At 42.1% G+C, this 57,671-nt stretch carries 55 protein-coding genes, 1 pseudogene and 1 riboswitch (1 of these 57 running past the window's edge); of the genes and pseudogenes, 17 read left to right on the top strand and 39 right to left on the bottom strand.

Annotated elements, in window-relative coordinates; genetic code table 11:
- The 5 genes from fucP to AC1DQW_RS11545 form a co-directional block, all read right to left on the bottom strand.
- Positions 1–189: the beginning of an L-fucose:H+ symporter permease gene (fucP, locus tag AC1DQW_RS11565; RefSeq protein WP_477454220.1), read on the bottom strand. 1,041 nt of this gene lie to the left of the window's left edge; only the first 189 of its 1,230 coding nucleotides appear in the window; its start codon is at positions 187–189; its stop codon lies beyond the left edge, outside the window.
- 129 nt (positions 190–318) lie between these two features.
- A complete protein-coding gene (locus AC1DQW_RS11560; protein ID WP_477454219.1) occupies positions 319–2,226 on the bottom strand; it encodes a glycoside hydrolase family 97 protein in 1,908 nt (635 codons plus the stop codon).
- Between the two features lie 22 nt (positions 2,227–2,248).
- Entirely contained in the window at positions 2,249–3,463 is a 1,215-nt protein-coding gene (locus AC1DQW_RS11555; protein WP_477454218.1) for a glycoside hydrolase family 88 protein, read from the bottom strand.
- A 303-nt stretch (positions 3,464–3,766) separates the two neighbouring features.
- Complete coding sequence (locus tag AC1DQW_RS11550; protein WP_477454217.1) at positions 3,767–4,801, bottom strand: LacI family DNA-binding transcriptional regulator; 1,035 nt, start codon at positions 4,799–4,801, stop codon at positions 3,767–3,769.
- Between the two features lie 38 nt (positions 4,802–4,839).
- Positions 4,840–5,640: a DUF4350 domain-containing protein gene (locus AC1DQW_RS11545; RefSeq protein ID WP_477454216.1), complete on the bottom strand. Its 801-nt coding sequence runs from the start codon at positions 5,638–5,640 to the stop codon at positions 4,840–4,842.
- 340 nt (positions 5,641–5,980) lie between these two features.
- Between AC1DQW_RS11545 and AC1DQW_RS11540 the strand changes: the two genes are divergently transcribed.
- Entirely contained in the window at positions 5,981–7,312 is a 1,332-nt protein-coding gene (locus tag AC1DQW_RS11540; RefSeq protein WP_477454215.1) for a MutS-related protein, read from the top strand.
- A 412-nt stretch (positions 7,313–7,724) separates the two neighbouring features.
- On the opposite strand, the gene AC1DQW_RS11535 is transcribed toward AC1DQW_RS11540, so the two are convergent.
- The 7 genes from AC1DQW_RS11535 to AC1DQW_RS11505 all read right to left on the bottom strand — a co-directional run bounded on the left by AC1DQW_RS11535 (position 7,725) and on the right by AC1DQW_RS11505 (position 14,826).
- Positions 7,725–8,762, bottom strand: coding sequence for a LacI family DNA-binding transcriptional regulator (locus tag AC1DQW_RS11535; RefSeq protein WP_477454214.1), 1,038 nt, complete (start codon positions 8,760–8,762; stop codon positions 7,725–7,727).
- 325 nt (positions 8,763–9,087) lie between these two features.
- The gene (locus AC1DQW_RS11530) at positions 9,088–9,903 is read right to left on the bottom strand and encodes an SDR family oxidoreductase (protein WP_477405432.1); all 816 of its coding nucleotides are present in this window, start codon (positions 9,901–9,903) and stop codon (positions 9,088–9,090) included.
- 38 nt (positions 9,904–9,941) lie between these two features.
- Positions 9,942–10,772: a 5-dehydro-4-deoxy-D-glucuronate isomerase gene (gene kduI, locus AC1DQW_RS11525; RefSeq protein WP_477454213.1), complete on the bottom strand. Its 831-nt coding sequence runs from the start codon at positions 10,770–10,772 to the stop codon at positions 9,942–9,944.
- A 564-nt stretch (positions 10,773–11,336) separates the two neighbouring features.
- A complete protein-coding gene (locus AC1DQW_RS11520) occupies positions 11,337–12,497 on the bottom strand; it encodes a DUF1015 family protein (protein ID WP_477454212.1) in 1,161 nt (386 codons plus the stop codon).
- Between the two features lie 570 nt (positions 12,498–13,067).
- Positions 13,068–13,553 (bottom strand): hypothetical protein, encoded by a 486-nt coding sequence (locus tag AC1DQW_RS11515; protein ID WP_477454211.1) that lies wholly within the window; start codon positions 13,551–13,553, stop codon positions 13,068–13,070.
- Complete coding sequence (locus AC1DQW_RS11510) at positions 13,550–13,981, bottom strand: SRPBCC family protein (protein ID WP_477454210.1); 432 nt, start codon at positions 13,979–13,981, stop codon at positions 13,550–13,552. Before AC1DQW_RS11510 ends, AC1DQW_RS11515 begins: the two co-directional genes overlap by 4 nt.
- A gap of 365 nt (positions 13,982–14,346) precedes the next feature.
- Positions 14,347–14,826, bottom strand: coding sequence for a Dps family protein (locus AC1DQW_RS11505; protein ID WP_295713909.1), 480 nt, complete (start codon positions 14,824–14,826; stop codon positions 14,347–14,349).
- Between the two features lie 95 nt (positions 14,827–14,921).
- Here AC1DQW_RS11505 and AC1DQW_RS11500 point away from each other — a divergent pair, with 95 nt between their 5' ends.
- From AC1DQW_RS11500 to AC1DQW_RS11490, 3 genes are read left to right on the top strand one after another with little or no spacing between them, the layout of a single operon-like run.
- Positions 14,922–15,686: a DUF4905 domain-containing protein gene (locus AC1DQW_RS11500; RefSeq protein ID WP_477454209.1), complete on the top strand. Its 765-nt coding sequence runs from the start codon at positions 14,922–14,924 to the stop codon at positions 15,684–15,686.
- A 21-nt stretch (positions 15,687–15,707) separates the two neighbouring features.
- On the top strand, positions 15,708–16,772 hold the full coding sequence (locus AC1DQW_RS11495) for a DPBB and LysM peptidoglycan-binding domain-containing protein (protein ID WP_477454208.1): 1,065 nt from the start codon (positions 15,708–15,710) through the stop codon (positions 16,770–16,772).
- Positions 16,765–17,397, top strand: coding sequence for a uridine kinase family protein (locus AC1DQW_RS11490; protein ID WP_477401004.1), 633 nt, complete (start codon positions 16,765–16,767; stop codon positions 17,395–17,397). The genes AC1DQW_RS11495 and AC1DQW_RS11490 overlap by 8 nt, the downstream gene beginning before the upstream one ends.
- Before the next feature lie 84 nt (positions 17,398–17,481).
- On the opposite strand, the gene AC1DQW_RS11485 is transcribed toward AC1DQW_RS11490, so the two are convergent.
- From AC1DQW_RS11485 to AC1DQW_RS11470, 4 genes are all read right to left on the bottom strand, one after another.
- The gene (locus tag AC1DQW_RS11485) at positions 17,482–17,817 is read right to left on the bottom strand and encodes a superinfection immunity protein (RefSeq protein WP_477401002.1); all 336 of its coding nucleotides are present in this window, start codon (positions 17,815–17,817) and stop codon (positions 17,482–17,484) included.
- Between the two features lie 94 nt (positions 17,818–17,911).
- Positions 17,912–18,568 (bottom strand): 3-oxoacid CoA-transferase subunit B, encoded by a 657-nt coding sequence (locus AC1DQW_RS11480; RefSeq protein ID WP_477416165.1) that lies wholly within the window; start codon positions 18,566–18,568, stop codon positions 17,912–17,914.
- Between the two features lie 54 nt (positions 18,569–18,622).
- Positions 18,623–18,973, bottom strand: coding sequence for a four helix bundle protein (locus tag AC1DQW_RS11475; protein ID WP_477454207.1), 351 nt, complete (start codon positions 18,971–18,973; stop codon positions 18,623–18,625).
- Between the two features lie 57 nt (positions 18,974–19,030).
- Entirely contained in the window at positions 19,031–19,726 is a 696-nt protein-coding gene (locus AC1DQW_RS11470; protein ID WP_477454206.1) for a CoA transferase subunit A, read from the bottom strand.
- A 186-nt stretch (positions 19,727–19,912) separates the two neighbouring features.
- Here AC1DQW_RS11470 and AC1DQW_RS11465 point away from each other — a divergent pair, with 186 nt between their 5' ends.
- Positions 19,913–20,395: an RNA-binding protein gene (locus AC1DQW_RS11465; protein ID WP_477454205.1), complete on the top strand. Its 483-nt coding sequence runs from the start codon at positions 19,913–19,915 to the stop codon at positions 20,393–20,395.
- A gap of 58 nt (positions 20,396–20,453) precedes the next feature.
- Here the strand turns inward: AC1DQW_RS11465 and AC1DQW_RS11460 are convergent, their stop codons facing one another.
- The 4 genes from AC1DQW_RS11460 to AC1DQW_RS11445 form a co-directional block, all read right to left on the bottom strand.
- The gene (locus AC1DQW_RS11460; RefSeq protein ID WP_477454204.1) at positions 20,454–21,539 is read right to left on the bottom strand and encodes an SGNH/GDSL hydrolase family protein; all 1,086 of its coding nucleotides are present in this window, start codon (positions 21,537–21,539) and stop codon (positions 20,454–20,456) included.
- A 202-nt stretch (positions 21,540–21,741) separates the two neighbouring features.
- Positions 21,742–22,104, bottom strand: a complete 363-nt coding sequence (locus tag AC1DQW_RS11455; RefSeq protein ID WP_477454203.1) for a VOC family protein — start codon at positions 22,102–22,104, stop codon at positions 21,742–21,744.
- A 15-nt stretch (positions 22,105–22,119) separates the two neighbouring features.
- Positions 22,120–24,486, bottom strand: a complete 2,367-nt coding sequence (locus AC1DQW_RS11450) for an endonuclease MutS2 (RefSeq protein ID WP_477454202.1) — start codon at positions 24,484–24,486, stop codon at positions 22,120–22,122.
- Positions 24,467–25,012 carry a DUF4296 domain-containing protein gene (locus AC1DQW_RS11445; RefSeq protein ID WP_477454201.1) on the bottom strand — a complete coding sequence of 182 codons (546 nt, stop codon included), beginning with the start codon at positions 25,010–25,012 and terminating at the stop codon, positions 24,467–24,469. Before AC1DQW_RS11445 ends, AC1DQW_RS11450 begins: the two co-directional genes overlap by 20 nt.
- A gap of 43 nt (positions 25,013–25,055) precedes the next feature.
- On the opposite strand from AC1DQW_RS11445, the gene AC1DQW_RS11440 reads away from it, so the two are divergent.
- The 5 genes from AC1DQW_RS11440 to AC1DQW_RS11420 all read left to right on the top strand — a co-directional run bounded on the left by AC1DQW_RS11440 (position 25,056) and on the right by AC1DQW_RS11420 (position 28,809).
- Positions 25,056–25,745 (top strand): YggS family pyridoxal phosphate-dependent enzyme, encoded by a 690-nt coding sequence (locus AC1DQW_RS11440; protein ID WP_477454200.1) that lies wholly within the window; start codon positions 25,056–25,058, stop codon positions 25,743–25,745.
- Positions 25,746–25,912: 167 nt separating this feature from the next.
- Complete coding sequence (locus AC1DQW_RS11435; protein WP_477454276.1) at positions 25,913–26,332, top strand: N-acetyltransferase family protein; 420 nt, start codon at positions 25,913–25,915, stop codon at positions 26,330–26,332.
- A 266-nt stretch (positions 26,333–26,598) separates the two neighbouring features.
- Entirely contained in the window at positions 26,599–27,405 is an 807-nt protein-coding gene (locus AC1DQW_RS11430) for a DUF3298 and DUF4163 domain-containing protein (protein ID WP_477454199.1), read from the top strand.
- Entirely contained in the window at positions 27,406–28,662 is a 1,257-nt protein-coding gene (locus tag AC1DQW_RS11425; RefSeq protein WP_477454198.1) for an aspartate kinase, read from the top strand.
- Between the two features lie 21 nt (positions 28,663–28,683).
- The gene (locus tag AC1DQW_RS11420) at positions 28,684–28,809 is read left to right on the top strand and encodes a hypothetical protein (protein WP_477454197.1); all 126 of its coding nucleotides are present in this window, start codon (positions 28,684–28,686) and stop codon (positions 28,807–28,809) included.
- Positions 28,810–28,821: 12 nt separating this feature from the next.
- Here the strand turns inward: AC1DQW_RS11420 and aqpZ are convergent, their stop codons facing one another.
- Together aqpZ and AC1DQW_RS11410 are read right to left on the bottom strand one after the other, a co-directional pair.
- Positions 28,822–29,541 (bottom strand): aquaporin Z, encoded by a 720-nt coding sequence (gene aqpZ / locus AC1DQW_RS11415; protein WP_477400985.1) that lies wholly within the window; start codon positions 29,539–29,541, stop codon positions 28,822–28,824.
- A 383-nt stretch (positions 29,542–29,924) separates the two neighbouring features.
- Complete coding sequence (locus tag AC1DQW_RS11410; protein ID WP_477454196.1) at positions 29,925–30,398, bottom strand: DUF4920 domain-containing protein; 474 nt, start codon at positions 30,396–30,398, stop codon at positions 29,925–29,927.
- 125 nt (positions 30,399–30,523) lie between these two features.
- Here AC1DQW_RS11410 and AC1DQW_RS11405 point away from each other — a divergent pair, with 125 nt between their 5' ends.
- Both AC1DQW_RS11405 and AC1DQW_RS11400 read left to right on the top strand, forming a co-directional pair.
- On the top strand, positions 30,524–31,375 hold the full coding sequence (locus tag AC1DQW_RS11405; RefSeq protein WP_477400982.1) for a YitT family protein: 852 nt from the start codon (positions 30,524–30,526) through the stop codon (positions 31,373–31,375).
- An 11-nt stretch (positions 31,376–31,386) separates the two neighbouring features.
- Complete coding sequence (locus tag AC1DQW_RS11400) at positions 31,387–31,815, top strand: VOC family protein (protein WP_477454195.1); 429 nt, start codon at positions 31,387–31,389, stop codon at positions 31,813–31,815.
- On the opposite strand, the gene AC1DQW_RS11395 is transcribed toward AC1DQW_RS11400, so the two are convergent.
- The 5 genes from AC1DQW_RS11395 to metE all read right to left on the bottom strand — a co-directional run bounded on the left by AC1DQW_RS11395 (position 31,816) and on the right by metE (position 39,102).
- Positions 31,816–32,589 carry an SGNH/GDSL hydrolase family protein gene (locus tag AC1DQW_RS11395; protein WP_477454194.1) on the bottom strand — a complete coding sequence of 258 codons (774 nt, stop codon included), beginning with the start codon at positions 32,587–32,589 and terminating at the stop codon, positions 31,816–31,818.
- Between the two features lie 56 nt (positions 32,590–32,645).
- A complete protein-coding gene (locus AC1DQW_RS11390; RefSeq protein WP_477454193.1) occupies positions 32,646–35,114 on the bottom strand; it encodes a glycoside hydrolase family 95 protein in 2,469 nt (822 codons plus the stop codon).
- A gap of 96 nt (positions 35,115–35,210) precedes the next feature.
- Positions 35,211–35,597 (bottom strand): acyl-CoA thioesterase, encoded by a 387-nt coding sequence (locus tag AC1DQW_RS11385; RefSeq protein ID WP_477454192.1) that lies wholly within the window; start codon positions 35,595–35,597, stop codon positions 35,211–35,213.
- Positions 35,598–35,733: 136 nt separating this feature from the next.
- Entirely contained in the window at positions 35,734–36,738 is a 1,005-nt protein-coding gene (locus tag AC1DQW_RS11380) for a beta-ketoacyl-ACP synthase III (RefSeq protein ID WP_477454191.1), read from the bottom strand.
- A gap of 57 nt (positions 36,739–36,795) precedes the next feature.
- The gene (gene metE / locus AC1DQW_RS11375; protein ID WP_477454275.1) at positions 36,796–39,102 is read right to left on the bottom strand and encodes a 5-methyltetrahydropteroyltriglutamate--homocysteine S-methyltransferase; all 2,307 of its coding nucleotides are present in this window, start codon (positions 39,100–39,102) and stop codon (positions 36,796–36,798) included.
- Positions 39,103–39,271: 169 nt separating this feature from the next.
- Positions 39,272–39,473: riboswitch (cobalamin riboswitch) on the bottom strand.
- A gap of 285 nt (positions 39,474–39,758) precedes the next feature.
- Between metE and AC1DQW_RS11370 the strand changes: the two genes are divergently transcribed.
- From AC1DQW_RS11370 to AC1DQW_RS11360, 3 genes are all read left to right on the top strand, one after another.
- Positions 39,759–40,502: a dioxygenase family protein gene (locus tag AC1DQW_RS11370; RefSeq protein ID WP_477454190.1), complete on the top strand. Its 744-nt coding sequence runs from the start codon at positions 39,759–39,761 to the stop codon at positions 40,500–40,502.
- An 83-nt stretch (positions 40,503–40,585) separates the two neighbouring features.
- Positions 40,586–41,098 carry a hypothetical protein gene (locus tag AC1DQW_RS11365; RefSeq protein WP_477454189.1) on the top strand — a complete coding sequence of 171 codons (513 nt, stop codon included), beginning with the start codon at positions 40,586–40,588 and terminating at the stop codon, positions 41,096–41,098.
- A gap of 1 nt (position 41,099) precedes the next feature.
- A complete protein-coding gene (locus AC1DQW_RS11360) occupies positions 41,100–41,801 on the top strand; it encodes a pirin family protein (RefSeq protein WP_477454188.1) in 702 nt (233 codons plus the stop codon).
- 61 nt (positions 41,802–41,862) lie between these two features.
- On the opposite strand, the gene tatA is transcribed toward AC1DQW_RS11360, so the two are convergent.
- From tatA to AC1DQW_RS11345, 3 genes are all read right to left on the bottom strand, one after another.
- Entirely contained in the window at positions 41,863–42,021 is a 159-nt protein-coding gene (gene tatA, locus AC1DQW_RS11355) for a twin-arginine translocase TatA/TatE family subunit (RefSeq protein ID WP_477454187.1), read from the bottom strand.
- Positions 42,022–42,271: 250 nt separating this feature from the next.
- Complete coding sequence (locus tag AC1DQW_RS11350) at positions 42,272–43,537, bottom strand: MFS transporter (RefSeq protein WP_477454186.1); 1,266 nt, start codon at positions 43,535–43,537, stop codon at positions 42,272–42,274.
- Between the two features lie 29 nt (positions 43,538–43,566).
- Positions 43,567–44,004 (bottom strand): MarR family winged helix-turn-helix transcriptional regulator, encoded by a 438-nt coding sequence (locus AC1DQW_RS11345; RefSeq protein ID WP_477454185.1) that lies wholly within the window; start codon positions 44,002–44,004, stop codon positions 43,567–43,569.
- Between the two features lie 211 nt (positions 44,005–44,215).
- Between AC1DQW_RS11345 and AC1DQW_RS11340 the strand changes: the two genes are divergently transcribed.
- Positions 44,216–44,608 (top strand): group III truncated hemoglobin, encoded by a 393-nt coding sequence (locus AC1DQW_RS11340; RefSeq protein WP_477454184.1) that lies wholly within the window; start codon positions 44,216–44,218, stop codon positions 44,606–44,608.
- A 50-nt stretch (positions 44,609–44,658) separates the two neighbouring features.
- The gene (locus tag AC1DQW_RS11335) at positions 44,659–45,534 is read left to right on the top strand and encodes a glycoside hydrolase family 25 protein (RefSeq protein WP_477454183.1); all 876 of its coding nucleotides are present in this window, start codon (positions 44,659–44,661) and stop codon (positions 45,532–45,534) included.
- A 22-nt stretch (positions 45,535–45,556) separates the two neighbouring features.
- Here the strand turns inward: AC1DQW_RS11335 and AC1DQW_RS11330 are convergent, their stop codons facing one another.
- The 9 genes and pseudogenes from AC1DQW_RS11330 to AC1DQW_RS11290 all read right to left on the bottom strand — a co-directional run.
- Entirely contained in the window at positions 45,557–46,990 is a 1,434-nt protein-coding gene (locus AC1DQW_RS11330; RefSeq protein WP_477454182.1) for an AAA family ATPase, read from the bottom strand.
- A 281-nt stretch (positions 46,991–47,271) separates the two neighbouring features.
- Entirely contained in the window at positions 47,272–47,943 is a 672-nt protein-coding gene (locus AC1DQW_RS11325; protein WP_477454181.1) for a basic secretory protein-like protein, read from the bottom strand.
- A gap of 30 nt (positions 47,944–47,973) precedes the next feature.
- Complete coding sequence (locus AC1DQW_RS11320) at positions 47,974–49,005, bottom strand: LacI family DNA-binding transcriptional regulator (RefSeq protein WP_477454180.1); 1,032 nt, start codon at positions 49,003–49,005, stop codon at positions 47,974–47,976.
- Between the two features lie 286 nt (positions 49,006–49,291).
- The gene (locus tag AC1DQW_RS11315) at positions 49,292–50,383 is read right to left on the bottom strand and encodes a phosphatidylinositol-specific phospholipase C1-like protein (RefSeq protein ID WP_477454179.1); all 1,092 of its coding nucleotides are present in this window, start codon (positions 50,381–50,383) and stop codon (positions 49,292–49,294) included.
- An 85-nt stretch (positions 50,384–50,468) separates the two neighbouring features.
- Positions 50,469–52,055, bottom strand: a complete 1,587-nt coding sequence (locus AC1DQW_RS11310; RefSeq protein WP_477454178.1) for a RagB/SusD family nutrient uptake outer membrane protein — start codon at positions 52,053–52,055, stop codon at positions 50,469–50,471.
- A gap of 23 nt (positions 52,056–52,078) precedes the next feature.
- Positions 52,079–55,069, bottom strand: a complete 2,991-nt coding sequence (locus AC1DQW_RS11305; protein WP_477454177.1) for a SusC/RagA family TonB-linked outer membrane protein — start codon at positions 55,067–55,069, stop codon at positions 52,079–52,081.
- 523 nt (positions 55,070–55,592) lie between these two features.
- Positions 55,593–56,237 (bottom strand): alpha/beta hydrolase, encoded by a 645-nt coding sequence (locus tag AC1DQW_RS11300; RefSeq protein ID WP_477454176.1) that lies wholly within the window; start codon positions 56,235–56,237, stop codon positions 55,593–55,595.
- Positions 56,238–56,239: 2 nt separating this feature from the next.
- Positions 56,240–57,175 (bottom strand): ring-cleaving dioxygenase, encoded by a 936-nt coding sequence (locus AC1DQW_RS11295; protein ID WP_477416223.1) that lies wholly within the window; start codon positions 57,173–57,175, stop codon positions 56,240–56,242.
- Positions 57,176–57,474: 299 nt separating this feature from the next.
- Positions 57,475–57,671 (bottom strand): annotated as a pseudogene (locus AC1DQW_RS11290) (IS110 family transposase); the annotation flags it as partial.

The raw sequence follows: 57,671 nt of genomic DNA, 5'->3' as shown, positions 1-57,671 counted from the left end.
AAAATATGCCCCAAAAACGGAAAACTGGATGAGACCCGATTGCGATTTGGAAAGGCTGAGCACATTTTGAAAATGCTTATTGAGTACATCGCTCATGGATAGTAGTAAACCCCACATTAAAAATAATGAGGTGACAAAAATCAAGGGGACGATGAATCTCTTCTCGGTAAATGCGGGTTTTGAGGTCATAAAATATTGGTTTGATTAAAACAATGATTGTATTTAGATTTAAGCATAGGTAAACACAGCGGCAGCTTTGGTTATATTATCGCAAATTACCAATACTTCTGTACACACATATTGAATAGGCATAGCGTATTAATTAATTTGTTCAAGACTGATAGCCTCGCCGCCTGAAGGCTGCATGCTGATATTTAAAACCGTTTTGCTTGTAATCATTTGCATGCTTACCTTAACATGGGTTGCTGTATTAACCGATGGATCATCGCTGTATATTTTGGCTTTATATTTTTTGCCTGGTTCAAGAAACTTCAATTCAAGCTTAACCTGCCGTGCATCATTGTTGGTGATGGTACCCACAAACCAATCAGTTCCCCTACGCCGGGCGGTAGTAATGTACTGGCCGGGCGTACCTTGGATCACTTTTGTTTCATCCCAGGTGGTTGGTATTTTGTCCCAAAACTCCAACTCAGGTTCGTTATGTTCTGCCGATGGCTTATCATACCAATACAGTGTTTGCAACGGACTGTAATAAATGGCGGCCAGCGCCAGCTGGTGGGCGTGCGTGGTTTTTATGCGTTTATCAAAATAGCATATCGTGTAATCGGCAGCGCCGGTAATGTAGCGGGTAAATGGTAAAATGGTATTGTGGGTTGCATCCGGCATTTCTTCGTTACCACGGATGCCCTCTGCCGATACCAGGTTTGGCCAGGTACGTTGTTCGCCGGTAGGTCGCCAATCATCGTGTATATTAACCATGATGTTGCTGGCGGCAGCCTGCTGTATGGCCTTTTCCACCCAGGTTGTCCACCGGTGCGAGCCAACCTGTACAAAACCAAACTTTACGCCTTTTACACCCCATTTATTATAAACAGCAAACAGGCTATCACTCTGCGCATATAATGCCTGCTGGTTTACATACAGCCAGATGCCTACGCCCTTTTCCTTACCGTATTGAATAATGCCGGGCAGGTCAAAATCAGGAATGGCAACTTTTGTTGCATCAGAACTAAAACTAAAGGCCGGCCCATACCATTTCCAGTCGAATAGAATATATTGCAGGTGATGTTTTACCGCAAAATCTATATTTGCTTTGGCATCGGCTGTACTTTGGCTCATTACCCGCATAATTTTACCGGGTTTTATCCAACTGGTATTGGCTATTTTACCGGGTTCATTAAGGTTTAGCATCATATAATTATGCTCAACCAGGTCGCCCGGTTTTTCTGCTATCATGATAGCGCGCCATGGAGTACCAACCGGCGATACCAGCTGTGCGCTACCAAACATGGATGTTACCAATGTTGAAGTTTTACTGTCGCTTAGCTTAAACTTAGTACGCGCATAATCCACCAGTTGAGCTTCGCCAAGGGCGACAAAAAGACCGTTGGGAAGCTCAAGTGTTAAGGGGCGTTCGCTTTCGCCGGGCCAGTTATTTAGAGGCAATTTTAAGTAAGGCGCCTGGGCCCAGTTGGCAAACCAGGCTTGAGTACCTTGTGGCAAACTGAATTCAGTATTTTCGGCTGTGATATTATAATATGTTCCTTTGGGGTTTTCGGGTAAATAGTAACGGATGGCCGCCCCCTCGTTATAAACCCGTACCTGTACCTGTAGCACATAATCAGGGTTATCGTCCTTTACCAGGGTAATATCGGTTTCGTTGTAATGGTCTCTCACCTGGCTAACTTCACCTAAAACCGGCAACCAGGTTGTATCATGGGTGGTGGTTTTAATGCTTTTAATTTCGAGGTTTTCGCACCAGTTTTTATGCTGATCAACATTTAGCGCCATTGCCTTCTCCGATAATTGGTTATCCATCTGTATATCCAGTACAGATTCGGTTATAACCGGCTTATCTTTAAAATTTACCAGGTAATACATAGTGCGTTTGCCTGCATTATTTTTTTGATAAAAAGTGAATGTTATATTTTTATCGGGCGATTGAATTGCAATTTCGGATCTTTTTATAATATCCTGGCAATAGCCTACTGAGGCACACCACGTTGTAAGAAAGCACAATACTGTTAGCCTGGCTGTAATTATCATCTTATATAAATAAATTGGCTTGTTAGTTTTTAAGTTTACCTTTTTGTAAATTTTCAAGTCTCAGCAATGCCTCAATGTAGTAATAATCAGCGTAAATGATAGAGGCATCAATTTCAGTTCCGTTGGGTTTATGCCCTGTTGAATGTAACAGGAAAGCCGGGTTAGTACCCCTGCTTTGATAACTTGCTGATGAAAGTGCCACCAGCATTTTTTCGGCATAGTGCCTGTATAATTTGGCCTTCGCTTTATCTTTTACAAACGTGGAAAGCTCAAGCAGCCCCGAAGCAGCAACGGCCGCGGCGGATGCATCTTTAGGTGCGTTTGGAATATCAGGTGCATTAAAATCCCAGTAAGGGATCAAATCCCCAGGTAATTTCTTTAAGTACACATCTACAACCTTTTGTGCAAAATCCAAAAATTCAGCTTTATGGGTTTCGCGGTAGCACATGGTAAAGCCGTAAATAGCCCATGACTGGCCCCGGGCCCACATGCTGCTATCGGCGTATCCCTGGTGTGTAATTCCTTTAATTTTTTTGCCGGTTACGGTATCATAAACTACTACGTGATAAGCTGAATAATCGGGCCTGAAATGATTATGCATGGTGGTTTCCGCATGTTTAACCGCAATGTCATACAGGTGATGGCTGCCTCCGTTTTTTGATGCCCAGAATAACAATTCCAGGTTTATCATATTATCAATAATGGTATTGTGTGGCCAGCCCATCTTTTTTACCATAGCCGGCCATGATAATATAGTGCCCACTTTAGGATTAAAAAGGGTAGCCAGCGAATCGGCCGATTTAAGGATCACCTTTTTGTATGCCGGGTTTTTGGTAAGGCGATAGCCGTTGCCAAAGCTATTGTTGATCTGGAAACCCAGGTCGTGATCAAAACCACTTTGGTTGGAGAGGGGCGTTAATTCGCGCGTATATTTATCAGCAGCAATTTTCCATTTTGCATCATGTGTCCCCTGGTATAAATACCATAGCACCCCCGGCCAAAAACCGCTGCACCAATCATGATAACTTACACATTTCCAGGCAGTTTTACCGTTTGCAATATTGCGTGGCAAATTTGCCGCCGAATCTATAGCGTTCTCTTTTAATGTTTTAGCTGCCTGTTTTGCACAGTACAAGATCTCTTTCGCGGGCGAAAACCTGCTTTGAGCAAGTGCTAAACCGGCAAACGACCAAATCAGTATACTTAAACCTGCCCTTTTTAAATTATTATGAATCATTTTTTTTAATCAATACTGCTTTTCTTTTTGCATTTCATATACCTGGTTATTTTAGGCAGGAGATATTGGGATTTAGTTTTTACCGGTGGCATTTAAAGCTCCAGTAAATACACTTCCCGGTGTCAATTGGCAATTCAAACATAATGCAATCTAAAACGTTTTAAGTTGAATTTAATCATAAATATTTACTCCAACGTTGTAGTTTATTAAGGGGAGACTTAAGTCGGGAATAATCGATATAAGATCAAGAAAAAGAGCAGAAAAAAGGAGAAAAAGATTAGAAAAATCGAGAAAAATATAGGATCAAATAAAAACTTTATTTTGATCAATGGTAGAACTGCGGATATGCAAAATAGCAGGAACAACGATTTGCTTTTTTGCCCGTTCCTGAACTTTGTTATCAATTTGTTCAAGCAGTAAGTTCACCAGCTCTTCAGACATTTTGGCAACCGGTTGAGCTACGGCGGTTATGCCCGGAGTAAACAATTTAAAAACTTCATGGTCATCAAATGAAACCACCCCTATATCCCGCGGGACAGACATGCCCATCTCCTTAATCACCTCCATGCCTTTAAGGGTAAGGTAACTTGTGCCAAAAAACAAGGCATCTATCTGCGGGTTGTTTTTTATCAGCGCTGCTATTTCATGAACCGCATCCTGTTCAACTTTGGCGTAAACTATTTTTGTAACGCAGGGAGCCAGGCCGCTTTCCTGTAAGGCGTCCAGGTAACCCGTTAACCGGTCGGACATTTGGGTTTGATCCGATTCAAGGGTTATAAAGGCAATGCTCTTGTATTGTTGATCTATCAGCAGTTTAACCGCCTGGTATGTACTATTCAGGTTATCAATAACAACCTGGTCTGTTTCAATGGTTTTGTAATAACGGTCGAACAAAACCAGTGGGATGTTATCGCTTAAAAGGCCCTTTATATCGCTTTCAAGTCCGCCGGAGGGAGCAATGATAAAGCCATCAACGTGGCGGTCTTTAAACAGGCCGATAAGCTCGCGGGTTTTGTCCGGGTCATTCTTGGTACTGCCATAAATTATTTTGTAGCCACGCAGATTAGCGAGTTCTTCAACAAAACCCGCTATGGATGAAAAAAAGGGGTCGGCAATATTTTCAATCAGCAAACAAATGATCTTGGTTTTGCCGGTTCGTAAACTTTTGGCCAGCAGGTTTGGCTTATACCCTATTTCGTCTACATATTTCAGTACTTTTTCGGTTAGTACCGCGCTTAAGCCAACATCTTTTGATTTTCCGTTTAAGATGAGGGAAACCGTTGTAATAGAGATGTTTAAATGCGACGCAATATCTTTTATTGAAATCTTTTTTTTCATTTAACTGAAATTACGCGGTACATGTTAACCAAAGCTTATTATTGTTTTTTGCCGGCCGGAACCTGTTTTAAAAGCCAGGCCGAAATATCATTGGCAGCCTTATCATTCTCATATCCGGCAGGTAAACGCCCGTTTGTGTATTCGTTGTAAAGCCAGGGATCGCCAATGGCTAATACCGTTCCTTTGCCAAACTTAGCACTGGCAATTATTGTTTGCCCTTTTTTAGTTAAAGCCGCTTCTGCGGGGGATTGGGTGCTAATGGAACAAACATCCTTCATAAATATTTTTATCGCCGTTTTAAATAACGGATTACCGGTGGTATTGATGGCGCCATCTTCAAAGTGGCTGTCATCAATCACATGATTTTGAAGATCGTTATTAAAATGCATCCCAAATTTTGCGGCCAGCAGGTTAAAGTGAGGCAGCTCTACATTTGCGCTGTCGTTAGCCAGCATTACCAGCACACCACCGCCTTTTACCCATAAGGCCACAGCTTCGGCATCTGTCTCGGTTATATAATTAGGTTTGGGACTTTCCTTTTTGGTATCCGGATCAACAATAATATATATAGCCGTTCCTTTTAAATTGGCTTTAGTTGGCGCGGTAACCAGGGAATCTAAAGTTGCGCCGTATTTTTTAAATGCATCGCCCCATATGGAATAACCTGTATTTTGTTTTTCTTCCCACAGGTAATGGAAACGCTGCGGTTGCCCGGCAACCGTATGAACCTCGCGGTTGTAGTAATAATCCAGTTTAACAACCTGTGATTTTGCTTCATATACTCCCTGGCCTAACAGCAGTATACATATCAACCTTTTTGCAAACATCCTGTAATTCATATATAATTAAAGCGTTATCGTTGTTTATTAATACTATTATAATTGGTTACCAAATGTATTGCCGAATGCTCTTTTTTATGCCATAAGGGCAAAAATTATTTACTACATCGATTGAGTGCAAAACCTGTATGCTCAATAAAAGCAACGTAGTTATTTTTTACTGTTGTTGAAATGGGGCGGGCAGGGGAGTGTTAAGAGCCAAAAAGTTTGTTAAGGAGGTTAAGATGCAAACAGTACAAAATAGTTTTAAAGGGCGTTCGGGTGAATCATATTATTACCTATATTATTAAAGATAATGCAACAGAAAGTTTAGCTTTAAGCAACTCTTACAAGCATCTTTATGAATTTCGATATAGACAGGCAAACACTAAATGATTTGGCAATATTTCAAAATAACAATTCACGCCAATCTATTTATAGCCTTTTCAGCCACACAAATACAATTGGTGGCAATGAAGCGTTGCAAGATATGTTCAACAAGCCCCTTATCGATCCTGTTCACATAAGGGAAAGAATAGAAGTGTTTTTGTATATGGAGGAACATCATATTAAAATTAGCTTAAATAGAAACGATTATGATTTTGTAGAATTTTATCTAAAAAAGCATTACCATGCTAAACCATTTTCAGTTATACCCAGGTTCTTAAAAAAAATCATATATGCAATTAATAATAATAATGATTATTATGTAATTCAAACTGGCATAGAAAGTACGCTGTCGATACTTGATAGCTTAATAAAATTCGCTGACGCACTACAGGGCGATCTGCCTAAAAAAATACAGGAATTCCGTTCGGCTATCTTAAATACTTTCCAGCCGAAAGAATTTGCATGGTTAAAACAACTTATAACTAAACCTAACCGCAGTGCTACAGATATGGCGAAAGCGGACCACTTTTTCAGGCAGCTCGCTTATGAAAGAATGAAGATTTTGTTAAATGTTGCTTATCAGTTAGATGTTTATCAATCCGTTAGTGTAAGCGGTAAGGCCCTTGGTTTCACATTGCCGGTAGTTAATGAAAATAATGCAACGAGATTAATTATTAAGGGCTTATTCCACCCATTTATTGCCGATGCTAAAAGTAATGACATCGAATTTAGTCCCGACAAAAATGTTTGTTTCATTACCGGTACTAATATGGCCGGAAAATCATCTCTGCTTAAATCAATCGGAATTGCTATCTATTTATCTCAACTGGGCTTTCCAGTGCCTGCGAAACACATGGTAACTTCCGCATTTAAAGGTCTGATAACAACCATAAACTTAGCGGATGATGTGGAACAGGGACAAAGCCACTTTTATAAAGAAGTATTGCGGGTTAAGCATGTGGCTGAAAAATTAAATCAGTCAAAAGATATTTTCGTCATTTTTGACGAATTGTTCAGAGGGACAAATGTTAAAGATGCCTATGATGCCTCTCTTGCCATAATCGCTGCCTTTGCAGAGGTAAAAACCTGTTTCTTTGTAGTTTCAACACATATTGTTGAGGTTGCCCATGAATTATCATCCGTTGAAAATATTAATTTCCGATATATGGAAACTATTTTTGAAGATACTAACCCGGTACACAGTTATAAACTTAAACATGGCATTACAGAAGAGCGATTAGGAATGTGGATTGTGAAAAATGAACGGATTCTGGAAATAATAAAAAACTCTTTAAAACTTTAGAGGCCGTTTAAAAATAAAAAACAACCGCCATTGCCAGGTACCCACCAGAAAATCCTGGAAAAAACAGTAATTAAATGTATGGATACCACAATCACCTCGTGATCGTCATTGCGAGGAGGTACGACGAAGCAATCCCCAAAATACAGATCGGAATTGCACAGCTACTCTGTAAATCGGGGATTGCTTCGTTCCTCGCAATGACGGATAAGAGGTTTATGTGTAAAAAAAATACATATTGATAATCAATAACTTACAACCATGCCATTATAAGATACGAAGCAATCCCAAACTATACAGATCGGATTTGCAAAAGCTACTCTGTAAATTGGGGATTGCTTCGTACCTCGCAATAACGCGTGGATATATCTCAAAGCCTTGGAATCAGCATGCTATAGTAAGCGTGTTGCAGGTGCTATTGGTTAACCGGGGTTGATGAATTACGGATAAAAACCTGGGTAGGTAATACAACTGTTTCAAACTCGGTTACCGGTCTTTTGCTTTCAATCAGGTTAATCAGCATTTCGGTGGCCTTTTTGCCCATTTCATAACCCGGCTGGTAAACCGTGCTTAATGAAGGATTTAAAACATCGGCTAATTGTGTATTGGTAAAACCAAGCAGGGCAATGTCTTCGGGGATTCTAAACTCCAGTTTATGCAAAAGCGATAAAGTTGTTGTGGTGATCCTGTCCGAGGCTGTAAAAATAGCGTCCGGGCGATCTGGTGAAAGTAAAAGTTCGTTAAGCGCTTTTTCTATTTCACCAAGATCTTTACCGCCATGAAGACAATATTTTATATGCCGATCATTTGGTTTAATATTGTTTTGCTCCAATGCCAACAGGTAACCTTTCAACCTTTCGGCTGTGATTGACACATTTACCGAACTTGTTATATGCGCAATTTTTCTGTATCCGGCTTTAATTAAGGCATTTGTTGCCTCATAGGCCCCCATAAAATTGTCTGCAATAACTTTGTGGGTTTCAATTTCGTCGCTCACCCTGTCGAAAAAAACAATAGGTAAGCCCTTCTCATGCAGCTTTTTAAGATGCTCTACATCCTTTGTTTCTGTAGATAAGGATATCAGCAGCCCATCAATTGAACGATAGATTAAATGGTTCACATTTAACATTTCAAGCTCATACGATTCATGGGTTTGCGTAATAAATACGTTATAGCCTTTGCTGTGCGCAATAAATTCTATGCCATTAATAACCTGCGAAAAAAAATGATTATCAATGGTAGATACAACTATTCCTAAGGATTTGCTGTTTCCCTGCTTTAAACTCTGGGCCATGGGGTTAGGCTGGTAATTGAGCCTTTTGGCACATTCCAGGACCAGTTTTTTGGTTTTCTCCCCTATTTCATGACTATCCTTTAGCGCTTTAGATACAGCTGAAGTAGAAATCCCTAATTCCTTAGCAATATCTTTTATCGTAACTACCCCGAAATTCATACTTTATAAAATTTACCCAGTTATTCAGCTACAGCCAATAAACTAATCTGTAGTAAACATAAGTAAATTAATGAAAATATAAATTCAGTATTAACCAGCAGGATCGCTTTTAAATGAAAACAAGCAGGAGGCACCTACGGAGCCGGGGTTTGGGTTTTCCTGTGTGCTATAAACACGCGACTCCCACGGAGTCAATGTTACAATAACCATTTCCAACTCCAGCGGAGTTATGTGTTTATAGTGAAAAAACATTTTGCTTTTGGCTCCGTAGGCGCCTCCTTTTAAACGCGATTTCCCTGTATTAACCAGGAATTAAGCAAACTGGTTAAACGCCGCCAAAAATCGAAAAACCGCCATCTACACAGATCATAGATCCGGTAACAAATTTTGATGCATCGCTTAACAGCCATACCAGCGCACCTATTAATTCATCGGGATGACCAAAACGCTTAAAGGGGGTTTGCTTAATTACCAGTTGTCCTCTTTCTGTATATCCGCCCTCGGGTTTGGTTAGCAGGTTACGGTTTTGCTCGGTAAGAAAAAAGCCCGGCGCCAACGCGTTCATCCTGATGGCATCGCCATAACGGTTAGCCAGTTCCACCGCAAACCATTGGTTATAACAATCAACCGCCGCCTTACCAATATTGTAGCCCAATACCTTGGTAATGGCCCGTTTGGAGTTCATAGACGAGATATTGACGATACTGCCTTTGCCGGTTTGCGCTATGGCCTCGCCAAATACCTGTGTGGGGATAATGGTGCCCCAGGTATTCAAATCCATCACGGTTTTCATACCGGCTATGTTCATTTTAAAAATATCTTCGTCGGGTTGTAAAACGCCTTGCGGCATATTACCCCCTGCCCCATTCACCAGGCCATCCAAACGACCGAAGGTGTCCAGCAGTTTGGTTTTAGCCGCCTGCAATTCTGCTTCGTTTAAAACATCGGCAGCTAAAGCAACTGCTTTACCGCCATTTTTATTAATAGCAGCTGCACGTTCTTCGGCTATTTCGGCGTTTCTGCCTAATATACCTACTGCACCACCTGCTTCCACAATACCATTTATAAACGAGTTGCCTAATATGCCTGTACCGCCTGTAACTACAATTACTTTACCGGCCAATGAGAAGTTATTTTCCAATGTATTTGAATCTTTTTAATTTTAGTTAAAGATAGTTATTATCTGATGTCGGGAATGGCAATCGGGTCCATATCGGTATAGTCGAGGTTTTCGCCGGCCATGCCCCAAATAAAGCTGTAGCTTGCCGTACCGCTGCCCGAATGGATGCTCCAGGGTGGTGATACCACCGCATCGTAGTTATTCATGGTGATATGCCGGGTTTCCTGTCCCTCGCCCATATAATGAAAAATCTTTTGTCCCTGTGGTACATCAAAATAAAAATAGGCTTCCATACGGCGGTCATGTACATGCGACGGCATGGTGTTCCATACACTGCCATCATGCAAAATGGTTAAGCCCATTACCAGCTGGCAGCTTTTTGTGCCTTCCAGGTGAATATATTTATTGATGGTACGATGGTTGGCTGTTGATGCCGAACCAAGCGTAACTTTTACCGCATCGGCCTGGGTTAACAGCGTTGTTGGATATTGGGCATGTGCCGGCGCCGAAAGCATATAGAATACAGCAGGTTCGGCCGCGTTTTTACTGGCAAAATGAACACTTTTAGTACCCTTGCCAATGTACAGGCAATCCAGTTTTTTAAGGTCGAAAGATTGGCCGTCGGCTATTACCACACCATCGCCGGCAACATTAATGATGCCTATTTCCCTGCGTTCCAAAAAATATTCGGCCCTAAGGTTGGGGTAGTTTGGCAGCAATAGTTGGGTATTTACAGGGTTGGCAAAACCAACTATCATCCTGTCGTAATGGGTATAGGTACAATTGATCTCGCCGGGCTGTACCTGGTTATCTATAAGGAAACGCTCGCGGATAAGCGCGGTTTGATAACTTTTAAAATCTTCGGGATGTACACTTTGTAATACTTTCAAGGTGATATGTTTTTATTTAAATCTTTGCAATTCTACAACCCAAACTACTAATTAAAAAGATATAGCAAGCATATTTTTACTTCATCGTTGTAGTTAATAAGCATCCATGCAAAGGATAAAACTTCCAAAACCGTCCGTGAAACGCCTATCCAGGCGTCATACGAGTAACCATCAGCCGAGCTGGAAAAAACAGTAATGACATGTATGAATACCACAATCACCTCGTGATCGTCATTGCGTATCCACCGGGATAATCCTGGAAAAAAATGGGGATGACGTGTTGGGTTTAGGGCCTCACAACACCCATGTCATTGCGAGCGCAGCGCGGCAATCGCGAACTGTGCAGGTCCGCCCTGTATAGCATGCGATTGCTTCGTTCCTCGCAATGACATAGATTATATTAAAAAACAGCTCTGACAATCAGACACTTGCGAACACGTCCTTATAAGGAAATACGACAAAGCACTCCCTAAAATACAGATCGGATTTGCACAGTTACTCTGTAGGTCGGGGATTGCTTCGTACCTCGCAATGACGATCTATTTATCTATTTTTAAACAACCCCTAACTCCTCAGCGCCATTACCAACCCATACGGTGCTTTGGGTGTCATCCAGGTAGATTTGGGCGGCAACCTATCACCCCGCGTTGCTGCTTCCATCACCTGGTCAATTGTTAACGGATAAACCGTAAAGCCAACGGCGTCTACGTTCGCCTCGCAAAAATCCACCAGTTTATCAAGCCCGCCCGGGCCGCCGGCATAATGTAAACGTCCGTCGGTCATGGGATCAATAATCCCAAAAACCGGCGCCAAAATATAATGCTGCAATAATATCACTCCAGGCCCCTGCCGTTTAGCAAACAAATGGTACCAACGCCCACCAGCCAGCATCCCGATCCAGCCCGGTGTACCCGGCGCATAAGGCAGGTTATCCATAGAAAGCTCAACTACGAAATCCTTTTCCAAACAAAACAGTAATTCTTCTAAAGGTAAAACCACCCGGGGCAGCACCATCCTATAAAAAGGTCCTACTTCAAATTGGTCGGCAGCCATCAGCAGCGAACTGATATACCGGTCGTTCGTACTTGCTGCCGCCGCTATCCGGTGATGGCCATCAGCGACAAATGCATGTTCAACTTCCGAAAACAGCAAGGTGAGCAAATGCAATGTCTCTGTATCCTGAACCCGCCATAACAAATGGCTCGCCCCTTTATAACTCAACTTATCTGGAGATCCGGTAGCTTTAACCGCAGCAATCAAACGGCCAATTGCCCCATCCGGCGGGTAAGCCAGCAACACCGGCTGGCCCTCCAACCCTACCGCCAACCTGTATTCGCGGTGTCGCAACTCCTTTTCTGCCAGCGTAAGCTCATGTGCCAGCACACTTCCTTCCCGGTAACTATCCAGCGCCATTAAAGTCCAAACCCCGGTTGATGTCTTCCCATCACGCCAAACCTCGTAGATATACATACATGGCTCCACATCCTGCAGCAGCAGCTTATTAGCCAACAGATCCTGAAATACCTCCTTTATTTCGGAATAAACGCTATCCAGAGCGCCCGCGTCCAGGTCGCTATTCCTCGAGCCACTCTCCAGTAACAACTTCAAAGCAGGCACAACGGCACCCACCAGGTGCTCGCCCGACATATCAATCCCCGTAAAAAGGAACTGCTCCGCGTAAAAAGGATGCGGCCTCACCGCGCGAAAAGGACTAATCCCAATCATATCATCACTTTTTCAAATACTGTAACTTATTAAAAGCTGTTTAAATTTATTAATGTTTTATACTTCTAATGAAGCGCATATCCATGCGTCATTGCGAGGTCTATTTATTTTTAAACAGTCTCTAATAACTTAACCAAATCTATATATTTATTGTTGTAATAAACACCAAAAAAAGCCGGCATCACCGGCAACCTTCATTACTATTTTACGTCAGCATTCTGGCATAACGGATTACGATAATATGAAGATCAATAGGGCGCTAATTGGTTCGATCCATCCCGAAAAATTCAAGTTTGAAAATTTAAAAGGCTGAACCATTCGCATCAACCCTGCTGCTCATTTTATGTACCAAATTCTCAATAGATTAGAAACAAAAAAAGCGAACAAAAAGACTAAAATTCATCTTTTGTTCGCCTGGGGTTTTCCTACATGGACTCGAACCACGATTGTCTGAACCAGAATCAGAAGTGCTACCATTACACCATAGGAAAAAACATTATAACAACACCTCGCATGCTGTTACAATGCAAATATAGCACGTAAAGCTTATTTAACAAAAAATAGTTTCTGCTACCTTTCCCATTTTATGCCTTTTATGCCTGCCTGGTGCAGCCGTTCGGTAAGTTGCCCAACGTGATGCTGCAGATGGCGGATATTATATAAATGCAATTGCAGCCGGTTCATCGGGATCCAGGAAAAACCGCATTGTTCATCGTTATTTTTATCGCTAACCATATTTTCAAGACTATCCGATATGCGTACGGCATAATCAATGATGTCATTTTTTGAATAAACAGCATTAATAATTATTGGCTGCAGATCATGAGTTACCGTGCCCAGCGAGTTGTAATTGGACATATGCTTGTCCCAGGGCACAAATTTGTCAGCACTTTCTGACAAATATAATGATGTATAAAAAAGCGCGTGATAGGCTATACGCCAAAATGCGTTTTCAAATTCTATACTTTCCCATAAATCGTCCGGGCATTTTTCAATAGTATCCAGAAGCATTTTAACAGCAGCTTTGTACTGCGAAACAAGCTCATTTTTCATCATTTATTTGCTTCGGCATACTTTTTAAAGTTGTCGAGAATTGCCTGCCATCCTCCCTGCTGCATTTCTATGGGGTTAGTAGTTTCGGGCTCAAATGTTTCTATCAGCCGGGTTGTACCATCCTGGCTAATAAAATCAACTTTTACTTTCCGGCCATCATCCATCGTGTATGCAATCAGGCTGTATTCCTTTACGTTGGTATAAACACCTCCAAAATCAAAACTGAAACTACCATCTTTTGCGGCCATGGTGGTTTTAAACTTACCATCCTTGCGCAGGTCATTGTCGGCATAAGGGGCGTGCCAATCGTCAGATGCATTGCACCACTTAGTAATATGCTCTGGCTTTGCCCAAAAATCCCAAACTTTTTCAACAGGAGCGTTTACTGTACACTCAACTGTGATGGCTGATTTAGCGTTTCCATTTTTCAATTTATTAAGATTGATTTTCCTTTGATAAAATTAGGGCAATTTTTCAAAGTATTAAAGTGCAAATGCGACATTTTTGGGAGTATAAATTACTATGGGAGAAACACATATCCACACGTCATTGCAAGTGGTAAAATTTCTCGAAACTCCGAAGAGGAATGACGTTTTAAAAGATTTGTCATCCTGAACGGAGTGAAGGATCTATTCGCAGACTGTACAGGGCGAAGAAGCATGGCGAATATAGATGCTTCACTACGTTCAGCATGACAAAAGAGTTTCTTTTAAACAGCCTTCCAAGATTGAACATATTTTACTAAAAAAGCCGCCTGTAAAACAAGCGGCTTCCTAATTTTATAAGCAGGTACTGTTTAATCCTCGTTTACAAACGAGCGCAGCATCCAGGTATTTTTTTCGTTAAACTGCATAAAGCGGTTTACCATATCGTTGGTACCATCGTCGCCGGCTTCGGCGGTAATGTCCAGTATTTCTCTTTCTTTAGCAATTAAAGCAGCCAGGTCTTCAATAATGGCTTTAACCATCAGGGTATCTTTTAAACCTATTGTTTGTATTTCTTTAATCTGCGATGTTGTTATATAATCTTTAAAAGTGCTATAAGGTGGCTTACCTAACGACAGGATCCGCTCGGCCAGCTCATCAATAGTAAGTAAAGCGGCAGTGTACAACTCTTCAAACTTAATGTGCAGGGTAAAAAAGCTTGGGCCCTTTACATTCCAATGGCAGCCACGCAGTTTTTGATAATGAATATGGTAGTTGGCCAACAGGTCGTTAAGATGGTCAACAACAGGTTTTACTTTTACTTCTTCTAAGCTTATTTCTTCGGCGTTCATATGAATAGTGATTTTAGTTTTTTTAACACAGGATTGATAGCATTGTTTGGTAAAATTAAACAGTTTGGATATAATAAATCATATTTGTAAACTTTATGACAAAGCTGCTACCATTCATACAACACCAATGCAAGTACGCCATATGGCGCATGGAAATTGATGAAATAAGCAACATTATATTCCTGGAAGTACGCAGCAGCGAAGATAAAAAAGTGACCTTCACCTCGATAGACCTCACAAGCGGAGCCGTGAACTTTACTGACCTCAGCACACCCGAAAGATGGCTCACCGGCATCGAGGCCGCTTTTAATGGCGTACTGCTCATCCACAATTATCAATCAGAAACCGGGCCTGCGCATAAAGGCCTGGTGGCCATTGATGGTATTAACGGGCAAACACGATGGAGCAATTATACCCTGGCTTTTGACCGCCTCACGGTAAACGGACCGGTAGTTTACAACGCACAAATTCAGCCTAAGAAATTATTGCTGGCCGATATAAAAACCGGGACTGCTTTAAGGGCCTATCAGCCTGTTATTGATACAGAATTGGATAACCATATTGTAAGCGCGCAAATACTCCCTGCCCAATTTTTAAAACATGTGGTTTTGCCCGCAGATCCTTTCGGAAATACGGTACATTACATGGAGCACAATAACTATAGAATTGTATCTTTGCACACAATTTTGGCCGAACAAATGGAGCAGCATCTTTATATTTTTAATGATGAAAACGCTGTTGTTTACCACGATTTGTTGCAAACCAATATACAAAAATTGCAACCCGAGGCGTTTGTAGTACATAAGAATAAACTGATCTACCTTAAAAACAGGTCAGCGTTAATAGTTTTAAATTTATAAAACACTGTATTGTAACTTATTATGAAATTAAAGATCCTTTTATTGATCGCCCCCTTACTCACATTTTCTATATCGCTTTTTGCAAATACCGCTGTTGATTCTATCGGCGTTGAAAACCAGAACGGCAAAAAAGTTATTATTCACAAACTTGATCCAAAAGACAACTATTACTCTATTGGCAGGCGCTATAATGTGAGCCCCAAAGCCATTATACAGTTTAATAACAATGCCACGCTAAGAATTGGAAGTACTATTAAAGTGCCCACTGAGCAGCCCTTTGCCGAAACAACCGCGCAAACAGCGGCACCTGTACAACAAACCAAACCGACCGTTCAAGCGCCTGTTGTACAGCAAAAACCACAGGTACAACCGCCAGCTAACAAGCCACAGGTTCAACAACCCGTAACACAACAACCGGTATCACAACAGCCAGTAACACAGCAACCGGTTACCCAACAGGCATCACCTGTGGTACAGCAACCGGTAACAAGTACACCAAAACCAACTACACCCGCTCCTCAGCAAACTGCTGATGTTAATCAGGATAATGTTCAGCAGTACAAAGTATCGGCCGGAGAAACGTTATTTTCAATAGCCAAGCGCTTTGGTACTTCGGTTGAAGATATCAGGAACCTTAACAGCTTAAGCACTGATGATCTTAAACCCAACCAGATCATTAAAGTGCGCAGCGGCATGCCTCCCGAAGACAGGACAGTAGCCAAGCAGGATGCGCTAAAAACGGATTCATCAACCATGGCTATTGATAGCGCTGATGCCAAATTTAAAGCCAACCGTTTTGGTTTGTATGAAAAAAACGAAAAGGGTGTAGCCACATGGGTTGATGATACCAGTCTGGACCCTAAAAAAGAATTGGTTTTACACCGTACAGCTCCTATTGGTACCGTTATTAAAATCACTAACCCCATGAACAACCATACCACCTATGCAAAAGTAGTTGGCAGGTTTACCGATAGCGAAGCCACCAAAAACGTGCTTATTGTAATGACCAAGAACACTGCCGATGCTTTAGGTGCTTTGGATAAACGTATAAATGTGAACATCAGCTACGGCAGCCCTAATGAATAAACCTTATATTATTGGAATTGCCGGTGGAAGTGGCTCTGGCAAAACCTTTTTTTTGAAGTGTTTCCTGGAACATTTTACCCCCGATGAGGTTTGCCTGGTATCACAGGATGATTATTATATCCCGGTGGCCCATAACATGACCAAAGAGGAGAACAAACTGTATAACTTTGATTTGCCGGATACTATTGATCATCAGCATTTCCAGGAGGATATCAGTAAGCTTTTAAATAAGGAAGCCATTCTTAAGCACGAATATACTTTTAATAACCCCGACGCGATTCCCAGGGTACTTGAAATTAAACCCGCACCTATTTTAATAGTAGAAGGCCTGTTCATTCTGCATTTTAAGGAGATCTCCGAACTGCTGGATATGAAGGTATTTATTGATGCCGATGAAGATATAGCCCTGCAGCGCCGCCTTAAACGCGACCTGATAGAAAGGGGTTATTCGCATGACGATGTGATGTATAAATGGCTGAACCATGTAGTACCCGCATATAAAGAATACTTATTGCCATACAAGGATGAATGTGACCAGATAATCACCAATAACAATCATGTTGCCGATGATATTATAAGTGTAACAGAGGAGATATCTGCAAAATTGAGAACCAAACTATTTTGATTTGAAGATTTGGTAATTTGAAGATTTGAAAATGCTTTTCTGCTTTAATTTTCAAATCGGCACATATTCAAATTTTCAAATTAATTAATTACCTATAATTTTCCGGGTTTGATCATAGTAGTCGGCCTTGGTAATTACGCCGGCGTTAAACAGGTTTTGTAGTTTGAGCAATTCGGCCTCTACTTTAGGGCAGCAATCAGATGTACCTAACCTGTAACTTTTCAAAGGGTCTTTTACCGTTTTAAGTCCCCATACCAGCGAAACTATCCAACCGATGATGGTCCATCCTAAAAAGATGTTGAGTAACAATACCGACCTGTAATTACATTTTTCGCAAGCTAATATTGACGGCAGAAAATATATGGGTGTTGCAATTACTAAAAATATAAAAAGCAGTATTAGTTCGGGAAGACCTATCATATAATTTAATTAAACTAAGAACTTATACGCAATATAACAATTAAATGACGCATATATTATAAAAAAAACATCAGAATTTTCATTTTTTTTGATATTAGAGCGTAATCTCCGGTATTTCTCCTTCCACAATCAGCTTCCCGGATGTTGCCTTTATTATTTCCTCTACGGTTACGCCGGGGGCGCGTTCCAATAGTTTAAAGCCACCTTCGGGCAACACATCAAAAACGCCCAGTTCAGTCACAATTTTTTTCACGCAATGAACACCTGTTAATGGCAAACTACATTGAGCCAGTAGTTTGGACTCCCCTGCTTTGTTTACATGCTGCATAGCTACAATAATGTTTTCGGCCGATGCCACCAGATCCATAGCGCCGCCCATACCTTTTACCATTTTACCGGGAATTTTCCAGTTGGCTATATCGCCATTTTCGGATACCTCCATAGCGCCCAGGATGGTGAGGTTAACCTTCCGGGCCCTGATCATCCCAAAACTCATAGCCGAATCAAAAGTGGCTGACCCGGGCAGCATGGTAATAGTTTGCTTACCCGCGTTGATCAAATCCGCATCTTCCTCACCTTCAAAAGGGAATGGCCCCATCCCCAGTAAACCATTTTCTGATTGTAATACCACATCCATGGTTTCGGGTATATAATTAGCCACCAGTGTAGGGATCCCTATCCCCAGGTTAACATAATAACCGTCTTTTATTTCTTTAGCAATCCGTTTTGCTATTCCTTGTTTGTCTAACATCTACTTGATTTGAAAATTTGATGATTTGAAAATTTGAAAATGTCTTTTTTCAAATTAACCATTTTTCGCGCTTGCAATAATTTTAGATAAAATCTTAATGATCACTTTTAATTTGTCAATCAGCATTTCGTTAAATGGATAGCTTTTAGAAAATTGACAAAGCAATAAAAAGTACTCAGTCTCATCTGCCTCTTTAGCGGCTACCTTAAACTTATGTATAAAATCATTTTTACTTTCTGCGTTTTGAGCCTCACGTACATTTGCTCCTATTGAGGTGCCTGACCTGATAATCTGTCTCGCAATTGCGAACTTTTTGTTTGCCTCCAGTTCTTCCGAAAATTCGATGATGTCGAGCGCAAATTCAAATGTTAGTTTAACAATCAGGTTTTCCTTGTCGTCTCTCATTAAGGTCAATTTATTAATTCTGATAATTTATTTTCAAATCTTCAAATTAACAAATTTTCAAATCGACCTCACTGTCCTGTGCTCTATCCTCTTCTCATAATCTTTCCCCTGGAAAATCCTGTGTACGTAAATCCCGGGCGTGTGGATATGATCTGGCTCTAACTCACCCGGCTCAACAAGTTCCTCTACCTCGGCTATGGTTATTTTACCGGCCATGGCCATTACAGGGTTAAAGTTACGGGCGGTTGATTTGTAAACAAGATTACCCATGGCATCTCCCTTCCAGGCCTTTACAATAGCAAAATCGGCATCAAAGGCCATTTCCATCAGGTAATCCTTGCCATTAAAATTACGCACTTCTTTACCTATAGCCACTTCGGTACCTACTCCGGCCGGTGTAAAAACAGCGGGCATACCATAACCGGCAGCCATACAACGGGTAGCCAGGGTACCTTGCGGTATCAGGTCTACCTCCAGCTCGCCGCTCAGCAACTGGCGTTCAAATTCGGCGTTTTCGCCTACGTAGGACGAGATCATTTTTTTTACCTGTCTTTGCTTCAGCATCAGGCCGATGCCAAAATCATCAACCCCGGCATTGTTGGATATGCAGGTGAGTTGCTTTACCCCTTTTTTAACAAGGGCTGCTATACAATTCTCGGGCAAACCGCACAAACCAAAGCCACCCAGCATCAGGGTCATGCCATCCTCAATATCGCGGATGGCCTCGTCGGCACCACTAACTACTTTATTCATGTTCAATAATTGGTTACTCAAAACTACTAATAAGAAAGATAAAAGTTGGAAGGATAAAGGATAAAAGACGATTTGAGTATTGGCTTTTTTAATGCAGTTGGGCTCGGTTTATCCTTTAATAAACTAAACAATCTAAAACAATTGGAAAAATACGGCATTATATTATATATCAACTTATAAAAACCTATGGTACTAAACGACAAAGAGTTTTTGGATGATGATAAAAACCATTCGGAACCACAGGAAAACAACAAGCCCAATGCTTACCGCGTTGACGATGATAATTTGACAGAGGACGACCTGCAGCATGGCTTCCCTGCATCAAAAAACGATATGAAAAAACAGGATGCCCCCGGTATGGAAAGCCGCGGCATGGGCGGGCAAAACTTTGAAGAGAACAGCCTCACTCCTTCTGGCGATGATGAGGCAAATCCATTGCTAAACGTCGCGTATATCAATGCTCATTTCAAACAAACCCAACCGGTTGAAGAGCACCTGGAAAATAGCCATTTTAAAGATCCGGACCAGCCGGATCAATCAAACTATGATGCGGCTGCAATTGCGTTAGCAAACAGACGACCTGATGAAGGCAGCGATGGCACTACAAACATCTGCCGGCAACCTTACAAAAAAGGCCCTGCCGATAACGATGGCAATAATAATGGATGAAAAATGGGGGCCAGATAAAAGATAAGCAGATAAAATCATGCCTAATCTTTAAATCGTGTTACCACTTCACCGTTTTATCCATGAAAGCTATCAGATCATCGGCCATAACCTGCTGCTCTTTAGCGCTTGGGTGGCCACCGGTATTTTTGTAGGGAATCATGTGGGTATAAATAGCTTTATCATTTAAGCCGKCGACAGCCTTTTCAATATATCCCGGCCAGGGCGATCCTTCTTTGGTGGCATCCATACTCCCCAGGATACAAAGAATCTGCGCTTTGGGATATTTTTTACGGATATTTTTTACCATTTCGCGATAGGCCTTCACAATTTGCTCTTCCTCTGGCTTTTTGGTGCCAAAACGTTCTTTAAACTGTGGGTTATTGGGCAATTTCACTATCCACGAATCATTTTGGAACAGGTTGATAACCACGACATCCGGCGTATACCTGGTAAAATCCCATAAACTCGTCGGATCGGTTGGGTCCAATCGGTTATACATCTCGGGCATAATGAGCGGGAACCAGCTTACCAATACGCCTATGCCACTTTTAGCGGTGCAAACATACGAGGCATCATAATGGCGCGCGGTTATGGCTGCATAGCTTATATAACCATTTTCATAAGGTGCGCTCCCCCTATCCTRCCCGGTGGTATCCTCTACAGCGTAACCGCAGGTAATGGAGTTACCAAAAAATTCGATCTTACGTTTTTTAACCGGCGGCGCAGCCAATACAGAAGCACCTTTATCTAAAGCAAACTGGTAAAAAGTGGTTTTACCCATCTCCCATTCGGTACGTTTAAATATCTCCAGGCTATGCGGACCGGCAGGTAATCCCTGAGCCAGCGTATAGGTTTTCTTTACATTTTCAAGGTGAATTGTACTGCTTACTTTACCATCCAATACTACGGTAAAATAATTATCCCCACGTTCGTCCTGTAAAATAACAGATGCCCCGGTACCATCAAAATTAATCTTGGCTGACGAACCCGTCCAGTAAAATTCGGCAGCCTCATCGGTCATGTTGATACGGCCGGTATAGCGGATGTGTGCATCCTTGCTTTTGAGTACTAAACTTTGGGCGTTACAGGTAGAAAACGTTCCTGCCGAAAGCAGGAACAAAACAATAAAGTATAATTTATGCATTTTAAAAACGGGTTTATCCCTCTAAATTTATGAAACTTAATACCACAAAACAAATCAACTATAACATCCCCGCGATCGACCAATAACTTCCTTGCCGACCAACAATTATATCCCTCCAAACCACCTATAACAACCCTTACTGACCCAATAGCTAATGACAGTCCAGCGAAATGACCAATGACTACTGACCAATGACTGCTGACTAATCAACCGGTGTACCAAATTGGAGCAGGTAACCATTATAATCATAAACAGCAAATTCGCGCATCCCATAATTAAAGGTTTTAATAGGATAGCAAACTACGGCGTGGTCTTTTAATTCTTTCCAGATGTCATCAACCTTGTCTGTACGGATGTACAACGACCCGGTGAATTTTGGCATACCAAATGGCTCATGTTCATTTGGCAAAGCAAACATAAGCTCCACATCATCGCGGCTTACGGTTGCCCAGCTCCAGTTATCATCATATCCTACACAGGTAAAACCAAAGCTGTTAATATAAAAATCAACACTTTCCCTAACCTGCCGGGTATATAACATTGGCGTAATGCTCTTTAAAGCCATATGATAATATTTTTTTTATTTTAAATATACATAAGTTATTCCATCTCCGCCTCTATCGGCATGCTCATCTTCCATGCGGTCAACCTGATCGTACTTTTTAAGGTATTGCCTTATCATTTTGCGTAAAATCCCATCACCCTTACCATGAATTATCTTCAGGTTATTAAAACCCATCATCAGGGCGCGGTCAAACAGCTTTTCAATGGCGTGCAGGGCATCTTCGGTACGCTGGCCGCGCACATCAATCTCCGGGCTAAAATTAGCAAAGTCGCTGGTATGCGAATTCATGGTCCGCCTCACCTCTTTAGGCACTGATGATTTGCTCACTTTTTCTACCCGCTTCTTTTTGGCCACTGTACGCAAATCGCCAATGGCAATTACCACGTTATCCTTTATCAGTTCAATCACCTGGCCTGTAGTTTCAGAATCAATTAGCTTCACCCAATCGCCGGGCTTCAATTCCTCATCAACAGTTGCCGGGTTTGGTTTTGCAGGTTCAACTTTAACGGTATTCTTTTTAAGTTCTATATTCAGGTTCTCGCGCAGGGTACGGGTGGTTTCCTTATCGGCATTGCTGCTTTTTATTTCGGATATGGTATTTTCAACCAGCTTATTGGCATTCAGGATTATATTTTTAGCCTGGTCTTTTGCATCCCTTATTAACGCTTTTTTATTTTCTTCAAGATAGCTTTTCAGTTTTTCATTCTCGGCCTGCAGCTCGTTTACGCGGCGTTGCTGTTTATCCAGCTTTTGTTTGGTCTCAAATATCTCGCGTTTTTCGCGTTCAAGGTCAACCAGCAGGGTATCAACCTTTTTCTGGCCCTCGCTTATTTTGTTTTTGGCAAGGTTAAGCACATTCGCGGGCAAGCCAATCTTTTGGGCTATCTCAAAGGCGTATGAGCTGCCAGGCTTACCAACTTCAAGCCGGTAAAGCGGCTTCATCTCCACATTGTTAAACAGCATCGATGCATTCTCAATCCCTTCGGTATTGCTGGCAAATATTTTAAGGTTGGAGTAGTGGGTGGTTACCATACCCTTTACCTTTTTATGGTTAAGCGATTCCAGCACAGCTTCGGCAATCGGACCGCCAAATTGCGGGTCGGTACCGGTACCAAACTCATCTATCAGCACCAGGGTTTTACCATTAGCCTGCTCCACAAAATTTTTCATTTTAGATAGATGGGCGCTGTAAGTACTCAGGTCACTTTCAATCGACTGGTCATCGCCAATATCAACAAACAACTGCTTAAACACACCTACCACGCTGGCTTCGGCTGCGGGGATCAATAAGCCCGCCTGCACCATCATTTGCAACAAGCCTACCGTTTTCATACAAACAGATTTACCACCCGCGTTGGGGCCCGATACCACAATAATACGGGTACCCTCATCAATTTGCACATTTAGCGGCACAACCACTTTTTGCTCTTTTTTAAAGTTGAGGAACAGCAACGGATGCCGGGCATTAAATAATTTAAGCCGGGGCTCGTTCACCACTTGCGGCATTTCGCCCTCTACATCAATGGCAAACAAGGCCTTGGCGCGCACAAAATCAAGTTTGGTTAGCAGACTGTGGTACGATAGCAATAACGGCGCATAAGGCCGCAATTCGGCTGTTAAGGCGGTTAATATTTTTACTATTTCGCGGCGGCGTTCAAATTCAAGATCGCGCACGCGATTGTTGAGGGTAAATACCTCTTCGGGCTCCATGTAAACCGTTTGGCCCGATGCGGATTCATCATGAATAAAGCCTTTGAGCTTGCGCTTGTTTTCGGCCAGTAACGGGATACACAACCTGCCATCGCGCACGGTTAATGAACCATCAGCAGTCCACCCGCTCGATGAGGCATTTTTAAAGATCTGGTCTATCTTTTTACGTGCTTCCTGCTCGGCTTTGGCAATGCCCGATGTTATTTCCAACAGATCGCGCGATGCATTGGGTCTTATTTTTCCCTTGGCATCAATTACTAAATCTATTTTCTTAAGAATAGCCTTTTCTATAGGCAGGTGCTCAAACAGCGCCTCTAGGTTGGGGTACAATCCTTCGCGTTCGCTAAAATAAGCAATAACGGCAAACACCGTTTGCAGCGACGCCTGCACCTGGTAAAATTCCTCCTCGCTTAAAAAAACACCCTCAATACGGGCTTTATTGGCGAGCGACTTGATATCGAAAAAATGATGAATAGGCAGGGCGGCATCATTTAGCAGGATATTTTTAAACTCGTTTGCCTGGCTTAAAAATTTGGCTATCTGGTCAAAATTGCTCATCACCTGGATCTTATCGACCATTTGCCGGCCCATATCACTCAGGCAATGTGCTTTTATTAACTCCTTAACTTCGGTAAACCCAAGCTTATCAACACTATTTAATGGGTACAGCATTAGGTTTTGGTCTATGTTTTAACTTTTTAAAAGAATCTATTTTTAATAGGATCCGCTGTTTTGCTTTTGCGTCTTTAACTGAATCGGCCTTTTGATTAGCAGTTTTTGGTTTAAGATTCGCTTTCCTGGCAGAATCAGCCTTTAATGAATCGGCCCTGCGAACGGCAGCGTTCTTTTGGGTTTGAATCCGGTTTACCGAATCGCTAAGGGCTTTAATCTGCAGATCAACCTTATCATATATGGCCATTAACTTATCAGGCTCTTCGCTGTAATAATCCATACTTTTCCTGAACTGTGCCGAATCGGTACCGAATTTTTTAAATACAGCCAGGTATTTGCCCATGCCATATTTATACAAACTATCGGGCACTTGTGTATTATTGTATAATGAGCCATCTACCACGTGAATTTGCACCAGCAAACGAGCCATAACATTGGGCTGAATATATTTATTGGGGACACTATCGCTTTTACAACCGCACCAAAAAAGCGTAACTGAAAAAAACAAGATTAAATATTTATGCATTCTGTAATTTAGCGGCTGATTAATTAAGCAAATTTACGGATAAATGAGCATTGCAGATAACATCAAAAGCTTAAAAAAAGAAACGGAGGCCAACAAGGTTATATTGTTAGCTGTATCAAAAACAAAACCGGCCGCCGACCTGCAGCAAGCCTACGACGCCGGGCAGCGTTTATTTGGCGAAAACCAGGTACAGGAACTGGTTGAAAAACACGAGCAATTACCTAAAGATATTGAATGGCACCTGATAGGGCACCTGCAAAGCAACAAGGTAAAATACATTGCCCCATTTGTGAGCATGATACAGTCTGTTGATAGCACTAAGCTGCTCCAGGAAATAAACAAGCATGCCCTAAAGGCAAACCGGGTAATTGATTGTCTGTTGCAAATTTACATTGCCGATGAAGAAACCAAGTTTGGGCTGGGTTTTGATGAAGCCATCGAACTGCTGAGATCAGAAGAATTTGCCACCTTCAAAAACATCCGCATCCGCGGTTTAATGGGCATTGCCACCAATACCGATAACGAAAAGCAGGTAAAAGACGAATATTACGAACTGAAGACCTTTTTCGACGGAATTAAGGTGAGCTATTTCAGAAAAGATGATAGTTTTAACATTTTATCGATGGGCATGTCGGCCGACTATAAACTTGCCATTGAACAGGGTAGCAATATGGTGCGCCTGGGCAGCACAATTTTTGGTACCCGGGTGATAAAGCATTGGAAAAATAACTAAGTGGGTGAGTGATGAGTGGTGAATAGTGAATAGTGATTAACAGAATTAAGAAATTTACAGAATTGGAAAACGATCAAATAGCAAACCAAACCAATCAAAAGCTCCCCCTTCAGGGGGCGGGGGGGGCCGAACTTCGCGTTGCCACTATTGAAGATTGCCCACGCCTGATGGAACTGGTAAATGAGCTGGCCCTGTATGAAAAGGCGCCGGAGGAGGTTACCGTTACTTTAGACGAATTTATAAATGCCGGTTTTGGCGATAACCCGGTATGGAAGGCTTTTGTGGCCGAGGTTGATGGAGTAATAGTAGGCTTCGCGGTTTATTATATCCGCTACTCTACCTGGAAAGGTAATCGCATGTACCTGGAAGACCTGGTTGTGACCGAGGAATATCGTGGCAAAAAAATCGGCAGGCTATTGTTTGATCGTTTGATCCGGGAAGCCAAAGAACTGGGCTTTAGCGGCATGGTTTGGCAGGTTTTGGACTGGAACGAACCGGCTATTAACTTTTACAACAAATACGGAGCTACTATTGAATCCGGATGGCTTAACGCATCGTTATCAAAAGAGCAACTTCAGAACTTTTAGTTGTTTGAAATAAAACGAGCTGTCGTTTTAAAATTCGGAGGCACGCTTGAAGAGGGAAATGACGTTACTAAAAGGTTTGTCATCCTGAACGCAGTGAAGGATCTATTCGCAGACTGTACAAGGCGAAGAAGCATGGTGGAGAGTGGATCCTTCACTCCGTTCAGGATGACAAAATGTTTTTTTACAATATCTGGATAGAATAGACTGGAAGCTATGATGCGCTTCATTTAAGTTTCATAAACGGTTAAAATTTAAACAGCTTATACATGAAAAATATCATTAGGCACTGTTTTATTTTTGTTGCTTTTGCATTTGCATCGTGCCAGTGGGGTGTTCCGCCAAAAAAAATGGATGAAACGGTAAAGGATACGCTTACCTACACTTACAAAACCATTCATGAGCGTGCGGCAGATTGCGGCAGCAAGCCGGATAATGGTTGTACCGTAGTAAAAATTAGTTACCCGTTTTTTGATAGTGCCAAAACATTAAATAATTTAATTACCAGCAACCTTGCCAACTTATTTCCTGCAGATAAGAAGGCCGACAGCACCGTTGAGCAAATGACCAAAAACTTCCTGCGGTCACATACTGACTTCAGGAACAGCGACCCAAAATCGGCCATGTTTTACAGGCTGGATAGTTATGCAAAAGTAATTTACCAGGATTCGGGCCTTACAACGCTTGAAATTGGTGGCTATATTTTCCAGGGCGGCGCACACGGCAGCTCGTTAACCACCTTTGTAAACTGGGATATTGACGCCAAAAAGAACCTTAAGCTTGATGATATTTTTGCTGCCGGTTATCATGATGAGCTTAACGCTGTTGCCGAAAATATCTTCAGGAAGAATGAAAAACTGAGCGATACAGCATCGCTGGCCCGCGATTATTTTTTTAAAGATGGCAAATTCGCGCTCAATAATAATTTTTCGGTTACACCTATAGGTATCAGGTTCGTATACAACCAGTACGAGATTAAACCTTATGCTGCCGGCATTACCGGCCTGTTTATCCCCTATTCATCCATTAAACATTTACTACGGCCAAATACCGTAATTAGTCAATATATTAAATAAATGCTTGTATTTAAATTCGGAGGGGCATCGGTTAAGGATGCCGATGGTATCATTAATTTGGCCAGTGTTGTTAAAAAATATGCAGGTGAGCAATTACTCATCGTGGTATCGGCTATGGGCAAAACCACCAACGCGCTCGAAAAGCTTACCAAAGCCTATATCGATCGGGCTGATGATATGCACGAAATTTTTGATGATATCAAACAATACCATTTTGATATTTTACACGGCTTGTTTGAAGCCGGTCACCCGGTATTTGATGATATCGCCAATACTTTTGTGGAAATTGATTGGGCCATTGAAGACGAACCGCAGGATAGCTACGACTTTATTTACGACCAGATTGTATCCATAGGCGAGTTGGTATCTACCCGCATCGTTACCGCGTATTTAAATAAGGCCGGTATAAAAAGCCAGTGGCTTGATGTGCGCAGTTATATCCATACGGATAATACCTACCGCGAAGGCATAGTGCAATGGGATAAAACCCGGGCAAGCATCAGCGCCGATATCCCTTCCATGCTGACTAAAGGCGTGGTGGTAACACAGGGCTTTTTAGGCGGCACATCCGAAAACTTCACCACCACTTTAGGCAGGGAGGGATCTGACTATACCGCATCCATATTTGCGGCGTGTTTGGGCGCCGAATCGGTAACCACCTGGAAAGACGTTCCCGGCATCCTGAATGCCGACCCTAAGTTTTTCGCGGATACCGTAAAATTTGATGAATTATCTTATACCGAAGCCATCGAGATGACCTATTACGGCGCCAGTGTTATCCACCCAAAAACAATAAAACCTTTACAAAACGCCAAAATACCCTTGCTGGTGAAACCATTTACCCATCCTGATGCTCCCGGCACCGTGATCAAAGAAGATGGCATCAACAAGTTCGAAAAGCCTGTTATCATCCTGAAACAAAACCAGGTGCTGCTTTCCATTTCGCCTCTTGATTATTCTTTTATATCCGAAGATCATTTGAGCGGAATCTTCGGCTTGTTTGCCCAAAACCAGGTAAAGGTAAACGTAATGCAAACCTCGGCCCTTAGTTTTACGGTTTGTTTTGATTTTTATGCAGAGCGTTTTGAGAAATTGATAAACACCCTTAAACAAGAGTTTAAAGTAAAATACAACAGCGGCCTTACATTAATCACCATAAGGCATTATAACCAAAATTCGTTAAAAGATTTAATAGCCGATAAAACGGTGTTACTGGAGCAACTAAGCAGGAATACGGCCCAGTTGGTGGTGAAGTAAATATAATGTAATGTAGATGCAATGACGTGGCTATTTAACGGCATAGAAACTTACGAAGCTTTAAACGGCGAAGCCCTCAACGAGGCCAAAAACAATATCATCGAGTTAAAGCTTCGTAAGTTTAGTCCTGATAATCCCCCTGTGTAAACTATACGCTCATCAGGCTTTTAAATCATCTGTTTTTTCGACAAAATACCGCCAAACAACTGCGGCTATTATGCTTCCTAAAATCGGGGCAGCTATAAAAAGCCATAATTGCGAAATTGCCACTCCGCCTGCAAATATTGCCGGCCCTATACTTCTGGCAGGATTAACAGAAACCCCTGTTACAGGTATACCAACTATGTGAATTAATACCAGGCTTAAGCCTATAGCTAAACCGGCAAAACCACCATGAATGTTTTTTGTTGAGGTAGAGCCAAAAATCACCAGCAGGAATATAGCTGTAAAAACCGTTTCGGCAATAAAACCCGATAGCAGTGAGTACTTTTGGGGCGATGCCATATCATAGCCGTTTTGGCCCAGCCCGTTTGCAATATCAAAACCCGGCTTACCACTTGCAATAACGAATAAAATACCGGCCCCTGCTACGGCTCCTAAAACCTGGGCAATAATGTAACCAAAGCTTTCTTTGGCTTTCATTCTTCCGGCCACTACCATACCAATAGTTATTGCCGGGTTAATATGACAGCCAGAAATGTGACCTATAGCATAGGCCATAGCCACTACCGATAAACCGAAAGCAAAAGAAATACCCAAAAGCCCAACTCCGGTTGTTCCGTTGGCTCCTGCTATTACCGCGCTGCCGCAACCCATTAAAACAAGCACCATTGTTCCAATAAATTCTGCTAAGAATTTGTGATAGTTATTATTTTCCATGTTTTGATATTTTTAATAAAAATGGCTTAAAATATTCATAAAGCATAAAAAAAATAAAGATATTTTCCTTAAAATTAGACTATTAATTATTTGCGGATTAAATTGATTAGCAGCAATGCCACAAGGATGGTAATAGCCTTCCTGCTATGCTTCGGCAGGCTGCCGATAACAAGTTGTAGAAAAAGCCTTTTGTCATGCTGAACGGAGTGAAGCATCTATTATTCGCCATGCTTCGTCGCCCTGTACAGCCTGCGAATAGATCCTTCACTCCGTTCAGGATGACAAATCTTTAAAAAGGGTCATTCTCTATTTCAGAATCTCCGGATTTTACAACTCAATGGAGTTGTGGCTGTTGTTGGGTTAATTGAATAAACATCGCATCCTCAATCCACCACCAAAACCCCGTCAGCCATAATTTCGATATCCTTTTTTGGCTGGGTGATCTTTGCTATCTCGTTTTTGCTTTTGCCTGCATCAGCAGCGTAGTGCTGCAGTTTGGCTACCGATGTTTCATTCACATTGGCCTTACCTTCAACAACCACCGTTTTGCCAACAATATTTTGCGGCATAAAGTAGGCATAGTCTGTAAACCGTACCATTATTGGGTTGCCGGTTTGGCGGGCAATTTTCATAAAGCACCCTTTTTTGGTACAAACCTCAACCACCTTGCCTATCACCCTTCCATTATAAACAGAATCAGTAGTTAAAGCAGCATTAAGGGATGTAACATCTATAGCTTTATCGGCAGTAATGGCTTTGCCATAAGTTACGCCAGCTGCCGCCGGGGTAATTTTTGTTTGGGCAAAACTTATAACAGAGATGAATAATGCAGCTGTTAAAAGGGTGAGTGCTTTCATGGTTTTAATGTAATAAATTAAGTGATAGTTACAAAATTAACAAACAAAACGGCCTTTTGCCTGCATCCGGCGGGATTTATATGCCCGTTTTTAGCCGGGATAAATTATATTTGAGCATGAAGGCAATGAAGATCATCAAAGACTCAACAACTATCGGGATAGGAATTTTATCGGCCGGGTTTGGCCTCAAAGGCTTTTTATTATCCAGCCATTTTATTGATGGCGGTGTAACAGGTGTATCTATGCTTATCGCCGATCTGTCGCCCATCCCTATTTCGGCACTTATTTTTGTTATCAACGTCCCTTTTTTATGGCTTGGTTATAAAAAACTGGGGTTTCCGTTTGCCTTAAAAAGCACATTGGCTATTGGCTTATTGGCCATTTGCCTGGCTGTTATCAAATTTCCGGATGTTACGCACGATAAGTTACTTACCGCCATATTTGGCGGGGTATTTATAGGCACCGGCAGCGGCCTGGCCATACGCGGCGGAGCCGTACTTGATGGTACTGAAGTGGCGGCTGTGCTGGTGAGTAAAAAAACACAGTTACTTAAGGTGAGTGATTTTATTTTGCTGCTCAATGTATTAATTTTTGGCCTGGCGGCATCTTTCCTGGGTGTTGAACGTGCCATGTACTCCATATTAACCTATATGGCTGCCGCCAAAATGATAGATTTTATACTGAATGGTATTGAGCAATACTCGGGCATTACGGTTATATCTACCCATAGCGAGGCTATCCGCCGGGCTATTACTATTACACTTGGCCGTGGTGTAACTATTTACCAGGGCAAAAGCGGTTACGGTAAAGATGGCCATGTGAATGATCCGCGCGATATTGTTTTCACCGTGGCTACCCGTTTAGAGATCCCTTCATTAAAACAAACCATCCTGCGCATTGATCCTAAAGCATTTATTGTTCAGCAGAGCGTGGAAGATACCACCGGCGGATTATTAAAACGCAAAGGGCTTCATTAATATTGATCCATATGAGCAAACTAACACCTTTTCATGTTGCAGTACCGGTTTATGACCTGGAAGAAGCACGCAAATTCTATCGTGAAGTGTTGGGCTGCAGCGAAGGACGGAGCGATATCAACTGGACCGACTTTAACTTATACGGCCACCAGTTTGTGATCCACCTGAAACCTAAACCGGCAACAGCAGCAAAACACCATTTTAACCCTGTAGATGGGCATGACGTACCTGTGCCGCACTTTGGCGTTGTACTGGAATGGGACGACTGGACCAACCTGGAAACCAGGCTAAAAAAGCATAACGTTAAATTTGTAATTGAGCCCTACATCCGCTTTAAAGGCCTGCCCGGCGAACAAGCCACCATGTTCCTTCTTGATCCTTCGGGAAACGCGCTGGAGTTTAAGGCATTTAAAGATATGGGGCAGTTGTTCGCGGTTTAATTACCCGGGAAAGCCGTAATTCTTTTTCACAGCTTTAATCCATTCCCTGGCTATCAATTCGTGCCCGGCAGGCATCGGATGTACGCCGTCCCAGGTCCAGAACACGGCGGGTGCTTTTTTGAGCGCCGCATTAAAGATGGCCTGCAAAGGAACAAAAATGGCATTGTGTTTTTGCGCCAGTTGTTTAGCCACCAATTGTCGCGGAGTTATTTCATCCTGCCAACGTTTTAAATCGCTATTCACCTGGCCAACTGGCAAAATAAACGGCTCGCAAATCACAAGTTTAACATCGGGTAGCGCGGTTTTAGTTTGATTAAGCAGGGTATCGTAGTCGTCCCTAAACTGATCAACGGTAGTTGCATTGTTGTTGTGGATTACGTGGTGCACATCGTTTACACCGATCAGTATGCTCAGAACGTCAGGCTTTAAATCTAACGTGTCTTTTTGCCAGCGGGCTTGCAAATCCCGTACCGTATGGCCGCTGATGCCTCGATTTAAGAACATCATTTGCTGATCGGGATGATCAAACCAAAGCCTGGCTGATATGAGGTATGGAAAACTTTGGCCCATAATATGGTTCCAATCCTTGTCATATGACCGCCCGCCATCGGTTATCGAATCGCCCTGGAAAAGGATGGTTTTGATACTGCTGCCATCTTTAAACACGTTTGATAAAGGCGCCGCAAAAACATGAGGTACAGCAATGGTGCTTAATGCGGTTAAGGCAGCCTTTTTTATAAAGTCGCGTCGTTGGTTCGTTTTATTTTGGGTCATTCCGCAGTATGTTTCAGTAGTAAGTAAGTTGCCGTTTCTGGTTTCGATAAAGCTGATTAAATTTTTGAGCCTGTTATTTTATACAACATCCCTTTTTTAGTATTAAAACTGGTTAAATAACCGTTAACTGTTTTAACCGACCGGGCTTGTAGCCCGATAATTTTTACCGGTACGTGCGTGCGCAGTTTACATGTGCCACCGGTTACTGATAAAACCGACGCGGTAACTATCTGCTTGTTTTTCCAGTTCATGGCTATCTCGAAATTGCCACGTGCTTTTAAACCCGAAATATTTCCTTCGGCCCAGGCATCGGGGATGGCGGGCAGCAGGCTAATCTCGCCCGATTGGCTTTGAACCAGCATTTCGCACATGCCGGATAATGCCCCAAAATTGCCATCTATCTGGAACGGCGGATGGGCATCAAAAAGGTTGGCGTATGAACCGCCGCCGTTGGCATAATTGGTTTTTGACGACCCGGTGAGCTTTAACAGGTAATGTATCATTTTATAGGCATGGTTGCCGTCCAGCAATCGTGCCCAAAAGTTAATTTTCCAGGCCAGGCTCCACCCCGTGCCGGCATCTCCCCTAAGCTCCAAAGTTTTTTTTGCCGCTGCCGCCAGTTCCGGGGTCTCGATAGGAGAGATCTCGTGGCCGGGAAATACGGTAAATAAATGTGATACGTGCCTATGGTGCGGATCTGTGTCTTCCCAATCCTTATACCATTCCTGCAGGTTTCCTTTTTTACCAATGTGTAAGGGGTACAATTGCTGGCGATAGGCAATCACCGAATCGCGAAAAGCCTTATCGGTACCTAACTCACCGGCGGCATCTATAACGTTGTTAAACAAATCCCAGATGATGGCTATATCCATGGTAGTGGCTACAGATACGGTGCCTTGTTTGCCTTTATCGTCAATAAAACTATTTTCTGGCGATAGCGAAGGAGCTGTTACCAGGTACCCTTTGTAAGGAACTAAAAAATCCATGCAAAAATGAGCGGCGCCTTTCATGAGCGGATAAGCAGTATTCCTGAGATAGGCCTTATCATTTGTAAACTGGTAATGCCACCATAAATGTTGCGATAGCCATGGCGATCCCATTGTCCAGTTGGCCCACATCGGGTCGCCGTGCCCTAAATCGCCTACCGGGTTTGATAAGGCCCAGATATCGCTGTTATGGTGCACCGCCCAGCCCCGGGTATGGTAAAATTCTTTGGCTGTAACCTGACCCGTAACTGCGGCGTTTTTAATAAAGTTTATAAAAGGCAATTGCATTTCCGACAGATTGGCCGCCCCGGCGGGCCAATAATTCATTTGCACATTGATATTAGTGGTGTAATTTGAGCTCCATGGCGGTCGGATCTCCTTATTCCAGATGCCCTGCAAATTGGCCGCTGGTCCGCCCGGGCGGGAGCATGAAATCAGTAAATACCTGCCGAACTGAAAGTACAATGTTTCAAATAAAGGGTCTTTAGCCCCTTCCGAATAGTTAAACAGGCGCTCATCTGTTGGTACTAATGCGTTTTTGTCACCGGCAGGGGCCGCAAGGTTAAATGATACCCTGTTAAAATATTTATGGTAATCGGCATAATGATGTTGCAATAACTCCGGCCAGTTATATTTTATGGCTTTATCTAAATAATCTGCTGCTAATTTGTGCTCGTCTTTACCTTCGCTATCCGGGCATTTATCAAAGCCGTTAAAGCTGGTTGCGGCCGATAAAAAAATAGTTACATCAGTAGCGTTTTTCACCGTAATGCCGTTAATATCGGCGCTTACTTTTCCGTCTTTATTAACCGCTTTTACCTGTAATTCATAGCGCATTCCACGGCAACCGGGTTTGTCATTGAGGGCAAGCGTATCTTTCAAGTTGACATAACTGGGCTGCAGGTGTGATGGGGCTTGCCCTTTCATTAAAATTTGGTTGTTGGATACAACAACGTTCTGATATTTTAACCCATTACCGGTACCTAAGGTGAAATTTAGCCGGCCTGTTTTATTTGCTGTAAAACGGATAATGATTACCTGGTCGGGTGCCGAGCTAATGATCTGCCTGGTATATTCTACGCCATCGATTGTGTAACGGGTTGTGGCAATGGCGTTCCTGATATCCAAATCGCGATAGTAGGTTGTCGGGATAGTATCTTTCAGCTGCTGGGTAATAGTAAGATTGGCCAGCGGCAGATAGGATTCTGAGAAATAGCCCTGCATTTTTTTCGCATACTCATTGGCCTGGGCATAATCTTCGTTTTTTAGCAGTGCTTCCCTTGCCAGCAACAAATTGTCATAAGCTTTAGGGTTTACGTTGGTACGTACGGGGCCGCCGGTCCATAGGGTGGCCTCGTTTAGTTGGATCAGTTCGCGGCCTACGCGGCCAAATACCATAGCACCTAGTCGTCCGTTACCTAATGGCAGGGCCTCTGTCCAAACTTTTGCGGGTTGTTTATACCAAAGTTTTAAGTTTTGCTGGCAAAAGCCCGTCAGCGGTGCCAGCGCAATCAATAAGGTTGCTAATTTTTTATCCATAAAGCCGATGTATAGGTTTATAGCAGCTAAATTATAAAACTTAATTGGCTTTAAATATGCAATGTTATAAGCGTTATTAACTAGAGGCTTACCCTGTTAATCCACAACTTTTACCGGGTGCTTATGCTCGTCAATGGCCACAAAGGTAAAAGTACCGGTAATGGCCTTTTCGCGTACAAAGGAGTACATCTCTTCAATAAAGATCTCTACCAGTACTTTCATACTGGTATTACCAATGTGAGATACAGTGCCCACCAGTTCAATGATGGTTCCTGAGGGGATGGGTTTGTTAAAATCTATCCTGTCGGATGATACGGTTACCATTTTTTTACGGGAAAAACGGGTAGCGGTTATAAAAGCCACTTCATCCATCATAGCCATTGCCGAGCCGCCAAAAAGCGTATCGTAATGGTTGGTATTATTAGGGAATACGGTTTTAAAGATCCGCGTTTCTGATGCTTTGATTCTTTCTTCTGTGGTCATTTGATGGTGTTGAAGGCTGAGGCTAACAAAACCGTCATTGCGAGGTACGAAGCAATCCCAAATTGGCAAAGCCGCTCTGTAAGCAGGGGATTGCTTCGTACCTCGCAATTACGGTAATTTAATATTTTCCGGTTGCTTACGCTGTTCTTAACTTACCCCATTTTAGCAGGGTAGCGCCCCATGAAAAGCCTGCCCCAAAGGCGGTAAATATCATGTTATCGTTGTATTTAAAGTCGTCTTTAAAATCCCAAAGGCAAAGCGGTATGGTGGCAGCGGTAGTATTTCCGTATCTATCGATATTTACTTTAACGCGGTCTTCTGGTAAGCCCAGGTTTTCGCCTACAGCATGGATGATCCTGTAGTTGGCCTGGTGCGGTATCAGCCAGTTAACATCATTTATTGTCATGTCGTTGCGTTTTAATACCTCGGTACAGGTTTCTGTCATTCCTTTTATAGCAGCTTTAAACACTACCCTACCCTCCTGGCGAATGAAATGCTGATTTTGTGCAACAGACTCGGCTGTAGCCGGGATCTTTGAGCCACCACCCGGAACCAGCAGGTATTCCCTTCCATGTCCATCGGTTTTAAAAACACTATCTACCAAACCAACATCTTCGGTAGTTGGTTCAAGCAAAACGGCTCCGGCCCCATCACCAAAAAGGATACAGGTATTGCGGTCCTTATAGTTGATGATAGCACTGTTTTGATCGGCGCCTACCACAATCACTTTTTTGTACCGGTTGCTTTCAACCAAACTGCCACCCAGGGTATAGGCATATAAAAAGCCGCTGCAGGCAGCGTTAACATCAGTAGCCCAGGCATTGGTTAAACCCAGCTTATCGCAAACAATGCTGGCAGTTGATAAAAGTATATGATCGGGGGTTGAAGTAGCAATTATTAAGCAGTCAATTTCTCCTGGTTCCAGACCTGCATTTTCTAATAAGTTTTTTACGGCATAGGTAGCCATATCTGAGGTAGCAAGTAACGGATCGTTTAAAATCCTCCTTTCCTTTATTCCTGTTCTTGATACTATCCACTCACTGTTAGTATCAACCATATTTTCTAAATCACTATTACTCAATATATTATCAGGAACAAAACCACCAACACCTGTTATAACCGCGTTACTTTTTAATCTCATAAATGCAAAAAATCTGAAAAAACAGGCAATTATACACAAATTGCCTGTTTTAACGGGTCAGGATACTATTGTTTCTACAACTAACTGACGAAGTTGTTTCGCTGCCTGTACCATATTTTTGAGTGCGGTCTGTGTTTCGGGCCATTTCCGGGTCTTCAATCCGCAGTCGGGGTTAACCCATAAATTACCAGCTGGCAGTAATTCTGATGCTTTCTCCAGCAAGCTTACCATTTCGCCAACCGTAGGTACCCGCGGCGAATGGATATCATATACTCCCGGACCAATCTCGTTTGGATATTTAAAATCGGAAAATGCCGCTAACAGCTCCATTTGCGAGCGCGAAGTTTCTATCGTGATCACATCGGCATCCATATCGGCAATGTTGCCAATAATATCGTTAAACTCGCTATAGCACATATGCGTATGGATCTGAGTTTCGTCCCTTACCCCGCTGGCCGAGATGCGGAATGCGCGTACTGCCCAGTTGAGGTAATTTTGCCAGTCCTTTTTACGCAAAGGCAAGCCTTCCCTAATGGCAGGCTCATCTATCTGGATCACTTTGATACCCGCTGCTTCCAGCGCCACAACTTCGTCCCTGATGGCCAAAGCTATCTGGTTAGTGGTTTCGGACCGGGGCTGATCATCGCGTACAAACGACCATTGTAATATAGTTACAGGGCCTGTAAGCATGCCCTTCATTAGTTTTTGGGTGTTTTGCTGCGCAAAACTACTCCACCTAACGGTCATATCCGCCGGGCGGCTCACATCGCCATAAATAACCGGTGGCTTTACACAGCGGCTGCCGTAGCTTTGTACCCATCCGTTTTTGGTGAACAGGAAACCATCCAAACGTTCGCCAAAATATTCCACCATATCGTTGCGCTCAAACTCGCCGTGTACCAATACATCAAGGCCTATCTCTTCCTGCCAACGGATGGCATCAATGGTTGCTTTTTCTATTTCGGCATCATATTGTGCAATGGTTAATTCACCTTTTTTGAACCTTGCCCGCAATGAGCGAATATCATCAGTTTGCGGGAACGATCCTATGGTAGTTGTAGGGTACAGTGGTAATTTAAAGCGTTGCTGCTGTATTTTCTGACGGGTTATGAATCCGCTTCCACGCCGGGCATCAGCATCGGTAATGGCAGCAACACGTTGTTTTATTTCCTGCTTATGAATAAGTTTGGAAATATTGCGGCTGGAGGTAGCACGCAGGTTATTGTGCAGCAATTCGTTATCGCCGTCAATAATCAGGGCCAGCTCATTCACTTCATTCAGTTTCTGTTTGGCAAAGGCCATCCAGTTTTTTATTTCGGGGATAATGTCAGTTTCCAGGTCAAGATCAAATGGTGTATGCAGTAACGAAGAGCTTGGCGCTATCATCACCCTATCTTTCCCCAATACTGCAATTGCTTTTTTAATATGCGTTAGTGAGCGCACATAGTCGTTTTTCCAGATGTTGCGGCCATCAACAACACCCAACGAAAGGCTAAGCTTATCGGGTATCAGTGAAAGCACTTTGTACAGTTGATCCGGCGCACGCACCAAATCAATATGAATGGCGCTTACCGGCAAAGTTACAGCCAGTTCGGTATTCTCGTGCAGGCTTTCAAAATAGGTAGTAAGCAGCACTTTAATATCCGGGCAGTTTTTGCTGATCTCTGTATAAGCATAGGCATACGCTGCTTTTTCTTTTGGGCTGAGATCAAGCGCCAGGAAAGGCTCATCTATCTGTACCCATTCGGCGCCATAGCTTTTCAGCCTTTTTAATACCTCGATGTAAACAGGCACCAGTTTTTTAACCAGGTCGATCTTATCAAAACCGGGTTGTTTTTCTTTACCTAATAAAAGATAGGATACAGGGCCGATCAATACCGGTTTTGGTATGTTGCGGGTATGTTGCTTGGCAAGGATAAACTCATCAAACACCTTTTCGCTAAAGAGCCTGAATTGCTGGTTCTGTACAAACTCCGGTACAATGTAATGGTAATTGGTATCAAACCATTTGGTCATTTCCATGGCGGTAACATCAAGGCCATCTTTTTGATAGCCGCGGGCCATGGCAAAATACAGGTCGATCTCGGTATTGGCTTTGTTTTGGGTTAAAACCTGGGTATAACGCTCGGGGATATTGCCCAGCATCAGCGAGGTATCCAGCGCCTGGTCATAAAAGCTGAAATCGTTACAGGGGATAAGGTCGATACCGGCATCAACCTGGGTTTGCCAGTTTTGCAAACGGAGCTGCCGGGCAACGGCAAACAGATCATCACGACTGATTTTACCTGCCCAGTACTGTTCACTGGCCTTTTTGAGTTCACGGTGGGCACCTACACGAGGATACCCTAAATTGTTTTTGAGCATACGCATAAAACTTTTTTGGTTAAACATTAATTTGAATTAATGCTCCTTACGGTTTTCGGTATGCTTTCGGAGGAAATGGTAATAAAAGGCAAAAGCGTAACGTACAGGCATACGAGGGCCATGTAGGTCATTCTTTTTTCTTTGACTACTGCTTCATTACGCGAAAGCATTGTCTTTATACATTGGGGCAAGTATCCTGGCTTGTAACATTGTTGCCGTCCTTCTCATCCGCACAGGGGCGAACAATGGACATTGTTAAAGGCAACAACCTTTTATGTTACTTACAGTTGCGCGACAGCCCGTGAATTACACACGGTTCCTTATTAATCCCTGTGCTTTAAACACCGGGAACCACTCTGCAGAAAAAAAGTAAAGAACTTTATTGGGCGTAAAGATGGGAATAAATGTGCAGATTTCAGATTAGAAATGTGCAGATGATGTTTTGATTTAAAAATTTGGGGATTTGAAAATGGTTTATGATTTCAATCACAGGACGATTAAACCCGCCACGATATTTACGTTTATCCAGAAAGAATAATCCATTCATCGACACAATTACACCACTAACCGACACTTCACGAGTTTCCTTAACCGCTACAATTACTTTTGATCAACAATCAACAGAACTTATATCATACCCCTAAATAAATAAAATCATGGAACGCAAAAATTTTTTAAAAAGCCTGATGATAGGCGCGGTGTCTACATCGGTATTGGTTGAGGCCTGCAAAAAGGAATCTACAACTACTACAACCAGCAGCACATCCGGCACAAGTTCATCATCAGGCAGCTCATCCGGGTCAAGCTCCAGCTCGGGCACTTGCAGCGTTATTGAAAGTGAAACCGAAGGTCCGTTCCCTACCAAAAGCCCGGCATCATATGTTCGCAGCGATATTACCAGCGACCTTACCGGTTATAAGATGACTGTTAAAATTACCATCAACAATAGTAATAACAGCTGCAATGCGCTTTCTGGTGCTTTGGTTGATATATGGCACTGCGATAAAGAGGGCAATTACTCTGAATACGGTGGCAGCGGAATGCAGGCTACAAACTACACTGCAGTTCACTTTTTACGCGGCAGACAAACTACCGATTCAAACGGGCTGGTAACGTTTACTTCAATCTTCCCGGGATGGTATTCGGGCAGGGCCACGCATATCCATGTGCATGTTTACAACTCGGCAGGCACGTCATTAAAAGTAACCCAGATAGCTTTCCCCGAAGGTACCGGTACCGCGCTGGCAGCTGTTGCAGGTTATAGTAAAGGAATGAGCGGCTACACCTATAATGCAAGCGACAACGTGTTTAGTGATGGTTATACACTTGAGACGGCTGCCGTAACCGGTAACACCACCGATGGCTTTGTACTTTCAATTAGCATGAGCGTACCTGCATAATACAATTGTTCTTTTTCACCCCTGTTAATTCTATCATGCAACCAAAGGCGCTATTTTATTTAGCGTCTTTATTTTTTTCAATTATGAGTACCCGTATCATCACCCTGTGTTACCGAAAGATTATTGATGCAAACTCCGCTAAACAGTGGGATAAACTGGTATTTGAAGCATCCTACCTGGAATTTAAAATGCAGGCTCAGAATTACAGCGTAGGAACTTCATTTACCACCTACGCCGAGCTGCTAAGGCATGTTCCAAACGCCCAGCGGCTTGCCGGCATGGTTACACCAGCTGTAACCGGGTATGTACAACAATTAGCAGGCATAGTGCCCGAGATACTGAACAATGTGGGGAAACGCTTTTTGAAATTTAATAAATTTCAACTGGAGATCATCAACTCCGATATCAACGATAAAACAAAACATCAGCTGGCAATAAATTTTTATACCGAACCGCTCCTCTGGCACGACACTGTGGAGAGCTTTTTGCTTGTATCTGACTATAAACCAGAACAAGCAGAAAATGATGAAACCCTTACCAACCTGTTCCAGGTGCAACCATATGTAAATATATACTCACTCAAAAATCAATACTAAAATGGAAAAGATCTCACCCGGTCAAATTTACCTTGCCGACCAGCGGGGTGTAACCGAAACCAACGTTTTTAGAAGATGCTGTAGTTTTAATTACGGCGATCACTTTAATGAACACCGCGAAGCTTTTGGCAGCCTAAAAGTATTTAACGATGAGATCCTGGCAGCTAATAAGTCGGTTACCCTGACTGTTGCCCATACTTGTTATTTTGTAATTGTACCCATAACGGGCGAATTACTTGTTAAAGATACGGAGGGTAAAAGCAGTATAATAGATGTGGGTGAGGTACATATAAACTATACAAACGCAGGTGGTATTTTAGAATTGATTAACATTTACCAGGAAAATTGGGTGAACTTTTTGTACCTGCAAATAAACGCCGACGGTGATGAATTCCCTATTTTAAATGAGACATTTGGTTTTGATTTTGCTGACAGGCAGAATGAACTGATAACGATAATTCCGGCTGATCGTAAATTGCCGTTTAAGCTAAGTATTGGTCAGTTTACAGGACGAAAGGATGCCCTTTATCATTTAAAAAATATCAACTCTTTGCTTTTCGCCTTTAATATAACTGGGGCGTTTGAGCTGCAGGGCCGCTTAATGCATGAACGTGACGGACTGGCTTTATGGAACCTGGAGGAAGCCGATATGGAAGCCCTAAGCAATAATGCGGTGATATTGATATTAGAGATGACCGACTAAATTTTAAACTATATATACAATAAAACAGGCTCCCTGGTTGTCCATCCCGGAAGCCTGTTTTTTATTCTTTAACGGCTGGTTCGCTGTTAACCTTACCGTCGTTAAACGCTTTTATTCCCTGGCCCATGCCGCGCATTAACTCGGGGATTTTTTTGCCGCCAAACAATAACAGCACTGCAATAATGATGAGTATTAACTCAGGTGCTCCTAATCCGCCCATAAATTTTTATTTTAAATGAATGTTATAAATAATAAACCCTTTATATCATCAAAAATATAAAAGCAGAACCCGCAATTTGGTATAGTATCGGTGAACCGGTAATTTGTATCGATTAGTCCCTTTTGTCATACCCGGTTGTGAAATCCAGTAATTTTGTGCAGCTAATTAATTCGTGTAATTCTGACCTCACTTCGTGAATTAGCATCCGTTCAATTTGTGTAATTCGCACCCCCTTCAATTCGCATTCAAGCTAATTAGATGCAAGCGCGTTTACCGGAGGTTGCTGAAGTGTTTGTTCTGCAGCTTTTTTGAGTTTTATTTTCCTGATGTAGCGGATCTGCAATAAGCCCATTATTACCGCTACAAGCCCCTGTCCTAAAACGGTATCAGGTACGCCTATTTTTTGAGATATGCCCCCTACCAGCAAACCACCAAGCGGCTGCATCCCAAAAAAGGCCATCGCATAAAAACTAATCACCCGGCCGCGCATAGCCGGGTTAACAGTGGTTTGAATTAATGTGTTACTCATGGTAATCTGGGCCATCATCCCAAAGCCGATAACCGCGGCAAACAGCAAAGCTAAAGGGTAGTTATGCATATGCGAAAAAGCTACCAGCCCTGTACCAAAAACCAGTGTACTAAAAGCCAGTATTTTTTTAAGATTAAGCCCCGGTTTTAGCGATGCCAGGAAGATAGCCCCTGAAAGTGCGCCCAGGCCAATTATACTATCTATTACCCCGAATGTGGAAGCCGTACCTTTAAAAATATCCTTGGCATAAACCGGGATAAGCGTACTAAAAGGTAGCACCATAAGGCTGGTCATGGCCAGTATCAGCAGCACAAACCTGATGGATGGCGTATTTTTGATATAAGTAAACCCTTCTTTTAATTCGAAGAAGATATTCTGCTTATGCGATTTTGGTTCGGATTTTGGCAGCTTCATCAACATTAAGGAACCAATTACGGCTATAAAGCTGGCCGCATTGGCCCCAAAACATATAGTTTCGCCAAATTTTTCCAAAATCAAACCCGCCAGTCCCGGACCAATTAATCTCGATAGATTCATTATAGATGAGTTAAGCGCAAGTGCATTTGGCAGATCGGCTTTATTGTCTACCATCTCGTAAACCAGCGCTTGCCGGGCAGGTACATCAAAAGCATTGATAATGCCCAGCACAGCACTCAGGGCAATGATCTCCCATACAAAATAATGCCCAAAGAACACCAGCGCGGTCAGTAACAAAGCCTGGATCATGGATGCGGCCTGGGTAACAAATAATAATTTATAACGATTATACCTGTCAGATACCACGCCACCCAAAAACGAGAATAAAAACGACGGAAACAAACTGGCAAAAAGCGTAACACCCAATAAAAACTTTGAGTGTGTTTGCGAATAAATCAACCAGCTTACGGCTGTTTTCTGCATCCAGGTGCCTATTAATGATATAGATTGCCCGATAAAATAAAGCCGGTAATTACGACTTTTAAAAGCGTTAAACGTATTAATATCCATTACTCACCCTGTCGCCTCTCTCAAAGAAATTATTCAAAATCAACAATTTTAGTTAATGGCCCTATCGCCTTTTTAAGCAATTCTCGTTCCTCCGCGGTACATGTAGCCTCAATAGCATCGTAAAGCCATACATTACGCTCGGCCCGAACCTGCTCCAGCACAGACCTGCCAAGATCAGACAGACTGATTATAGCCTTGCGTTTATCCGTTTCGGAAATACGCCTGTTGATCAACCCACGCTGTTGCAGGTTAGCCAGTATTTGAGACATGCTTTGCGTGGTTATTTTTTCCATCGCAGCCAATTCATTCGGCAATAATTCGTTATGCTGATAGATCAGCGCCATGGTCGATCTTTCGGTTAATGATAATTTATCGGCAGTTATGGAATGTTTACGCAACACCTTAATCAACCGGCCTACAACCGTACGGAGATCTGCAGCCAGCTGGATATCTTTTTGTTCAGTCATTTTTATTATTAAGTAAACTTGTAAGTTTACCTTACAAATTTAGAAAATATTTTATCTTTTATATGTCATAATGAAAATAAGATCATGATTGAAGCACCTGCATGGTACTGCTACAGGGCAAAACAATGATCTGTATCATTTATTACCCTTAATCATTTTGTAATTTTGCTTTGGATTCCGAAAAATCTTATTTCACTTTAAATATACGGGCATGAACCCAAAACACGATATAACATCATTAGAGGACATTAAACTACTGGTTGATACCTTTTACAACAAAGTTGCCGAAGACGCATTGTTAGCCCCTGTTTTTAATGAACGGCTGGGCGACAGGTGGTTGCCGCACCTTGAAAAAATGTATACCTTTTGGCAAACCTTATTGCTACAGGAGCAAACCTACAGCGGTGCACCTTTTCCGCCGCATGCAAAATTACCGGTTGATGAAACCCACTTTGATGAATGGCTGCAGCTGTTTACCCAAACCGTAGACAATCTTTTCAGCGGCGAAAAAGCTGATGAAGCTAAATGGAGGGCAGGCAAAATGGCCGAAATGTTTCGGTTTAAAATAGCTTACTTTAAAAATAACCCACTGAATATATTGTAGGTTGCAAAATAGGACGGAGAATATGCAGGTCATTTTCGTAAATTCGCCCTGTGCCTTCTCCCGTAAAAAAAACTCCTGCTAAAAGCCCGTCAACGGTAAAAAGGAAACCTGTTGCCAAAAAGAAAACAACGGCAGGTTTAGCAACCGGATGGAAGGTAGCTTTTGCAGGCCTACTGCTTATCCTGCTTTCGCCTTTTTATTATGGTTATATTTTAAAAAGCGCAACTGCTACCTGGCGATGGATCCTGGATGCGGGGCAAAATACCAGTTACCGTACCTATAAAAGTTTCAATGTACGTATCCCCAACAATTATACCGTTCATGGCATTGATGTATCATCGTACCAGGGTAAAATAAACTGGGCAAAAGTAAAGGCCATGAACGAGGATGGCGTACATATCAAATTCGCTTTTATTAAAGCTACCGAAGGTGTTTTGATGACCGATTCTTATTTTCAACGCAACTGGCGCGAAGCGCCAAAAGCCGGTATCATTTGTGGGGCATACCATTATTTTTTACCGCAGAAAAGCGGCCTATGGCAGGCGAGATTTTTTTTACAAACCGTAAAAATTGAAAAGGGCGACCTGCCCCTGGTAGTTGACGTAGAAAGACTATACCGTACCACACCCGAAAAAATGCGTGCCCAGCTCACTTTATTTATTAACCAGGTAGAAACAAAAACCGGTGTAAAACCCATCATTTACACCAACATCAGCTTTTACCAGGACTACCTGCGGGGCTATTTTGACGATTATACGTTATGGATTGCTCACTATTACCAACCCGAATTAAAGATAAGCAGTAAAACCAACTGGCAGTTTTGGCAACACTCGGATAAGGCCCATATTAACGGCATTAACCAAAAAGTAGATATGAGCATTTTTAAGGGCGATAGTACGGATTTGGAAAAAATGCTGGTGAAATAGCAAAACCTAATAAATAGCCGTGCTATTTGAACAAGTCTTCTAACCTAATGTCATTTTGTACAAGTCCTACTTTATAACTATTATCTTGCGTACCAAAAGTGGTAACCATCACAATAAATAACGTTTTTCGGGTCTTGGTTTTGTTCTTAAAAACATCTGTTTTTTGTACCAGTTCTGCTGCGTAAGTTTTGTCTATTGTGAACGTTGTGTTTGAAAACTTCATTTCACATATACTAATGCAGAAATCCTGACGATCAAATAATAAGTCTATTTGCGCTCCTTGTTGACCCTTTCCCGGGACATATCGCCACGCAGATTCTTCTGTATAAACTCCTGCTATACCTAATGCAGCCTTAATCTCTTTGGTATGTTTTAAGCATACACTTTCAAAAGCTGTACCGCTCCAACTTCTCCATGACGGTGCTGCAGATAATTTGATCCAGGTACCAGTACCTGTAGCACGACTGTTTTCCATGAATTTAAGGTAGAACCTTGAGTATTCATCAGAAAGCTTATAAATACTATCACGTGTATTTTTTTCAAATGGCACATATGCAGAAATAAAGCCCGATTCTGTTAATTCTTCAAGCAATTGTGTGGCCCTGCCGCCAGTAGACAAGTCGCCCGAATCAATAATTTCCTTTCGCGTTAATCCAGCCGGTTTAGCTGCAAGAGCCCTTACAACCGAAATGTGTTTATCCGCTTCGGCAAATAATGATTGATAAAGGTTATTGAATTCATTTTGCAAAACTCCATCTTTGGTAAAGCAAATACGGTCGATATTTTGGGCTGCACTTTGTCCGGGCAAGATTTCTTTTAAATATTGCGGAATACCACCTACAGCCATATATAACTGCATTATTTGGTAATAATCCAGATTTACATTGTTGTGCTTTAAATATAAACTTGTTTCAGCAAGTGTAAAGGGGAGCAATCTGATTTTTTTGGTAATCCTGTTATGTAAGCCCCCTTTATTGTTCACTACTTTCTGAATCATCCATGAAGCTGCTGAACCACAAATCGTCAGAATCAAATTGTTTTGCTTCGTACCCCATGAATTCCAAAAAAATTCAAATGCCGGCAAAAATCCCGACTTCACAGAACTTAACCAGGGAAATTCATCAAGAAAAATAACACATTTACCTTTCTTTAACAGGGGCTCTGCATAGTTCTTCAGCATTTGAAATGCTTCTGTCCAGTTGGAAGGAATAACAGGAGGGATAGGTAATTGCATGGCTTCCGCCAATGTATTTCTAAAATTTGTTAATTGATCTTTTAATCCGGCATTATGCACGCCGGAAAATTCAAAGATCATATGCTTTTGGAAGGCCTTTCGGATCAGATAAGTTTTACCCACTCGTCTTCTGCCGTATATAGCTATTAATTCTGCTTCGGTTGATTTTAAAGTCTGCTCAAGTATCTGTTTCTCCTCTATGCGGCCAATAATTTCTTTCATCTCCTTGTTGCTTAAAACAAATAATGCATACTTATGGCCGTATATCTTAAAGTATATCCGGCCATAACTATACAAATATAACAACTTATGGCCGAATATAAAATATCATAAGCGGCCACAAGTGTATTAAAAAACATAGTTATGGCCACCTATCGCCTGTTGCTTGTTTTCAACTGTGCTCAAAGGGCCCCTTTAAGAATTTAAGAACAGGCAAAATTAGTAAACCAGGATTCTGTTAACTCCGAGATTCCGGTCTAGCTAAATCAATCTGCATATCTCCTCTAAACAGTTGGATTAGCAGCGTAAGCAGCCCAAAGTTCATCCACGGTTTTACCGGTTTCATTTTTCCAGCTATCATTTGTAAAAGTGTGCGTGCGTAACCGGGCATCAAATTTCTTTACCAGGTTTGGTTTTACATTTTTTTCCACCCAAACTAAAAAGCGTGCCGTAACACGATAGGCATTATCATAGTTTTGGGTTGACTTATAAGCAGGTAGTGCCCATTTGGCGCCCTCATTATCCACACCAAATTTAAAGCGGGCAAAATCGGCAATGCCTTCGGTTAGCCAGCCAGGACCATTACTATCGCCATAGTCCTGTACAATATGCATTACCTCGTGGGTAACTACATCAATATCTTTAGGATGCTTTGTCATGTATTTTGCACTGAACACCACCCTGGCATCGGCGGTTGCCGCAACCCCATCATAGGCGGTATCAATAACAAAGGTTACATTCCTGGTAACCTTTTTGTTGTACTCTTTTTCGAGCTTTGGGTATACTTCAAAAAATGTTTCTACCAGTTTATTTACAACAGTTTTATCAAATGTTGCATCCCGGTTTATAACCGTTAGTTTATATCCTTTTTTATTAATTACCTCGGTTGACTGAGCATGGCCGGCGGCACAAAATGCAAAAAGCCCAATCAGGCTCAGAAAAAATGTTCTCTTCATTGTTTTATGTATATAGTTAGTTGTTTAGCGCTAAAAATCTTGTTTTACAGTCACAGTAGAACCCCGCTCCACCAGCGTTGCGGGTATTTGAAGCTTGGCTTTGGAAATATCGCACTTTTCGGGGCTCATTTGCAACAATAACAGATCAATTGCCGATTTAGCAATTTCATAAGTAGGCTGCCTTACAGTGGTAATGCCCGGAGGATATAGATTAAAGATCTCGTTATCATCAAAACTAACTATCGCCAATTCGCCGGGAACATTTAGCTTAAGCTCACTGATACTCTGCAGGCCCATTATACCCAGGTAGTTGGTGGTAAAAAAAACAGCATCCATTTGCTGCTGCTTTATAAACGTTTTAATAGCATGTACAGATTCTTCCGTATCGGCATCAAAAGGCAATTTAAAAATGTTTCTTTTGTTTTCCTTAATCCCATTTTTCTTTAAAGCATCCTTATACCCCTGCATCCTATCCTGTAACTGGATGAGGTCAAGATCGGCCGTTACAAAACCAATATTACGATATCCTGAATTGATGAGGAACTGAATAGCATTGTAAGAACTGTTGTAATTATCAACCAGCACATGCGGAATATCGAGACCGGGGAAATAGCCATCTATTAATACTACCGGTTTTTCATTGGCCACAAGGTTTTGTATCTCTTTCTCCAACCCTTTCATAGGTGTAATAATATACCCATCAACCAATTGCTGCGAAAGCATTTTGATCACATCCTTCCCTTTTTGAATATTATTATTGGTGCTACAGTAAATAACTCCGTAGCCCGCTTTTTCGGCCTCCTCCTCAATTACTTTAGCCATGGCTCCAAAAAATGGCCCGCCAATGGTTTCCACAATTAAACCGATAACCTTTGATACACCTGTACGCAAGCCAACAGCCATCCTGTTGGGCTCATAACCATTTTTATGAGCCACATCCAATATTTTTTCACTGATCTCTTTACTTATACGCCCCTTTCCGTTTAAAACAAACGATACCGTGGTTATTGAAGTATTGGTAAGTTTTGCAATATCCTTTATTGATATCTTCTTATTGATCATGCTGCTTTAAATTTCCGATAACCCGCTACACATTAACGCGGGTACTGCTGTTCATCTCCAAAATTATAAATTAATAATACAGTAAGGTCATTATCCTCTCCGCTTACACCCTGTTAACAATATTTAACATTTTTTATAAAGTTAATCAGCACCTTTGGGATGATTTAAAACAGGCTTTGGCAAATGTTTAATAGTAAAAAAACCGACCTGTTGCCAGGTCGGTTTTCATATGGGTTTCACCTATTCTTTTTATAAGATACAGGCTAAATGCAAGAAGACAATCAAACTATTTTGTTGCCATTACATTCGTATTTTTAAACAAAGGGTTTATTTTAAAATAAGTTCCGCCGGTAAAACTGATCATGTAAGCAGATTTAAAGTGAGTACTTTTCTGGTAATAATCGGTACTTATAATTTGCGCTCCGGATTTTTGGGCAGCTTCAAATGATCGTTTATCATCATTACGCGCCTCTTCGGTATCAGAGTCGGCCCGGGTACGGATAATGTAACCCTTTTTTACCAGCCTTTTTATTGCTGCCAGGTCCTTTTTAGCATTATTCATAATATGGATAGCTGCCTCGGGAGTGCCGGGCAGTGCATCGGCAAACAATACACGGCCTTTAAGGGATGGATGGCCGGCGATGTAGGCTGCTCTTTTAGTTCCTTTTTCGTCGAGTATAAAAATAAATTTACCTTTCGCAGCTTTTAGTGTTGGCCAATTGTTGTGCAATACGGCTGTTTCAAGGGTTTTATACTTTCCGCGAACATCATCGGGTGTTATTACATATTGTTTGCCCAGGTTATCTAATATAGCTTTATCAAGCTGGGCAAATGTTTTTGAGGTAAATTTTTCGGGAATTGAAAAGCCAGGTTTCTTCATTGGCTCATCCTTGGCGTTCATGGTAATAAAAATAGGATTATGATCGGGATGAGCATCGCTCCAGGTTTTTAGTTCCTGCAGGCAAAGTTTAAAGGTTAAACAATTACTGCGATAATCAATATCCTGTATATGAAAAACCTTAAAGCCCGGTTCTTTCATCACACCTTGTGTATCATATGGTGGTTGTCCGGGTACCCAGTCAAGCCCTTTAGGGTGAGCATATTTGCCCCCTTTGGCATCGGCATAAACATCAATCTCCAGTGCATTTAGGCCCAGGTTAAGCTGATCTGAAAGGCCAACGTGGTTGTAATCAATTTTACTCATCCCGATAGAATCCCGTTTTTGCAAAAAACGGAATAGTTTAGGATCAATAGATTGTTTGTAACTGTTATGCGACCCTATTACCTGGATCTTGTTTATAGTTATATCGTCGGGCTCATTTTTCAAAAATGAAAGAGGAAGTAAAAAACTGATCAGGAGTCCGCTAATGATTTTCATTGTTATATTTGTTTTGCTATCAGTTAAAAGCATAATAAGCGCAAAAGCCAAAACTTTTGCGCTTATTGTTTATTATCAACACAAATTAGTAACCGGGGTTTTGAACTAATTTAGGGTTAAGTTTAATTTCGGTTGATGGTATAGGATACAACCTGCGGGTAATATCCTTATTCATGCTCAGTACATCATTTGGCAGCGGGTATTCCACTTCAAATTTACCGTAACGAATAAGATCATTACGGCGCCATGCTTCCCATGAAAACTCGCGGGCACGCTCATCCAGTAAATCATCCAAGGTAAAGCCTGCTCCTGTAGGCGCATTTGCACGTGTACGGATCTTGTTTATCAAAACATCCGCGGTTTGCAGTTCGCCGTTAACGGTGGTAGCTGTAGCGCCGCGCAAAATAGCTTCGGCTTTCATCAGCAGCACATCGGCCAAACGCAAAACGGGTACATCGTTACCATTTAGGCGGGTGGCCTGGATAATGGAAGGATCGGGATAATATTTAAGGGACCGCACACCTTCTGATTGACTTGCGATGGTATTTCCTAAATCCATAGGTTTGCCCGGTACCAGGGTTAGTTTAGGCTCAATATAAATTTGAGTTGTAGTACCAGGGTAGTAAACAGGTTGCGCAGTAAAGCCGCCAGCGCCATCGGGTGCAAACTGCGGCCCGGCCAGCCACGTTTTTGAACGAACATCATTAGGCAGGTTAAAGCGGTTGTAAAACTCGGGCGTGGTGCTCATGGCAATACTTAAGCCTACGTTAAATCCATAAGCCTGTACCAGGTAGTAAAAAAAGCCGAACCTGGTAAACTGATTACCCGGAATTTGCTGATCGTAAGGGATAGCAAATATTGTTTCGTTTATCTGCGGACCGTTATTTGGCAAAAATATATCCCTGTATTTTAAATCAAGGCTATAGTTGTTGTTCTTTAAAATACTATCGGCCATGGCCACAGCACCGGTATAATTAGCGGCACCGGTATAAACCTGCGCATTAAGATACATTTTCTCTAACAAAGCAAAAACCATGGCTTTGGTAGGGCGGCCATAATACAAGGTTGCGTTACTGCCTGTTTTAGCCGGCAGCAGTGGTAACGCACTTAACAATTCGCTTTCAATAAACTGGTATACTTTGGCCCGTGATTGTGTTGCAGGCTGTACAGTTACCGGGAAATCGGTAATAATAGGCACGTTACCGTATAAATCCATCATGAAGTAATTATACAAGGCACGCATGGCCTTAACTTCGGCAGATGAGGTTGCCTTTTTTTCTGCCGATGATGACGACGCATTAATAGTGCTAAGTATCCGGTTACATGTGTTTATACCGCCAAAACCCCACTGCCATATACCTATTACGTTAGGGTGATCAAATGTCCAGGAATGGTAATGTAATTGCCTGTACTGGCCGCCGTCATCAAAGTTACCATCGCGGGCAGGCAGTATAGCCTCATCTGTGGATAACTCCTGCATACGCCAGTAAGGCACAGCAAATTGCGACGAAAGGTTTGAATAAATAGTACCCAGCAGCGCATTATAATCTGCATCGGTAACCGGAAAATTTGATTTTACGTACTGCGACTCAACAGGCACATCTAATTTTGTGCAAGAGGATGTACCCAGGATGGCAATCGCTGCGGCACATAATATTAATATCTTTTTCATCTGTATATCTTTAGCTGAATTTTTTAAAATGATGCATTTACACCGAAACTGAATGTGCGGGTTTTAGGATAAAAATCCTTGTTATCAATACCAGGGGTTAAACCGCCAATATTTACTTCGGGATCAACTCCCTTGTATTTGGTTATGATAAAAATGTTATTGCCCGATGCATAAAAACGCAGGCTCTTGATAGCCTGGATATGTGGTTTAATGGTATAACCTATGGTAGCATTATCCAAACGCAGGTACGAGCCGCTTTCCAGGAAACGATCTGATACCAGGTAACCATTAATATCTTTAAACGATTCGCCAAGGGTGTATCTCGGGATGTTCTGGAATTTGGAATCGGCCGGGTTGTTTAAAGATGCAAGCGTAGCATTCAGGATCTGGCTGCCATAAACGCCACGGAACAGGAAGTTAAGATCGAAATTTTTGTAAAAGAAACTATTGTTCCAGCCATAAATAAGCTTGGGCTGCGCGCTGCCTGTTATACGCTGATCTGTAGTAAGTGGCTGCGATGCGGTGGTTGAACCATCGGCCTTTTGATAGGTACTTACACCATTTTCATTTTTACCCAAATAATGCCACAGGTAATAGGTGCCAATTGCATAACCTGGCTGTATGATCTGGCTGCTTAAAAATGACTGACCCTTACCACCTAATTGCGCGGTTAAAATATTGTTAATGGTAAATTGATTGTTTGACAAGCTTACCACCTCGTTTTTATTGTGTGATACGTTAAACGATGTACGCCAGGTAAAGCTGTTGGTTTTTACAGGGATGGCATTCAGCACAAACTCGATACCCGTGTTTTTTATTTTACCTACGTTGGCTGTTAGTACCGGGTAAGGATACTGGGTTGATGATACCGAATAATCGGTGATCAGATCGGATGTTGTTTTGATATAATAGTCAACAGATCCTGTAATCCGGTTTTGCAGTAATCCAAAATCCAGACCGATATTGGTGGTTGCTGTACTTTCCCACTTAAGGTCGGTATTCTCATTACGCACCGGGCCAATAGAGTTGGTGATTACACCGTTGTTTAAAAATTTACCCCCGCTGCCGTATATTAACCGGGCGGTAAAGGCATCAAAGCCCAGGCTATTACCAGATACACCGTAACCAGCCCGCAGTTTCAGATCACTGATCACTGGCATACCTTCCATGAATTTTTCGCTGATGATCTTCCATCCGGCAGAAACCGCAGGGAAATATCCATGACGCTGGTTTAAACCAAATCCAGATGAACCGTCCTCTCTTAACGAAGCCTGCAGCAGGTATTTATCTGCATACTGATAATTTATACGCCCGTAATATGATATCAATCTTAAAGTTGAAATGTAGGCCGGGTTAAAAATAATTTGCGACAAGCTTGTAGGGTTCGAGAACGACAAGTTATTGTATGTTAAATAGTCATTTGAAAAACCCTGGGTTTGTACGCCAAAACCATCATTGGTACGGTCCTGCTGGTACGAGTAGCCCGCCAATGCTTTAATGGAGTGCCGACCGAAAACCTTATCATAGTTAAAATAAGCTTCAACCACGTTGCTGGTATTGGTATAAGCGGCACGGTTAGCTACGCCATTTGCACCAACCGCAATGCCCGATTTGCTGTTATAGTAGGTATTTACGTTGTTTTGCTCTTTTTGGGTCGATCCCGTCAGCGTAAACTTTAAACCAGTTAAAATGTCGACCTGGGCAATACCGTTTATCAGGGTTTTATTGTTGTCGGTTTTGATAAAGTTATTATCGATTAATGATAACGGGTTTAAAGTACCACTGCCTGTACGGGCAAAGTTTTCTTTATAAGTTCCGTCGGGGTTAAACGGACTTACCGTAGGCAGGTAAAACAATATGCCTGATAATACCTGGCTTTGTACAATATCGTTGTTTTTAGTGGCGCTGTTGGTTAAAGTTAAACCCAACTTAAGCCTGTCATCAAAAAAACGCTGGTTAATATAGCCTTTGTAAATGGTACGCTCTAAACTGGTATTTTTAAGAATGCCATTATTTTTCAAATAGTTTACGCTTACGCCATACTCCGAATTGGTGCCTGCACCGCCATATGCAAGATTATGATTTTGCGAATAGCCTGTACGCTCGGCAAGTTTTTGCCAATTGGTATTGGAGCCATCATCATCTAATGGCTGCTTCAATGGCACCACACCGTTATCGGCCAGGTATTTACGCAACTCATCGCCGGTAAGCATATCAATGTTTTTTGATACCTTTTCCATGGCGCCGTAGGCGCTGTAGGTTAACCGGGTTTGACCAGCCTTTGCTTTGCGTGTGGTAACAATAATTACCCCGTTTGAAGCACGTGAGCCGTAAATTGCTGTTGATGATGCATCTTTTAACACGTCAATACTTTCAATATCGGCAGGCGCCAAGAGATCGATAGACGCACCAGGGACACCATCTATTACATAAAACGGCTGTTGTGCTGCGCCGGTACGGAAAGTTGAAGGACCTCTTAAAATGGTTGCAGGCGGTTTGTTAGGGTCGCCGCTTTTGGTAATGTTTAAACCAGCTACTTTACCCTGCAAAAGCTCTGCCGGGGTAGTTAATACACCCTGGTTAAAATCTTCTGCTTTTACTGAGGTAATTGCGCCGGTTACATCTTTACGGCTTGATGTGCCGTAACCAACAACTATAACATCTTTTAACTGTTTAATATCAGTTACCATGGTAACGTTAATGATCTTTTTGTCGCCAACGGTTACTTCTTTGGGTACCGAACCTAAGAAGGAAAATCTTATTACGTCATCGGCTCCGCTTACAGTAACCTGGAATGCGCCGTTGCCATTTGTTGATGTGGCTTTTCCCGAACTTTTAACAGTTACAACTACACCTGGCAGGGGTGCGTTGTTCTCGTCGGTAACAGTTCCTTTTATTGTTTTATCCTGCGCAAATGCACTTGCCGAACCAATCAGCATGTACAGCAAAAGCATAGCTGCCTTTGGCTTAAAATCATAAAACAACCTTAAAATAAGTCTGTAGTTTTTTTTCATAAGTTTTAGTTAAATTTTTAAACCCCTTTTTGCATGTAAGAAAACTGCCTGCTAAAAGATTTTAGCAAGGCGATATTTTGTGCAAAAAAACGCTTATGGTGTTAGCTGGAAATAAATTGTGTATTAACTTATTCGCAAGTAAAAATTAATAATTAGGTTAGATATAATTGGCCTTAAAGCTAATAATTAAATTATATGGAAGAAAATTTTATAAGAAAGTAAAACATGTTAATCTATGATTAACATGTTTTTAACATAAAGCAGTAATTCCGGGATAATATTATTGGGAAATGACCGGAAAGAGCAACCCGTGTCATTGCGAGCGCAGCGCGGCAATCGCGAACTGTGCAGGTCCGCTCTGTATAGTATGCGATTGCTTCGTTCCTCGCAATGACATAGATTATATTAAAAATAACACTAACAATCAGCGACTTACAAATACATCATTATAAGACATTTGTGATAACGTGTGAATGTGGGCTTTATCAGAAGTACAAAAACATTTAAACAGCCTGGTAAGATTTTACACCTCCGTAGATATCATATTGTCAAATACCAATTGATTTGCAAGATCAATCTCCTGTTGGGTAATAGTATGAGGGCGGCCTTTATATACTTTGATGGTAACCGCGGCATTAAGCGTTTTCATAACACCAACACTTTCCTCTACCCTTGTTAATGGCACATGCGGGTCAGGGTCGCCTGTGGTTACCAGTACCGGTGTACCTTTAAAATCGCCTTTATAGTTCTTTAAGCTGAGCTCTTCGCCTACCAGGCCACCTGTAAAAGCTACAGCTCCTCCATATTGTTTGGCATTCCGGCTCACATATTCAAGTGTAAGACATGCACCCTGCGAAAACCCGAGGAAGTAAATTTTTTCTTCGGGAACGCCATCTGCCACTATTTGCTTTACCAAGTCGCCTATCACTTCAAGGGCAGAGTCCAAAGCCGGCTGATTTTGTGCATCGGGCGCCATAAAACTATATGGATACCAGCTATTGTTGGCGGCCTGGGGAGCGTAGATGGTTGTATTTTTTAAATTTAGATCACCAGCCAAACCAATGATGTTTTGAGCGGTGCCACCCCGGCCGTGGATCATTATTAATGCAGCCCCGGCATCTTTTACCGGGGTACCTGCTGTTATATATTTTTTTTGATGTGTGTACATGATCAATATAATTGGGGCAATGTTTTTTCGAGCGTGCTGCGGAACTGTTCGTGCTGTGCTGGTAATTTCAAGTGAGTACCTAATTCTTCCACCGGTTCATCAACCGAAAAACCCGGATTATCTGTAGCCAGTTCAAACAATACACCACCTGGTTCGCGGAAGTACAATGAATAGAAATAGTTCCTGTCTATCTTATCTGTAATATGCAAACCAAGAGCTGCTATTTTTTCCCGGTACTGCATTAATACCTCTTCGTTTTTTACCCGGAAGGCAACATGGTGTACAGATCCCCCGGCAACATGTCCGGCAACTTCGCCGGCAACCTCAACAAGGTCAACTATTGCTGCATTTTCAACTGCATCTGTAATAAAGCGATAACGGTTTACATGCTGCTCCAATAAGCGGTAACCAAATACACCGGTTAAAATATCGGCAGTTGGCTGCATTTTATTAGTGCTTATAGTGATGCTATGAAAACCTTTGGTAGCATTGTCGGCCTTAACCTCTTCGGTTTCCCATGGCAACCGGGTATCAGTATTTTTTGCGGCTATTAATTCCAGTTTTAAACCATCGGGATCTAAAAATGTAAGGTATGGCTCACCAAATTTTTCGGCTACTTTATTGTAAATTACATTGTTTGCTTCAAAACGTTTAAGCCAGAAATCAAAGCTGCCTTCGGGTACCGAGTAACCAATTTCTGTAGCCTGGCGTGCACCCCGGCGGCCCGGTGAAATATTTTCCCAGGGGAAAAACGTAAGTATAGTACCGGGCGTGCCTTCTTTATCGCCGTAGTATAAATGGTAGGTTTCCGGGTCATCAAAGTTCACGGTTTTTTTTACCAGCCTAAGGCCAAGTACTTTGGTGTAAAAATCATAATTGCGTTTGGCATTGCCTGCTATTGCTGTAATGTGGTGGATGCCGTTAATTGTATTTTCCATGATGATATTTTATAAGTGTTTGTTTTATTTACATCAAAAATACCGTGTATTCTGCCCGGAAAACTTGACCTACAACAAGAAATTTCAAGGCTTGTATTAATTCCCGACTTAAAGCTGTACCCGCTCCAATTGCTTAGAAGCTGTTTAAAAATATGCATCTAATGCCCTCGTGTCCTATGTCATTGCGAGGAACGAAGCAATCGCAGGCTTTACAGGGTGGATCTGCACAGTTCGCGATTGCTTCGTTCCTCGTATTATAGGTCTACGATATATCCAAATTTTATTTAAAAGAGTTGTTTTTAGGCGACTCTTTTATAGTTCTCCACATAGGTTTCACCTCTTTTCACTAAAGAGAACATTCTAAGGATCAACTTGAATTTTACATTGTTAAGCACTAGCGAGTAATCTTTTCTTTTGAGTAAGCGTTCTGCGTATGCACGAATTTCAGGGTCATGAATGACGGCCGTTTTAGCGGCCTGATTAAGCTCCTGTTTAA

The sequence above is a fragment of the Mucilaginibacter sp. P5_A4 genome (assembly GCF_056400605.1).
The sequence above is the reverse complement of the archived record's forward strand: the minus strand, read 5'-3'. Positions and strand labels throughout refer to the sequence as shown.

Excerpts from the sequence above, each read along its gene's own strand:
- AC1DQW_RS11560 (WP_477454219.1), bottom strand. The coding sequence starts at position 2,226 with ATGATAATTACAGCCAGGCTAACAGTATTGTGCTTTCTTACAACGTGG.
- AC1DQW_RS11555 (WP_477454218.1), bottom strand. The coding sequence starts at position 3,463 with ATGATTCATAATAATTTAAAAAGGGCAGGTTTAAGTATACTGATTTGG.
- AC1DQW_RS11550 (WP_477454217.1), bottom strand. The coding sequence starts at position 4,801 with ATGAAAAAAAAGATTTCAATAAAAGATATTGCGTCGCATTTAAACATC.
- AC1DQW_RS11545 (WP_477454216.1), bottom strand. The coding sequence starts at position 5,640 with ATGAATTACAGGATGTTTGCAAAAAGGTTGATATGTATACTGCTGTTA.
- AC1DQW_RS11540 (WP_477454215.1), top strand. The coding sequence starts at position 5,981 with ATGAATTTCGATATAGACAGGCAAACACTAAATGATTTGGCAATATTT.
- AC1DQW_RS11535 (WP_477454214.1), bottom strand. The coding sequence starts at position 8,762 with ATGAATTTCGGGGTAGTTACGATAAAAGATATTGCTAAGGAATTAGGG.
- AC1DQW_RS11520 (WP_477454212.1), bottom strand. The coding sequence starts at position 12,497 with ATGATTGGGATTAGTCCTTTTCGCGCGGTGAGGCCGCATCCTTTTTAC.
- AC1DQW_RS11515 (WP_477454211.1), bottom strand. The coding sequence starts at position 13,553 with ATGATGAAAAATGAGCTTGTTTCGCAGTACAAAGCTGCTGTTAAAATG.
- AC1DQW_RS11505 (WP_295713909.1), bottom strand. The coding sequence starts at position 14,826 with ATGAACGCCGAAGAAATAAGCTTAGAAGAAGTAAAAGTAAAACCTGTT.
- AC1DQW_RS11500 (WP_477454209.1), top strand. The coding sequence starts at position 14,922 with ATGACAAAGCTGCTACCATTCATACAACACCAATGCAAGTACGCCATA.
- AC1DQW_RS11495 (WP_477454208.1), top strand. The coding sequence starts at position 15,708 with ATGAAATTAAAGATCCTTTTATTGATCGCCCCCTTACTCACATTTTCT.
- AC1DQW_RS11490 (WP_477401004.1), top strand. The coding sequence starts at position 16,765 with ATGAATAAACCTTATATTATTGGAATTGCCGGTGGAAGTGGCTCTGGC.
- AC1DQW_RS11485 (WP_477401002.1), bottom strand. The coding sequence starts at position 17,817 with ATGATAGGTCTTCCCGAACTAATACTGCTTTTTATATTTTTAGTAATT.
- AC1DQW_RS11480 (WP_477416165.1), bottom strand. The coding sequence starts at position 18,568 with ATGTTAGACAAACAAGGAATAGCAAAACGGATTGCTAAAGAAATAAAA.
- AC1DQW_RS11475 (WP_477454207.1), bottom strand. The coding sequence starts at position 18,973 with ATGAGAGACGACAAGGAAAACCTGATTGTTAAACTAACATTTGAATTT.
- AC1DQW_RS11470 (WP_477454206.1), bottom strand. The coding sequence starts at position 19,726 with ATGAATAAAGTAGTTAGTGGTGCCGACGAGGCCATCCGCGATATTGAG.
- AC1DQW_RS11465 (WP_477454205.1), top strand. The coding sequence starts at position 19,913 with ATGGTACTAAACGACAAAGAGTTTTTGGATGATGATAAAAACCATTCG.
- AC1DQW_RS11455 (WP_477454203.1), bottom strand. The coding sequence starts at position 22,104 with ATGGCTTTAAAGAGCATTACGCCAATGTTATATACCCGGCAGGTTAGG.
- AC1DQW_RS11450 (WP_477454202.1), bottom strand. The coding sequence starts at position 24,486 with ATGCTGTACCCATTAAATAGTGTTGATAAGCTTGGGTTTACCGAAGTT.
- AC1DQW_RS11445 (WP_477454201.1), bottom strand. The coding sequence starts at position 25,012 with ATGCATAAATATTTAATCTTGTTTTTTTCAGTTACGCTTTTTTGGTGC.
- AC1DQW_RS11440 (WP_477454200.1), top strand. The coding sequence starts at position 25,056 with ATGAGCATTGCAGATAACATCAAAAGCTTAAAAAAAGAAACGGAGGCC.
- AC1DQW_RS11435 (WP_477454276.1), top strand. The coding sequence starts at position 25,913 with ATGGAACTGGTAAATGAGCTGGCCCTGTATGAAAAGGCGCCGGAGGAG.
- AC1DQW_RS11430 (WP_477454199.1), top strand. The coding sequence starts at position 26,599 with ATGAAAAATATCATTAGGCACTGTTTTATTTTTGTTGCTTTTGCATTT.
- AC1DQW_RS11425 (WP_477454198.1), top strand. The coding sequence starts at position 27,406 with ATGCTTGTATTTAAATTCGGAGGGGCATCGGTTAAGGATGCCGATGGT.
- AC1DQW_RS11420 (WP_477454197.1), top strand. The coding sequence starts at position 28,684 with ATGACGTGGCTATTTAACGGCATAGAAACTTACGAAGCTTTAAACGGC.
- aqpZ (WP_477400985.1), bottom strand. The coding sequence starts at position 29,541 with ATGGAAAATAATAACTATCACAAATTCTTAGCAGAATTTATTGGAACA.
- AC1DQW_RS11410 (WP_477454196.1), bottom strand. The coding sequence starts at position 30,398 with ATGAAAGCACTCACCCTTTTAACAGCTGCATTATTCATCTCTGTTATA.
- AC1DQW_RS11405 (WP_477400982.1), top strand. The coding sequence starts at position 30,524 with ATGAAGATCATCAAAGACTCAACAACTATCGGGATAGGAATTTTATCG.
- AC1DQW_RS11400 (WP_477454195.1), top strand. The coding sequence starts at position 31,387 with ATGAGCAAACTAACACCTTTTCATGTTGCAGTACCGGTTTATGACCTG.
- AC1DQW_RS11395 (WP_477454194.1), bottom strand. The coding sequence starts at position 32,589 with ATGACCCAAAATAAAACGAACCAACGACGCGACTTTATAAAAAAGGCT.
- AC1DQW_RS11390 (WP_477454193.1), bottom strand. The coding sequence starts at position 35,114 with ATGGATAAAAAATTAGCAACCTTATTGATTGCGCTGGCACCGCTGACG.
- AC1DQW_RS11385 (WP_477454192.1), bottom strand. The coding sequence starts at position 35,597 with ATGACCACAGAAGAAAGAATCAAAGCATCAGAAACGCGGATCTTTAAA.
- AC1DQW_RS11380 (WP_477454191.1), bottom strand. The coding sequence starts at position 36,738 with ATGAGATTAAAAAGTAACGCGGTTATAACAGGTGTTGGTGGTTTTGTT.
- metE (WP_477454275.1), bottom strand. The coding sequence starts at position 39,102 with ATGCTCAAAAACAATTTAGGGTATCCTCGTGTAGGTGCCCACCGTGAA.
- AC1DQW_RS11370 (WP_477454190.1), top strand. The coding sequence starts at position 39,759 with ATGGAACGCAAAAATTTTTTAAAAAGCCTGATGATAGGCGCGGTGTCT.
- AC1DQW_RS11365 (WP_477454189.1), top strand. The coding sequence starts at position 40,586 with ATGAGTACCCGTATCATCACCCTGTGTTACCGAAAGATTATTGATGCA.
- AC1DQW_RS11360 (WP_477454188.1), top strand. The coding sequence starts at position 41,100 with ATGGAAAAGATCTCACCCGGTCAAATTTACCTTGCCGACCAGCGGGGT.
- tatA (WP_477454187.1), bottom strand. The coding sequence starts at position 42,021 with ATGGGCGGATTAGGAGCACCTGAGTTAATACTCATCATTATTGCAGTG.
- AC1DQW_RS11350 (WP_477454186.1), bottom strand. The coding sequence starts at position 43,537 with ATGGATATTAATACGTTTAACGCTTTTAAAAGTCGTAATTACCGGCTT.
- AC1DQW_RS11345 (WP_477454185.1), bottom strand. The coding sequence starts at position 44,004 with ATGACTGAACAAAAAGATATCCAGCTGGCTGCAGATCTCCGTACGGTT.
- AC1DQW_RS11340 (WP_477454184.1), top strand. The coding sequence starts at position 44,216 with ATGAACCCAAAACACGATATAACATCATTAGAGGACATTAAACTACTG.
- AC1DQW_RS11330 (WP_477454182.1), bottom strand. The coding sequence starts at position 46,990 with ATGAAAGAAATTATTGGCCGCATAGAGGAGAAACAGATACTTGAGCAG.
- AC1DQW_RS11325 (WP_477454181.1), bottom strand. The coding sequence starts at position 47,943 with ATGAAGAGAACATTTTTTCTGAGCCTGATTGGGCTTTTTGCATTTTGT.
- AC1DQW_RS11320 (WP_477454180.1), bottom strand. The coding sequence starts at position 49,005 with ATGATCAATAAGAAGATATCAATAAAGGATATTGCAAAACTTACCAAT.
- AC1DQW_RS11315 (WP_477454179.1), bottom strand. The coding sequence starts at position 50,383 with ATGAAAATCATTAGCGGACTCCTGATCAGTTTTTTACTTCCTCTTTCA.
- AC1DQW_RS11310 (WP_477454178.1), bottom strand. The coding sequence starts at position 52,055 with ATGAAAAAGATATTAATATTATGTGCCGCAGCGATTGCCATCCTGGGT.
- AC1DQW_RS11305 (WP_477454177.1), bottom strand. The coding sequence starts at position 55,069 with ATGAAAAAAAACTACAGACTTATTTTAAGGTTGTTTTATGATTTTAAG.
- AC1DQW_RS11300 (WP_477454176.1), bottom strand. The coding sequence starts at position 56,237 with ATGTACACACATCAAAAAAAATATATAACAGCAGGTACCCCGGTAAAA.
- AC1DQW_RS11295 (WP_477416223.1), bottom strand. The coding sequence starts at position 57,175 with ATGGAAAATACAATTAACGGCATCCACCACATTACAGCAATAGCAGGC.